Source organism: Salegentibacter sp. (genome assembly GCF_036568425.1).
Lineage (GTDB): Bacteria > Bacteroidota > Bacteroidia > Flavobacteriales > Flavobacteriaceae > Salegentibacter.
In genome coordinates, this window is sequence record NZ_DATCSO010000028.1 from 1 (window position 1) to 57671 (window position 57671).

Here is a 57671-nt window from a genome sequence, read left to right on the forward strand (position 1 = left end):
ACTAAAGCTTTTTGAACGGTTCAAATTCTTGAACCAACTTGAAAAATGGATTATTAAGAACAGAATGAATATTGCTTATGCATTAATTCCTTTATCCCTGATCTTAGGCGTTTATACAGGAATTTTATTATCTGCTTTTAATGCCAGACCACTTTGGAACAATGCAATTCTGGGACCTTTATTCTTAACCTCTGGACTCTCAACAGGTGCTGCCGCAATTATCATTTTGTCTAAAAGTTCTAAAGAAAAACGCCTTTTTGGCAAGATAGATTTGGGATTGATCATTATTGAGTTGGCCCTGATTGCTCACATGATAATGGGATATTATGCAGGCTCTCAAGTGCAGCTCGAAGCTATGGAATTATTAGTAGGAGGTGAATTCACCCTCATGTTTTTTGGTTTTGTGGTACTTCTTGGGTTAATATTGCCGGCGACATTAGAGTTAATAGAAATTATAGGTTATAAAATACCCGTAATAATACCCGCATTACTAGTGATTTTAGGAGGACTTGTTTTTCGATTCGTAATGGTAGAAGCAGGACAATTAACACGATATCTGTATTGATCAGATAATTCTGGATAGTAACAGGCAGATGATAATTCCGAAAGGATAAAGAATAGACTTAAAAAGTATTTTTACTAATAAAATAAAACAGGATGGTTAAGAAAAAACTGGCAAAAACTTCATCTTTTAGATATGTGATTTTCACATTGTTCCTCATTGTGATTGCCGGGGGATTAATTTTTTGGTATAAAGCCCCGGAACCGGAACAAGAAGGAATTAAGGTAGAGCAACTACTCAATGATGCCATTAGTTCTGAAAGATATATTTCTACAGATCAGGTTGCACAAAAAATAATAGGAGAAGATCCGTCTTTTATTTTAATTGATGTTAGAAGTGCAGATAATTACGAGACTTACTCACTTCCTAATGCTATTAATATTCCTATTCAAAATTTATTAGACGAAGAGTATGTAGGTTATTTAAACCAGTCTCAATATGATGTCATATTCTATTCGAATGATAATTTTTATGCTGATCAAGCCTGGTTATTATGTAAACGGCTGGGGTATAAAAACCTGCGGGTATTAGAAGGAGGTATGAATAGGTGGTTTACTACCATAATTAATCCAACTGTTCCTGACGAAAATATGGCAGCCGAAGATTTCGAGTTGTATTCTACAAGAAAAGCTGCAAGTATGTACTTTGGAGTTGTTTATCCTGAGCCAATTACTGTTGAAGAACCCATTGTTAAAAAAACAGTTCCCAAAAAACCCGCGCCAAAAAAGGTAATCCCGGTTAAAAAGAAAAAGAAAAGACCGGTAGAAGGTGGTTGTTGATTTATAAATTGTAAAAATCCTTTTATTATGAAAGAATTTAAAAATGTAAAAAGATTATCTATTGGGCCGGCCATTTTTATTTTGGCACTGATAATAGCATTTCTGTCCTATGAACGTTCGGAAAACCTATACGCCATGGACGCTGCCAGTACTCTTGAAAGTTTAACAACCCGGAATTACGTCATATCCATTGAAGACAGTAAACAATCAGGTGTGGTATTAGTGGATATTAGAAACCCATATGAATTTGAAAACTCACATTTAGAAAATGCTATAAATATCCCGACTCCTGATATTTTAAAGGAAGAAAATCAAACAATTTTCAAGGAATGGAAAGAATCAAATAAAACAGTCACCCTATACGGAAAGGATATAGAGGAGGCAAACATTCCTTTTCTCTTGCTGTATCAGTTAGGTTATGACAATTTAAAATTGCTGAATGCAGAAAACAGGTGTGTACAAAATAAACTGAGAACAGATCCAACCAATCTTGAAAAACCCATTGCAAACATTAGAGCCTTTATAGATGAATCTATCAGGAAATCTAAAATAAAAAAAGTTGTGAAAAAAGAAAGAAAACCCGTTCCAAAGAAAATTGTTCCGGTTAAAAAGAAAAAGAAAAAACCTATAGAAGGTGGCTGTTAAGGCCTGGTTTAAGCCATAGCTCCTGTAATGACGAAGATAACTGTTCAGAAAAGCAGGTACCTATAAAGAAGGACACTGAAAGAAGGTAGGACTGGCAGTCTTTTCCAGCCTCTCCGTAAGTGATGCTTCAATGTGCTTATAAAATACCTTTTCCGAAGTATAGCCATTTTATAGCCATAATATCAATAACAGATATCTCGGCTTTATAAGCATTGATGCAGAAGCTGCGAGACACTGTCTGGTAAAGTGTCACTCAATTCAATCATAAACTACTTTACAAACCGTGGTACCATTGCCTCAACAGAATCTTTTAATGCAAAAATAAAAGCATTCACAAGTCAGTTTGGAGGAGTGAAAAATATAGAAGTCTTTTTGTATCGTTTGGAAAAGCTGTTTTCTTAAAAGCTCCACAACCCAGAAATTGAGCTTAATTCTTCTCAATTACCCTAAAACCAAAAAAACCAGCCTTTTTCAAGACTGGTTTCTTCTATTTTGCTCCTCCTCTTGGGCTCGAACCAATCGTGCCTTTCTTCGGCTAAACAGTCATTTACAAAGGATTGTTAATTATGGGTATCCGAAAAGTATGCCTTTAATTCATAATTTTATTTTTAATTTAGTCTGCATGAGATTTTAAAATCTATCATTGTGAGCCTTATAGCTTGTATTTTGCAACACACTGAATTACAAGAGTCTCTTAATTTTACTTCTCAAAGAGTGTTTCAAACTATATATTTAAGGCTTCTTCAGAGAACAATTCCTTCTGAATAAATTTAAGTGCATATTCTTCATCCTGTTCAATAGCTAATTCAATAGCCTTGCTAGCTGTAAAGAGAAAATTTTCACAGCGATTTTTCTGTGCAAAACTATTCTCAACCATCATGCTTATATTATCCTGAATAGATTGGTCTAGATGAGGAACAAAAAGATTTCTAACAGTTGGTAAATCAGTATTTTGCCTTACACTAGCCTGAGCAATATTCCTATACAAATAGTAAGGTTTTGCAATCTTTTGTATATAAAGACCAATAAATATTGGATTAAATTGGCAAGGTTCACTTAACCTAGCCCTTATTGTAAAGGATGCAAATAACCAATCCTCTTCTTCCCTTACAACCCCTACATCGCCTACAGTTCCCATTTGAGAAATTATAATATCTCCTTTTTTAGTATAAAATTTTTCCTGCAGCTCTTCTGTGTTAATTATTCTATCTAACTTCTCCTTACTTATTTCAGTATTTTTAATGTTTAACCCTTTTATATACGGAACACCACTGCTGTCATTTGTGTAAGGTGAAGTTGGAACAGTACCATAATTGATATCTGAGCATATTTCGCTTAGCAAACTAAATCCATGACTTTTTATGATTTTTTCCACGTCATCATAAAAGGGTTGGTAGAATTCTGAATCTATTCTATTATATAATCCAAAACTTTCTGAAAATTTTTTAATATTTATTGGTTCATCGTTTAATTCAAAGTCTTTTAATCCTATAGCTTCATTTAATAGATTTTCAGCAGTTTTAAAAGAATTTTCAGACCTTTTCTTTTCTGTATGTGCTATCTTTATAAGTTCCGCAATTTTCTCCTGAAAATTAAAATTCAAAATCGGAATCATTAACTTCTTAATCTGAAATATACTTACCCAAGGTTGAACATTACCCGTAGACAATCTTTCTATTTGCTTTAAACCATATTTACTATTGAAGTAAGCGGTGAAATAAAAAGGATTAATTCTATTCTTATCTAAAATTTTAAGCTTAATAACATTTTCACTACAGTTAAAATTAGTTTCCTCTTCAGTAATAATTGAAGCTCCGCCAATTTTCCCTTTTCTTGCCATCATCACTTCATGAAGTTCTGTGGTTGATTTAGGAAGTTGATTATGGGCTTCTTGAGAAATAAATTCCAGCTCTGATTTATTAATAAATGTCTCCCCTACATTTCCTGACCTAATAAATGGAACTACCTTAGGATTATTATCATTTTTGATTTTGGCAACTACTGCGAATGACCCATTCGTTGATAAATCTGACATATAAGTCAATTCGCCAAGTTTTGGGGAATCATCTATAAAAGAATATAATTTTAAAAATTCTTTCTTATAATATTCTGAATCAATCCTAAATTCTACATTGTCTTTTAAGATTTCATTTTTATTAAAAATAGTAATCTCTAGCCCTTTCAATAACTCTTTGTATTTTTTTTCATCGAAAGGGCTTTCTACTTTCCCACTAGGGACAGTTTCTCACTTTTGGCAAATTCTATAAAAGCTTCTGCAATTCCATTTTCTGTCAATCCATCATGATTATAGAGGTCATGCTTTACAATAAGATGACCATGACTATCTAATAAATACTCATCTGAGTCTTTTAAAACCTTATCATAGTGGTCTAATGGTTCAGCTTCCACTTCTTCATTCTTAGTCTTATTTGCAGAAATTGGATAATCCTTCTTTCTCACGAAAATTTTTTCACCACTATTATCTTTTGACGGCTCCTGCATTGTAGCAAAAAATATAGGGTAGTCTTCTTTTTTTGGACATAGCTTTTCATCCCATTTTTGTACAATTAAAACTGACGTCTTAGTGCCTGTATGAGGTTTAAAAACATTTGGATGTAATCCTACTACTGCCAAAATTCTACAATGTTCAGATATATAATCCCGGATATATTTGTCACTGTTATTGTTAAACCTTCCCTGAGGCAATACAACAGCCATTCTTCCTCCAGGTGCTAGGAAATCTAAATTTCTTTCAATAAATAAGATGTCTCTTCCTAACTTCTTATGATATTTCCCACTAGATTTTTTCCCTAATTCATATTTTGACAAAATTCTACTTTCCTTAATATCTCCAGCAAAAGGAGGATTAGCCATTAGCACATCAAATTGGAAATCCCGATTACTGCCTTTTTCTGCTCGTAATTTTTTTAGATTTCTCCAGCCCTGAAAGTATGTATCTTGCCACTGCTCATCTTCTGTCTTTTCATCCCACCTTTCCCAGTCAAGAGTGTTTAAATGTAGTACATTGGTTTGTCCATCACCTGCAATAAGGTTTAATGTTCTTGCTACTCTTACAGCCTTCTCATCAAAATCTATAGCAAATACGTTATTCTGAACATAGTCAATACATTCCACAGGTTTTTCCTCGGTTGTAAAAAGATGACTTTTAGGAATTCCTTTTTCTTTTAAAATCTGTTCCCAAACATGAAAAATACTATGCACGGGAAATCCACAACTTCCAGCAGCAGTATCTATAACTTTTTCATCTACCTTAGGGTTCATCATTTTCACGCACATATCAATTACATATCTTGGTGTGAAGTATTGCCCCTTTTCTCCCTTGCTACTTTTATTAATCAAGTATTCAAATGCTTCATCAACAACATCTAAATTAGAATTGAATAATTTAACATCCTGTAGCGAAGAAACACATACAGATAAATGAGAAGGAGTAAGCATTAATTTTGAGTCATCTGTAAAAACACCCTCCCATTTCTTTTTAGCTTTTTCAAAAAGTGCTTGAATTTTTTCCTTTAGTTCATTTTCAGTATCACCATAATTTCGGAATACTAAATGTCGTGATTTATTCCTACCACTCTCCATCTCATCGTAAAGCTTAGTAAAGATGAGCTTAAATAACTCCTCAAATACATCAACACCAGCATTAGCAAGCACCTCATCTTCCATCTCTAAAATCAAATCCTTTAGAGACTTCTTTTCTGTAACCAATTTATCCTTTTGGACTAAATCATCAATTGTCCACCTTTCTTTTAATATATCTGAAAGCTTCTCAGTAGCTCTGGGAATATTTGGTATATCTTCAAAGTAATTAGGGTCTTTTCTATTGTAGAAGGATATGGAATCACCATTACTCCATACTCCAATAGGAGCGCCTGTTGCATTGCAATAAGACTTCAATTGTTCTTTACCGTCCTTTAACTTAGGCTTCTTTAGCTCTACCATTATATAAACAGCTCTAGTATCAATTTTATCAAATATTACTATATCTGCCCTTTTCTTTTCCCTTCCAAAACTAACCGCATACTCTAATTCCATTCTGTCATAAGGATAACTATATTCATCATGAAGTTTCATTAAGTAAAGTTGCCTAATAATTTCCTCTGGAGTCAATTTTATATCTTTTCTTCTAACCAAACATTTAGAATAAGGCACATTGTTACCTCTTACCTCTTTTACTGTTATAGACCGTTCTAATGCTAATATCTGGTCTTGATTAAATTGCGTTATTTTATAATTTGAATCCTTAAGAATCTCTGTAAGTTTCATTAAAAAGTTGATTTTAGTTAAAAATATTCTCTTACAATTAGAAAAGAGTTGAGTGAAATTCCGATTAGAAGTTTAATAATCAGTAGGGTAAAATTCAATTATTCAATTACCTTCTATAAATTTCATAGTTGGTGAATTTAGGAAATTTTAAGACTTTAGAGCAATTTTAAAATTAACTTCTAAGATGCTCCCCAATAAAGCTAATCAGACTATAGAAATACAAGTTGAAAACTATATTTCCGAAAAAAAAGAATTTATTCTTGAGTTTATTAAACATAATCATCGCATTCTTATTAATTCTAGTCCTGGAAGTGGGAAAACAACCTTTTTTGCAGAGCTATGTAAAGACCATTTACAAAAAGATAAGCCTGGAAGAATTATTTTCTGCAGTCCTTTTTTAATAATCCAGAATCAGTTCGAACAAAGCTTAAATAAAAGGAGTGTAAAGATTGATTTTCATTTAAATCACAGAAGTAAAAGAAAACAGTTAGTAAAAAAGGACAAAATTGTCACTTCTACTTTTCATAGTCTCCATTTAATAGAGAATCAAATAACTGATAGAGATTTGATAGTTATAGATGAAGCTCATGCTTTATTATATAATTACAAAGAAAAACAAGAAAGGAAATTTTTCATCTCTACCATACAGGTCCTATATCATACAAATGCAAAAGTTGTTGCAATGAGCGGCACCCCTTATGAAGGAGTATCTAAAATTCTTAATTTGAAGGAATTAAAGGTTATCAAAGAAACTCAGCCAGCAAGGATTAATATTCAGTACTCAAAAGATAACGAATCTGTTATAGTTAGTCAATTCGCAGAGGAATGTCTAGAGAGATTTGGAAAGGACCATTTAAATATTATATACATAAAAAGCAGAAAAAAATGCGAGAGATTTAAGCTTGTAATAGAGCAACAATTTAACTGTAAAGCTTTCGTATTAACTGCTGCTAGAAAAGATAATTATGTATATGACAACCTTACAATTGACAGCTATATTCCTGATGACATTACTTTTTTAATTACTACTAACGTAATTTCAACTGGCGCAAATATTCTGAATGAGAAAATTGGAAAGGCTTTAATTTTGAATGAATCAAATCCAGTTGAAATCAAGCAATTTTCCAAAAGATTTAGAAAAAAATTCAATATTGAAATTGATTTAGTAAATCGAGAATATTCAAAGTTTGAAGCAAGTCCTTCAATAGAAAGAAATCAATATAAAAATGAAAGAGGTGCTCAACGCTATTTCTTTCAGAACGTGGCTGCTTCAATTACAAATTCTTTTTCACACGTTTCCAACAAGCTTAACTACAATCACAAATTCTACTCTCAAGATAACGATGGTTCTCCATTAGATTTGATAGACAGACTCATTAAAAAAACAGTTATTCAAGAAGCATATTTTGTGGAATCAATAAATGCAACATACAACACACCTAATGAACTCAATGATGCTCTAAAAAAATATGATGATGTAATGCCAATCTTAGTTAACAATTATAGTTTTGAGTATTCTGAAAAATTATATGAGGATGATTTATTTGAACGATTAAGTAAATCTGAATTTGAAGAATTAATAGATAGTTTTATTGCTTCGTATGAGAGTACTCTATATGACCTATATAAATATTTGGCTAATAATGGTTATTCGTATTTATGCTTGAAAATTTCTCAAATGCTTCCTAACTTCAATATTGAAAAGGTTCCTTCTAAACCTCAAGCAGGTAATCTTAAGATATTTAGAGAGACTAATTTTATTGAAGAGATTTTTAAACCCCTGATAGAAATAAACTCCAATTTCCAAGATATACGCAAAAGCCTTTATTTCATCAAAACTAAGAATAAGAATAAGCAACAATCTGTAATAACAGCATTATTCATTAATAAAAAATTTCACGAAGAATTTATTATTAAAAATTCAGCAAATTCTTTTCATCCAATCTTAATAAGGAAGGAAAAAGATTACCAGAATTTAGAAAATGACAAAGAAAGAACTTTACTATTAATATTAATTGAAATTGCATTCAATTACGGATTTAAACACGAATATATCAGCTTAAAAGATTTTGGTTCTCATCTTAAAAATATGTGTGAGAATAAAAAACTGAAATTCTTCAAAACTTCAAAAAACTCATATCTATCCAATCTAAGCACTGATGAGAATGGAATTATTGTAGATTTCGATGACAGCTTTAAAATTGGTTTACTGCACGGAATTTTTCATTTTAAATCTGGAACACAAGAAAGAAAATCTGGAGAAAAGGCTAAAAGTGCCTATATTTTTGAAAAAACCTTACCTAATCTGAAACCTTCTACTTGCGCAGAAGAAAGTTCTGATATTGAGTTAATAAAAAATTCAACACGGATTCTATACTTTAATGGCTCATCATTCACATTTGAGAAAAACAAATGGAAGAACCAAAGACATAGAATTATAACCAGTAGAGAATTAATCACCTATTCTCAAGTAGATAAAGACTATTATAAATTATTGGAATAAAAAAGAGGGTTTATCCATCGTTTTATTATATAGACTATAATTCAATTCTAGATAAAACCTCTTTTTTCTGCAGAACATTTTCAGTGGTTTTTTGATATAGGAGAGACCATCTCAAAAGTTTGATTATCCAAAATACAGCTGAACTCCTTACTATTCTATAGCTTTTTTAGGTTTAAACAATTTCAAAGTGATAATAAAAATAAGCCCGCCCTTTTACAATAAATACAGTCTTGATTTCAGCAGTGACTTTTACAGCCTCTACTAACACTTTTTCTCCCTCATTCAAATCCCCAATCGGGTGTTTAACCACCACTTCAAATGGACAGAAAAGTAGCTTTAATAGATTATTCCAGGTAACTATATACAATGTATTAGGCGAGCTATATTTCAATATTTCTGCTAACTGTTCTTCATTCATTTTACTCAAAACAGCTATATTATTAATTATGTAAGAACCAGTTCTCAGAATTGTTTTGCAGTGAATTAGCAAGGTTATTTGTTAACTCGTATGCATTTACATTTCGCTCAAAATTGTTATCAATGTAAGAGCTCTTATTAGCTTCGGTAAAAAGATTGTATAGCCTCCAGAGGTTGATTGAACCGTCATCACTCCGCTTAAAATTAGGACAGTTATAATAGTTCTTTACTACAGTATTTATCTGCCCATCATTTAAAGCCACCGGAAATAACCTTTTCTGCTCAGATTTATCCATGAACTGGAACATTCTAAGTTTACCAACAAAATGAGCAAACTGTTTCTCAGTAAGATAATGCCTACTCATTCTTTCCATTAACCCTAAATGATGCTCCCTGTCATATTGTTGTAACAAACCTTCTACAGCATAAGAGAGCTGGTCTGTATTGGTAACTTTAATCTGGTCTGCTAATCCATCTGTACTAATACAAAGGTTAGTACACACCATATTTTTAAAACCTATAAAAACCTTAAACTTCTCTGGACTTTTCTTACTAAAAAGATTCTCCTGATTGTAAGCTCTTACACCTCCTATTGTCAAGGCTAGATTATTACCATTTATATTCTCTATTACAGCAGGGATTTCCATTACAAAAGCACATCTCTCATAATAGAGTGTTTTCTCATGCTCTTTCAGCTCCTTTGCAGGTTTACCTATGGCAGAAGGTATTCTACCTTTAATTAAGTGAGACGTTCTAATAGCAGGTTCAGCAATATCAAATTCAGGAAATAAATCCTGAGCTATTTCTCTTGTCTTTTGCACAAACTGATAATGACTAATTGTGCTTTCATTGTCTTTTGCGAATACTGGAATGATGCAATCCTTTCGTAAATGTTCTAGAGTCACATCTTTAGTATTAGCCTCAATAAAGCTTCTATTTGAGCTGGTTACTACCTCATTTTCATCCACTATATTTTTTTGTAGATGGTTATTCGCGATTAATTCCATTTTCTGTAGTTTTTAATTTTTCAATTTTATTTTCTTCAATGACCTGTGCATTTGTGTTTTCAATTACACCTTTACGCTCCATTATTAATGGGTAAATCTCCTTAGATAGAGCAGGATATTTCTCATAGATATGTTTCAATCCATTTAAGTGATGGCACTGAGCAATCTCTTTTTTGACCTTTTCTAAGGACACACCTTCACTGCACCAATTCTTCAGCTTTTTACCTGTAGCTGGATTAATTACAAACTCAGGTTTATCCATAAATAAGCCAGTTCTATCTTTTGAAGCTTTTACTAAGTGATTATCATTGATAAATTCAAAGTTTACCGTCAACTCATATTCCAGCCCTTCCCTCTGAATCTCTTTAGTTCCTAGCTTCATTACCCGTGTCTTACCATTCATATCCTTATCAAGAGAGTAATCAACTTTTCGTCTCGTTGACACAATAATGTGGCTTTTAGATTGCACCAGAGCATCAATGAATTGATTATGTAAGGGAGTTACTTTAGCCCAATCCTGAAATCTTCCTCCCAACTTTTCATGCATTTCAAGGCAGCCACCCTTTCCATTCCATTCGTGACTTATGGAATCTACTATTATAACTTCCATATTAGCATCTTCACAAGTTTGAATGGCTTTGATATATCTTTCAGGTGAATATGGCTCCTCCAGATTGAGAACATTAAAATCTCCTAAATGAGAGTACAGACTTGCAGAATTATTTTCTGTATCTATTACAGCTATCTTATTCCAATTGTTTGTAATTCCGTAGGCTAATAATAAAGCTGACATAGTTTTCCCATATCCGCTAGGACCACTAAGTCCTATTCTTAATTTTACTTGGCTTCTCTGAGCCTGTTGTAGTTTCATAATTATTTCTGATTAGAAGTTGTCATTAATCCATATACAATGAATCAATGCAACGATTAGACATAAAAAAAGAGAGCCCTATTAAGAACTCTCTTTAATAAATTTGGTAATTGTATTCCTTAAATTACTTCTTCCTCTTCTACGATATTATTTTCAATAGTATTTTCCTGCCCTACTTCCTCCTCATTTTCTCCTTCTCCAACGAAAACATTCCTTTTTGAATACATTGTAACTTCTCCAGTTTGGGAATTAATCATTTCAAAAGGTTCCACCTCTACTTTTTTTATTGTACCTGGTATCTCAGTACCTATTAGAGATTTACAGGTGTTTTCATCAAAAGTACAAGAGACACGAGCTGTTTTAGCTGTGAAATAAGTTTGACCTGTCTCCTTACTTTTAACAGCTTCTAAACCACCTTGAACAATTAGTACGTGGAATTTTTCTTCATCCTCATTCTCGAATGTTTTAAAATCAACAATTGTAACCATAGTTTTTTCAATTTATAAGATTATATGAGGAATATTCCCCAAGGTTCTAGAGGAGTTGGGGTTGAGCCCGCAGGGCATTTAGGTTTTAAAGTAAAACAATGGAAACAATTATATAATCACGAGATATTGCCCCAGGGGGTACTCCCCCAACTGATTAAAGTAGGGGGGGTATACCTTAGATTATTTCGCGTTCTTGTAGAGAAATAACCTAAACTTTTTAGAAAAAATTATATTTTTATACCAGACCCTATTAAATTGCAAAATCTTTCTAGGTATGGACAAAGACAAAAAGTCTTTTGGCTGCTTGAATTTTATTTTAATTATTATTTGTTTTGGAGTCTCTGCAGCTATATTTAGCCCAACCGTTCCATATATTGGGTTTTTAGCCTATCCTTTGATAATAATTGGCGGAATTGTTTTAGGAAAACTAATTGAACCAATATTTATTTCGCAGGATAAATGAATCTAAAAAAGTTTATCTCTTTTTTTAAGCCTTGCCGTTAACCATCTAAATAAAAATTTCATCGTGAATTTAATTAAGGAAATCAATATAAAATATTTCAGGTCTATTTACCATTTAAAACTAAAAGACTTAAATGATTGTATAATTTTCTCTGGAAAAAATGATGTAGGGAAATCTAATATATTAAAAGCTCTTAATCTATTCTTTAATAATGAAACTGATTGGCATACAGAATTTAGCTTTTATAATGATTTCAATTTCAAACGGCTTTCAGAAGTAAGGGAAAAAAGCATTAAAGGAAAACAATATATTCAAATAGAAATTACGTTTAGAAGAGGCAGTAATTTTCAAAGAAGTTTGCCTTCAGAATTTACAGTTAGAAGAACCTGGGATAGAAATTCTCGTCTCCCAAAAGAAACAACAAATCTTGATAAGAAATTTAAAGCTGGAAAAATTGAAACTAAAAATCAAAAAATAGTCCATAGAAGTCTAACCCAATTTTTTAACAAAGTAAAATTTGAGTATGTACCTGCGATAAAAGATAGAAGATTATTCAGTCATCTTTTAAATGAGTTACAAACAGAAATTTTTAATCAGTTAAATTCAAAAGGACGAGAAATTAGTAAAGAGATTAAATTAATTTCGGACAAATACTCTGATAGTATTGAAGGGCTGAAAGATGAGTTTAAACATTCTACTGGAATCAACTCGGAACTTGCCTTACCTGTAAAGGCAAATGAATTATTCAAAGTACTAAATGTACTTACTGATTTTGAAACTGACGAAACAACAAAACTTAATTTGGATTACAGAGGTGATGGCATTAGATTAAGATACATCCCGAGTCTATACAATTACTTAGCTAAAAATCACCGTGGAGTTTACATCCTAGGTTTTGAAGAACCTGAAAATTCTATGGAGTATGGCTTAGGTTCGAGAATGGCTGAAAAATTCTTTACAGAATACTCTAAAAACTCTCAAATTCTAATAACTAGTCACTCCCCAGCATTCTTAGACTCCAAGAGTAAAACCGTCAATTTTTTCAGGATTTATCGTAGTAATCAATCCACCTTAGCAGCTAAACTTGAATTTTCAAATAGTTTATTTTCTTTAGATGAAAACAATTTAAACAACAATCTCCTAACCGAAGAATTAGGGCTCACGAAGCTTCAGTTGAAATTTCACAAACTATATGAAGAAAAATTAAAAGAAGCTGAATTAACGAAGAAAAGAGTACAGGAATTAGAAAAGCGCGTATCTACTTTCACAAAACCAATATTATATACAGAGGGAATAACAGATGTTACTATCTTAAAAAGTGCTTGGAAGAAATTATATCCCGACTCTGATATTCCTTATGAAATATTACCTGTTCAAACTACAGATGAAGGTGGTGGAGATGGTGGGTATGCATCTTTAAACAGAAAATTAGAATCTGTAAAAGATAGCGAACCTTTACAAATAGGCTTATATGACTATGATTCTGGTGGGTTTGACAAAGGCTTCAATAAGCTGAACAAAAATTTTTCTAAATTTAATGGTAAAGAATTTGTCCAAATGCACAAAAATCAGAATTCCTTTGCAATGGTAATCCCTGAGCAACCTGGTCTAGAGGATTTTTATAATTTTAAAAACCTACCAATTGAATTTTTATTTTCTGAACAAGATTTAAATAAGGAAGTAGATGGCAGAAAATTAGAATTAAGTCCTTATAGAATGGATGTAAAAATGAATGGTGTAACGATTGACACGGAAGAATATACTGATTTACAATATTGCAGCATTAAAAAAGGTAGTAAAAAACATTTCGCAGAAAAAGTTGTTCCTTCTTTAGAAACTGCGTCATTTGAAAATTTTAAATTATTATTTTCTACAATTGATGAAATATTAAATTACGAAACTACATCATAGTTTATTCATGAGGGGTCACTATTGAATTGTAACCCCCTATGAATTATCTTGAGTATAATTTTTGGGTAAGTTTCCTTACCTCGATTTCAACCTTTTCCTCTAAAATTTGTCCATAATGAGCCTGAGTTATTCCAATTCTGGAATGACCCAAAAGTTTACTCACAACTTCCATTGGGACATCATTCAGAAGCAATACAGTTGTAATAACCTTCCCTTGCTAGCTATTTAAATAACATAAAAAAATTTATAATCAGAGTTAGAATAAGGGGGCTTTCTTACTAAAAACACTTGACAAGTTGACCTCAACTTAAAAAGTCAAAAAAAACCCTCTACAATAAGAAAGAGGGTTTTAAATTTAATGGTTACCTTATTTCAATTCTATCTACCAACTTATTTATTCCAGAACTATTTAAGTCATTGGTAGTCAAATTAACAACATAGCTTTTTTGTTTATAGAGAAGTACAATTGAAAGGTTTTTGAATTTATTTCCAGAATAGGTCAAGTAAGATTCCGTTTTTAAAGCAATACCTTGATTATTCAACGTAATAAATTCAGCACTTTCGCCATTTGCAGTAGCATTATTCTTAGCAGATTTTAAAAACTCATCTTTAAAAATTTGTAGTGAATTACCTGTTAAGCCTTTCATTTTCTCAAATAGATTTTGAACAGTAATTGAATACTGAAAAATCTTATTATCGGCTTTTTGGATAACACAACTGTAATTATTCTGATTTCCTAAATTTCTGGTATACTCCAATTCACAAGGAGTATCTATAACTAGTCCTTCAATTTTATTATTTGTTTGACCAAAACTTAGCAGTGGGAATAACATTCCCAGTAAGAAGATTTTTTTCATATATATTATTATTTATTAGAGATTTAATTCATACTTATCGGTATGAATTCAAATTTCAGATTCTTAATTAATTTTTCTTCTGAATAATTCTTAAGTGAGCTGTTAAAACCCCTGACCTCAAGGTCTAATAAGAGACCATCATTAATGATTTCACCTGACCATTTAGTATAAACATTTGGTTCCTCATAAGGGACTTTTTCAATGGGGTCGATGTTGGAGGATTCTTCAGGATTATAAAACTTCATACTTAAGTCAGCACCCTTTTTATAGAATTTAGAAAGGTTATTAGAAATTTCTATTTCATCAAGAGCTTCTCCTTCTGCAAGAATTTGTTTATAATCTTCAGGAGTCAATTCTGAATCATCAAATTCTTCTAATTCCTGATAGGCAACGAATCCTTTTGAGGTAAAAAATAGAACAAAAAATAACGGTTTATTATCTTCAGTTTTTATTGAAGCGAGATAATAACCATCTCTTCGCAAAGCAGGTTTTTGTGCAGAATTTCTGATGGAGGAATCACTTGTATTACTTTTTGTAGATGGATTCTCATGATTACTCGACGGCTCCCTAATTTTATCGATAATAAGTCCTATGATATAGCCCCAAAAGACACCATTTACGACACCTATTAAAATTAGCGTGCCTGGACTGTCTTGAGCTGGACCACCAGTCAAGCTTAAAGTTAAAACGGTGGAAATAATAGCTCCTATCCACCAGGAGTAATTAACAACTTTCATATAAAATTTAGATTTATAGGTTAAAAAAATAAATATGTACTAATTGGAACTGTGATTCCAAGAATATCAAAAGGTAACTTGCGTTTTTAGAGAGTTTAGGAGAGTGTGACCTATAGTTTGGAAATTCATTTTTTAATTTCATTTTTAATTAGTTAGTTAGATTTAAAATAAAAATAGGCAAATATGCCTATAATATAAATTATTAGCTCCACGAATTTTAACTCGTGGAATATCTAGGTGAAAAAGATTTTTTAATAGCATTTGGTAAAAACCTAAGAAAGGTTAGAAAAGCCCAAGGATTTACTCAAGCACAACTAGCCAATGATATTGGCGTAGAAATTTCTCAAATCAGTAGAATTGAGAGAGGGATAATAAATACATCAGTAGGGAATGCAAATGCTATCGCTAAAGCACTAAAAGTAGATTTACAGGACTTGTTTAACCTAATAAATTAATAAACAACCCTTTAAAGATATTATTTTTTTATTAAAAAACCACCCAGATATTTTTTCCAGGTGGTATTCCTTTTATTTCTTCAACCTCTTTGTTAAATCTGCCATTTCTAGCCCCACTTTTTTTTGTACAATTTTACCGTAGTAATCCTGCGTAATTTGGATACTAGAATGCCCTAAAAGTTCACTCACAACTTCCATTGGTACACCATTAAATAATAAAATAGTAGTAGCAAAGGTTTTCCTAGCGACGTGATGAGTTAGGTTTTTTTCAATTCCTACGATTACAGCAATCTCTTTTAAATATGCATTAATTTTCTGATTACTGTAAGCGGGAAAAATTAACTCGCTATGACCTGAATATTTTGAAATAATATCATTTGCCTTATCTAATATTGGGATAGACAGATTCTTTTCAGTCTTTTCTCTTTTCATTTGAATCCAAAGTTTACCATCAAAATTTCTAATGATATGCTTTTTCTTCAATCCCTTCATTTCTAGATAGGCTAATCCTGTGTAACAGCTAAAAACAAATAGGTCTCTTACTAATTCTAATCTGGGTAATTTGAACTCATAGGTCTCTAGTGCCTCCAATTCTTCAACAGAAAGGTATGTAACTACTTTTCTGACCCTTTTAGGCTTATGGAGAAGGAAAGGGTTATGATTTAACAAACCTTCCGCATATGCCACCTTAACAACTTTTCTAAGTCGTTGTATTGACTTATTTATAGTTACCTGTTTCTGCCCCTTCTTGGTCTTTAAGTAATAATCAAAATCATCTAAAAAGGAAAGTTTTAAATCTTCTAACGGAATATCTCTTTTTTTATATTTTGACCTAACGAAATTTTTAAGGTCATTTCCGACATATTCAAATTTCCTGTAGGTGGATTCCTTTAGCTCCTTACCGATTAAACTTTTAAGTTTCTTCAAATAAGAATTGTAATAAATAATTAAATAAGTCTTATCCTGACCTGGCTTCTTTAAATACTTATTAGCTATGTCCTGCACAGTAAAATTATCCTGCTCTAATTCCAGAGATATATATGCCTTCTGAATTTTACTTCTTATTACTTCTAGATTAGAATTTAATAACGAATCACTTTCAGAAATTTGAAGTTTAGCATTCCATGTATCTGGATTAGTTTTTAATCCTGTGGCAAACTCCTTTCTCTCCTTATTAAATGTGAGTCGACAGTTTAAGGGACAGTCTCCCTTTTTATTCCTTTTGGCTAATTTGATTACAAAAAGAATAGTAAGCTTGGATTGTTTCATACCAATTGATTTTAAGTTAAACAATTGGCATACTTTTCAGATAAAAAAATGGGTCCCTTTTGAAAAAAATGGGTCTCGAATTGTACTCCTAATTTTTCTATTTGGGCTCCTTTTTGGTCCCGAATTTTTCAAATTGAAGTAAAACCCCTTTTTGACTAGATTAGTTACAAACCCTTATTTGTAAAGGAATATAAACGAAAAAAACCAGCCTTTTTCAAGACTGGTTTCTTCTATTTTGCTCCCCCTCTTGGGCTCGAACCAAGGACCCTCTGATTAACAGTCAGATGCTCTAACCAACTGAGCTAAGGAGGAGTGTATTACTCTTTTGCGGTTGCAAATATAAACCAAAATTTAAATCACCACAAAACAAAATATAACTTTTTTCAGGTATTTTTTTCAGACCTGAATTACTATTCAAATAACCAGCGATATACGTCGTTCCCATTGGCATAAAGCACCAGGGCAATCAATATAAAGAAGCCTATCATTTGAGCGATTTCCATGAATTTATCATTGGGCTTTCTACCCGTCACCATCTCGTACAGCAAAAATACCACGTGCCCTCCATCTAAAGCCGGGATGGGAAGGATATTCATAAAGGCCAGTATAATTGAGATCAAGGCGGTGGTGTACCAGAAGCCCTGCCAGTTCCAGGTGTCTGGAAACAAGCCTCCAATGGCTCCAAAGCCACCAAGTTGGCTGGCCCCTTTTGAGGTAAATACATATTTAAATTGATATACGTAATCTCTTAAAGTCCAGTAACCGTAATTAAAGCCTTCTTTTACACTTTCAGCCAAATTATATTTTTGGGTCTTGATGTCAAAATTTGATTGCGGAGTAACCCCGAATTTACCTTCCTCATCGGGAGTGACCATCACACTCTTAATTTCGTTATCACGCTTAAATATAACTTCTATTTCCTTGCCTTTGTTTTCAGAAGCAATAGGAGCCAATTCGTGCCAGTATCCAATTTCCTGTTCATTTATGGAAATAAGACTATCTCCCTTTTTCAATCCGGCTATTCCTGCAGGCTTTTCGGTAAGCACACTATCCAAAATTGGTCTTTGTATCGGGATAAACGGCATCATAATCCCTTCTTCCCACATGCTTTCACCAATATTTTCAGGGATGTTAATAGTCTCCTGCTCCCCGTTTTGATGCAAAACAGTGATAGAGTTCACATCCCGCATAAAAAGATGTTTATTAACATCTATGCTATTCTGGAAATCTTCGCCATTAACCTGTAGAATGCGATCTCCATCCTTAAACCCATATTCTTTAAATTCATCAACAACTGCAAATCCTTCCGGCATTTCTTCGGCTCCAACATAATTCTCCCCCCAAACGAACATTATCATGATAAAGATCAGGAAACCAAGAATCAGGTTCACAGTAACTCCCCCAAGCATAATGATAAGTCGTTGCCAGGCCGGTTTACTTCTAAATTCCCATGGCTCAGGTGGTTTTTCCATCTGTTCTTTGTCCATGCTCTCGTCTATCATTCCTGATATCTTCACATAACCACCCAGTGGTAACCAGCCAATTCCGTAGACGGTACCCCCAATTTTTTTCTTAAAAAGGGCGAATTTCACATCAAAGAACAGGAAGAACTTTTCTACCCTGGTTTTAAATATTTTTGCGGGAATAAAATGCCCCAGTTCGTGCAGCACAATAAGTAAGGACAGGCTCAACAGTAATTGTATTGCCTTAACTAAAAATGGATCCATTCTTTACTCTTCAAATTTTAAATCGCACAAAAGTAACCTTTTAAAAACTCCTAAAAAAGTTAATCTGAAACAGCCATTCATGATTTTCTGAAATTTTAATCAGGACTATGCGACTAATTGACCGCCAGCCATTAATTTTGCATTCAATCCTGTATATATGATCCAGTTTTTTGCCAAATTTAAAACCTTAGCCATTGTCCTGGCTGTACTTTCGGTAATTATCATCTATGCTATTTACACTCTTCTGAAACCGGAGGAGCGCTTGCCTGTCTTTCAACCCGATATGGTAAATGCTGAACTGGTAGACACTACCGTGCAACACATCAGGAAATACCATACTGTTGCAGATTTCAAATTGATAAATCAAAACGGAGATACCATCACCCAGGATTATTATAAAGATAAGATTTATATCGCTGATTTCTTCTTTACTACCTGTCTAACCATATGCCCAATAATGACCGACCATATGGTACAGATTCAGCAGGAGATAAAGGATGACCCGGAAGTTTTATTACTCTCCCACACCGTATTCCCTAAAACCGACTCCGTGCCGGTTTTAAAAAGATACGCCGAAGAAAAAGGGGTGATAGATGAAAAATGGAACCTGGTAACCGGTGATAAAAAACATATCTATGAACTTGCCCGAAAGTCTTATTTGGCGTCAAAAAGCGATGGGGATGGCGGGCCTTATGATATGATACATACCGAAAATTTTGTTTTGGTAGACAAGCAAAAAAGGATTCGCGGATTCTACGATGGCACAGATCCTGAAGCCATTGATGACTTGATGAATGATTTAAAAATCCTAAAAGCCGAATACGCCGACTAAGTTTTTAAGTCTCAAACTTTTCTGCTTATATATTTTGCATTACTTTTGTCTTGTTTAAAATGAATCTAAATAAAGTGAAGCTTACTCTGGCTCAATTAAGATGCGGACAACGCGGGATTATTAAGGACTTTTCCACAGAAGATGTTCCGCTTAAACTTCTGGAAATGGGTTGCCTCCCTGGAAATGAAGTTGAAGTCATCCAAACCGCCCCCTTTATGGACCCCATGTACCTTAATGTAAATGGCAGCCATCTTGCAATTAGAAAAGAGACAGCTTTACATATAGAAATAGAGCTTATCCATTAATATGAGCAAGCAGATCAATGTTGCGTTAATAGGTAATCCCAATACCGGGAAGACTTCAGTCTTTAATCAACTCACTGGCCTAAATCAAAAGGTAGGTAATTATCCGGGGATCACTGTTGAAAAAAAAGAAGGGATTTGCAAATTACCAAGAGGGCTCAAAGCCCATATAATAGATCTTCCAGGCACCTACAGCCTTAATGCTTCATCCCTTGATGAAAATGTAGTTATAGAACTGCTGCTGAATAAGAATGATAAAGATTATCCCGATGTAGCTGTTGTGGTAAGTGATGTGGAAAACCTAAAAAGAAATCTTTTGCTTTTCACGCAGGTGAAAGACCTGGGAATACCTACCATCCTGGTGGTGAATATGGCCGACAGGATGGAGCGAAAAGGAATTTCCCTGGATATTGAACGATTAGAAGAAAAATTACGCACCAAAATAGCTCTTGTAAGCGCAAGAAAAAATACCGGTATTGACGAGCTAAAAGAGTTCATCATAAACTACAAGCATCTTTCTACCGAGCCTTGTGTAAACGCTTCAGTGATTGACCCAGAATATTTTGATGGACTTCGCAGCGCTTATCCCAATCAATCTCTTTACAAGTTGTGGTTGGTGATCACGCAAGATGTTAATTTCGGGAATCTTAATCGCAATGAATTGGCAAAGAGCTCCGGCTTTCAAACCAAACCCGAGAGTGACCTGAAAAGGCTTCAGCAAAAAGAAACCATTTTGCGTTACCAATTTATAAACGGGGTTCTTAAAGAATCGATGAACGTAGATGCAAGGGCAGCCAAAGACTTGCGTTCCAAATTAGATCGCGTGTTAACTCATAAAGTATGGGGTTATGTGATTTTCTTTGCAATCCTGCTTCTCATTTTCCAGGCAATTTATAACTGGTCGAGTTATCCCATGGATATGATAGATGAAGCCTTTGCTCATCTAAGTGAATGGGCCAAAAACACTCTGCCCGACGGGGCTTTCACCAATCTTATCGCCGAAGGAGTAATTCCAGGCCTGGGCGGAATTGTGATCTTTATCCCACAAATTGCCTTTTTATTCCTCTTTATCTCAATTCTGGAAGAAAGCGGATATATGAGTAGGGTGGTATTCCTAATGGACAGGGTAATGAGACGATTTGGCTTAAGTGGAAAAAGCGTTGTTCCCCTGGTATCTGGTACTGCCTGCGCTATTCCTGCAGTAATGGCTACGAGAAACATCGAAAGCTGGAAAGAAAGACTCATCACTATTTTGGTAGTACCTTTTACGACCTGTTCAGCAAGATTGCCGGTTTACCTCATTATTATTGCCCTTGTTATCCCCGATCGTAGTTTCTGGGGTTTTAATCTTCAGGGGTTAACTCTTATGCTGCTTTACCTAATTGGTTTTGGAACAGCAATAGCTTCAGCCTGGATCCTGAACAGAATCCTAAAAATCAAGTCTAAAAGCTATTTCGTAATAGAAATGCCCAACTATAAAATTCCTATGCTAAAGAACGTGGGGATTAATGTTGTGGAAAAAACAAAGTCATTCGTTTTTGGTGCCGGAAAGATCATTTTGGCAATCTCTATTGTACTATGGGTGCTTGCCAGTTATGGCCCCGGCGAAAATTTTGAAAATGCTGAAGAGATTGTAAGTGCTAATTATTCAGAAGGAAACGTAGCGCAGAAAGACCTGGATGAAGAGATCGCTTCTTTTAAACTGCGCAACTCGTATATAGGGATTATGGGAAAAGGCATTGAACCAGTGGTGGCGCCCCTGGGTTACGACTGGAAGATAGGAATTGCTATAATAAGTTCTTTTGCCGCCCGGGAAGTTTTTGTGGGTACTCTTGCGACTATTTATAGTGTTGGCAGTGATGAAGAGGAAACTATTAAAAACCGGATGGCCGCTGAAACCAATCCCATTTTAGGCGGACCGCTGTTTACCTTTGCCAGTGGGATAAGTTTATTACTATTTTATGCCTTTGCAATGCAATGTATGAGTACCCTTGCCATTGTTAAGCGGGAAACCAATACCTGGAAATGGCCCTTATTTCAGCTTGTAGGAATGAGTGCATTTGCCTATATTATTGCATTAGCCGCATTCCAGCTATTAAAATAATTTTATTATGGAACTACTTCAGAATATATTGGTCTTAATAAGCTTCCTTTTTGCTTTGGGATATTTGTTTACCAAACTTATCTGGAAGCCTTCCTTCTTAAGCAAGAAAAAAACCACGAAATCCTGCGGGGTTTCCGGCTGTGGTTGTGATTAATTTATATTTCTTCAGGAACTGAGACTTCAATATAGAGACTGTATTCTGAAGCTGGAATCTTTCCCGAAATATCAGGATAAGGACTTAATCTTAATGCTGAAATATTAAAAATATTTTCACCCAGAATGTCGGAGGGCAGATTTTGATATCCTCCCAGGATAATAATCCGCTCTTCAGGCAATTTTCCGTTTTGAAAAATCTCCACCAAAATTTTAGCCTCCCCTGCCCGGATACAGGTAGCGCCTTTTGGACACCGGGAATCAGAAAGTACTCTTTTAAACCTCAGGCTTTTGTTTTCTAAAGTAAATGTTTGACCAGGAGCCAAAGAGGACGATAAATACTCAGGAATCGGGGTGTCTTGTGAAAACCCAAGGCTGGTCACTAAAAACAGGAAAAGAAAAATTCTCATAAATACAATTTGTATAAAGACGCGAGTCGTTTTTCCTGTTGTTGCAAATATTAACCCAAACCTACATCAAGGGTCATCATCACCATAAACCCAAGGATAAAGCCCATCGTGGCAATATCGGTAAAACGCTCCTGCTGCGACTCGGGAATCACCTCCTCGACCACGACAAAGATCATTGCCCCTGCCGCGAAGGAAAGGGCATAAGGCAGGATAGGTTCAAAAGTCATCACCGCCCAGGCTCCCAGTACTGCCGCAAAAGGTTCTACAATCGCAGATAGCTGCCCATAATTAAAACTTTTCCAACGACTTAATCCCTGTCGCCTTAGAGGCATCGCCACAGCAAATCCTTCAGGGAAGTTCTGGAGCCCAATCCCTATTGCCAGGGCCACCGCCCCTCCAATACTCGCTCCTTCAAAACCCATGGCGGCGGCGCCAAAAAGAACTCCTACAGCCAAACCTTCCGGAATGTTGTGCAGCGTAATCGCCAAAGTAAGCAGGGTAGATTTATGCCAGGGCGTTTTAATTCCTTCCTTTTCACTCATTTGAAAGTTAACGTGTAGGTGAGGAAGGATTTTGTCTAATCCGAAAAGAAAAAGGGCCCCCAAACCAAAACCAACAAGCGGCGGAACGGTTTTTTCAAAACCTTCCCCGGGACTCATTTCTATACCCGGCGCAAGTAAACTCCAGAAACTTGCCGCAACCATTACTCCCCCGGTAAAGCCAAGCATTCCATCAAAAAATTTACGGTTCATTCCTTTGAACAAGAAAACCAGGGAAGCCCCCAAAGCGGTTAAGAGCCACGTGAATAAAGTGGCTAAAAAAGCTGCTAATACCGGATCAATACTTTCAAAATAGTTTACTATATTTTCCATACTCACATTTTAATATACAGGTTCCCGGAGATAACTTGGGAAACCCTAAGTTCTTCTCCTTCAATATCTATCAACATAGAATTATCAAAATCTTCTATATCTTTTACTTTTATCGATTTACCAAGCGCAATTTTATTTTTATCGAGATACCTAAGAAAATTGGCAGAGGTATCTTTTACTCCTATACAAATTCCTGCCTGGCCTTCGTCCAGTTCTGAGAGCAGTAGTTTATTGGAAACCGAAAAATTTCCTTCAGCGTCCGGAATAGGATCCCCATGGGGATCACGTTTTGGAAAACCCAGAAATTTATCCAGTTCACGAGTTAGCTTTTTAGATTTTATATGCTCCAGTTGCTCTGCAACATCATGCACTTCATCCCAGTTAAAATTTAATTTCTCAACCAGGAAAAACTCCCAAAGCCTATGTTTACGAACTACTTCAATGGCAGTAACCCTACCTTTTTCACTAAGTGTCACGCCCTGGTACTTTTTGTAAATCACCAGTTGCTTGTCTGATAGTTTCCTGATCATATCGGTTACGGAAGAAGCTTTGGTCTCCATCTCTTCGGCCAGGGCATTGGTGCTTACCCCGCGCTTGTAAAGCTGTTCCAGATGGAAAATAGCCTTAAGATAATTCTCTTCAGAAAAACTAAACATATATGATTTTTAAATAAACAAAAATACATTTTTTATTTGATCTTATCAATATTTTAGACTAGTCTAAATATTTTAATTAGTTTTGCCTAAAAAACATGAGATCTATAATAATTATTCTACTCATTTTCTGCGGAAATATATCTTCTGCTCAAACTATTAGTGGTAAAGTAGAAAACAAATCTGGGAAAGCGGTTCCCTTTGCCAATATCTATCTCGAGGGTTCAGGAAGCGGTACCACTACCGGAATTGATGGGAAATATATTTTGAAAAAAATCGAGAAGAAGACCTCCCAAATTGTGGTAAGTGCTATGGGTTACAAAACCTATAAAAAGAAAATTTCAATTATAGAAGATCAAATTATCAATGTAATTCTGGAAAAATCGAAAGATCAGCTGGATGAAGTTCTTATTGTTGACACTCAAACCGGTTTAACCCGGAAAACACCTTATAATGTTTCTACTATTAGCATGCAAGGAATAGAAAACAAGGGGAATCCCAACGGAATGATGGGTAGCCTTAGAGAACTCCCAGGCCTTTACGGCGCCGAATTCGGACAGGGAATTATAAAGCCATTCATACGCGGACTCGGTTTTTCCCGCATCGTCACTATTTACCAGGGCAACAAACTGGAAAATCATCAATGGGGTGCCGATCATGGCCTGGGAATTAATGATCTTGGTGTAAAACGCGTGGAAGTTGTTAAAGGTCCGGCTTCGGTATTATATGGATCAGGTGCACTGGGAGGAGTATTGCTGGTAAAGGATGAAGATAATTATCTGGGTTCAGAAAAAATTACGGGAAGCATTGGGAGCACCTATAATAGTGTTTCCCGGGGAATTAGAACTTATGCATCAGCTGGAAGGTCTTTTAAAAATGACCTGTTCTTTGCTGTGGACATGGCAATTGAGAACCATGCAGATTACCAGAATGGGGATCAAAGAATTATTGGCAACAGCAGGTTTAATTCAAAAAGCCTTAGATTGCATTCCGGGGTGAAAAAAGAGAATTTTAAGAATAAAGTGTCTTTCACCTATAATGACCAGAACCTTGGGATCATCCATGACATGGAGATGTTAGCTTCCGAAAGTCTTGCTACAACCCCGAATGATCGCAAAATGCGATTGCCATTTCAGGAAGTTACCGATTACCTTGTATCCTATAATCAGGAAACAAAAAATGACCAGTTTGAGACATCTTTACACCTTTCCCATCACTTTAATGAACGCCGGGAAATTGAAACAGCAAAGGAGCTTACCGACCTCGGATTAAAACAAAACCATACTTTCTTTAATGCCCGGTTGAGTCTGCCTGATGGAAAAATGAAACACAGTTTTGGAGTTCAGGCTAGTTTTGTGAAAACGAGAAATTTTGAGAATTCTGAAGATTTTCTAATCCCGGACGCCCGTGTTTTTGAAAGTGGAATATACTATCTCGCCAGTACTTCTTTAGATTCCTGGTATATCCAGGGTGCTTTGCGATATGATTACCGCCAGGTAACTGCCGATGCCAGTGCAGCATACCTTATAGCCGATGATTTCATCTTACCCGGCAATCCTGAAAACCGCATGCTTAAAAGACAATTTAGCGGACTCACGGGCTCGCTTGGAACAACAAAAACTTTTAACAACCAAGAGCAACTTAAGCTAAACTTTTCAACCGGGTTTCGTGCTCCGGACCTGGCCGAACTTTTTTCGAATGGTCCCCATCCCGGAACTAACAGGTTTGAAAAAGGAAATGATTCTTTTGGGCGAGAGCAGAGCTACCAGGTAGATGCAACTTATTCCTACAGAAAAAATAGGTTCCAGGCTGATGTCTCTGTCTTCGGAAGTCTGGTAGAAAACTACATTTTCTTTACAGCCTCTATAGAGCAGCCCCCAGGAAATAATCAGGAGCTATGGAGTTATCGTCAAACCAACACAGGTTTCTACGGCCTGGAATTCAATGTAAAATATAACTGGTTTAAACAAAACCGTCTCGAGACCTCGATTTCAGGAGCATTTGTAAGAGCCAGAGACCTGGATGCCCATGAGCCTCTTAGTTTTATCCCTCCCGATAATTTCAATCTTAAGCTTACCTATTATGCGCTTCCAAATAAAAGTATGAGCATTTTCTCGAGACTTAGAATTATCAAAGATCAGAATAAGGTGGGTGTAACCGAAGAAAAAACTCCGGGTTATAGCCTTTTGAATTTTGGTGCGAATAAAAAATTCAGTTTCGGAAATAATTCTCTGGATGCAGGTTTTACCATCCATAATGCTTTAGATAAAACCTACGTAGACCATATGTCTTTGCTAAGGGCTTTTAATGTTAGCAGTCCTGGAAGAAATATTATGCTGAATTTAAAATATAACTTTTAAACTTACATTCCGCGTTCCTTCTGGATTTGTTCGTAGGCTTCCTGTACTTTATTAAATTTTTCCTGCGCTCCTTTCCGGTAAGCTTCGTCCATATGCCCCAGCTTATCCGGGTGATATTTTTTAACCATATGACGGTAAGCCTTCTTTACCTCATCATTACTGGCTGACTTTTCAATCTCGAGGATTTTATAGGCATTATCGGCCGATTTGAAGAACATGGCCTTCAGACTTTCAAAATCCATTCTACTTATTCGCAGAAAACCTGCAATATCCTGGATAGCACGGGCTTCGGCTTCACTCACCCGACCATCGGCCTGGGCTATTCCGAAGAGAAAATGAATGATTTGCAAGCGAGCCGGATATTTGGTTCTGGCTGCGAGATATTGCGAAATGCGCGAGGCAGAGATCTCCCTGTCTTTAATAAGATCATTAAAAGTTCTAAAGGTGGCGTTAGCATGCTCCTTTCCATAGGCCTGTACAAAATAAGACCGCACATAGTCGAGTTCCTTCTGGGTTACATTACCGTCGGCTTTTATCACTATGGAACATAGCGAAAGCAGATTGAGTTCAAAATCCCCGGGAGAGACCTTTTTTTCCTGCTGGCTGAACATTCTCCCCATTCCAGGTCCAGAGCGTGTCCAGTTATCTATTACCGATCCAATTATAAATCCCAGGATTGCACCCCCAAAGCGGAAATACATATAACCCAATACAGCAAGTACCCATTTAAACATCAAGCTAATTTTAAGTAAGCGGCAAAGATACTATTTTACCAAAGTTTAACACAACGCCAACCTATCGAATGTAATTGACACAACCTATTCAACCATAATAAATTGAGATAGGTTCAGCTTAAGTTAATTTGGTATATTTGCGATCCTTATAAATTATAAAACAAAAACAAATTATATATGTATCCAGCAGAATTAGTAAAACCAATGCGCGAAGATTTGACCAGCATAGGTTTTGAAGAATTGCACAGCGTAGAAGATGTAGATGCCGCAATGAAAAAAGAAGGAACTACCCTGGTGGTGGTAAATTCCGTTTGTGGCTGTGCCGCTGCAAATGCCCGTCCCGGGGCAAGGCTTTCGCTACAAAACGCGAAAAAACCGGATAACCTTTATACTGTTTTCGCCGGAGTAGATAAAGAAGCTACTACCCAGGCCCGCGATTATATGCTACCTTTTCCTCCTTCTTCGCCATCTATGGCACTTTACAAGGATGGAGAATTGGTTCATATGCTGGAGCGTCACCATATTGAAGGACGCCCTGCAGAAATGATCGCAGAAAATCTTATTGCTGCCTACAACGAATTTTGTTAATAGACAGTAAGCTAAAAAAAGGCCGTTTGCGATGCAGGCGGCCTTTTTTCGTTTTATATTTATGCTGAAATCATTTTAATATGAAAGCGCTAATTGTATTTTTTTTCATCTTTCTTTTTGTCTCGGGCTGTGAAAGCACCGAGAATTCACAGCAGGTTGATCGGGAAGAACTTGATCGTAAACTTGAAGAGATAAAAGATCTTATCGCCGGAGAATCCTGTGATGAAGCAAACACCTGCGATTATATAGCCGTTGGAAGCAAGGCTTGTGGTGGTCCAAAAACTTATTTGGCATTCTCTTCCTCAATAGACAGGCAAAAACTGGAAGAATTAGTTGAAAATTACAATAAAGCTGAAGACGATTATAACCTAAAATACGGGATTGAATCAGATTGCATGGTCCTCACGCCCCCGGAAAAAGTAGAATGCATTAATGAAAAATGTGAAGCCTTTTAGAATTTGCAGCTTTAGTACTGAAATATGTACTTTAGCCCCATAATTTTTGAGATGAAAAAAATACTTTCTTACCCATTATCGGTACTGTTTTATATCTTCTTTTTTTTAACCTTGCTGGTTTTTCATCCTATACAGTATATAAGTCTGAAACTTGGAGGGTATCAGCCGCATAAAAAAAGTGTAGATATTTTTAATCTGTTCCTTATTCGATGCCTTAACATTCTGGGTACACGTTTTACGTTTTCAAATCCATATGATATTCCCACAGATAAGCCCTGCATAATTGTAGCAAATCATCAGGGAATGTATGATATACCTCCTATAATATGGTATATGCGAAAGCATCATGCGAAATTTGTGAGCAAAAAGGAATTGGGCCATGGCATACCGAGTATTTCATTCAATTTAAGACACGGTGGTTCAGTATTGATTGATCGTAAAAACAAACGGGAAGCTATGGTAAAAATGGCAAAATTCGCCGATTATCTAAACCAGACGAAACATTCTGCAGTGATCTTTCCCGAAGGTACCCGAAGCCGCACAGGGGAACCAAAAAAGTTCGCAGTGAGCGGCCTTCAGTTATTGTTTAAAAAAATGCCTGATGCGCTTATCATTCCTATTACCATCAATAATTCATGGAAATTATTTAAACATGGCAATTTCCCTATGGAACCCGGCGTACATATCACTTTAAAGGTCCATGAACCTATTCCTGCAAATTCAGACGAGCCTGAGAGCCTGGTAGCAAAAGTGGAGCGAACCATCATCGCCGATATTAAATAGGAACAGATGATTCCCAGAAACCTCCTTAGATGAACAGATCAGAAGTAATAAAGAACACCCTGGAATTTGTAAAAAAAACACTTGCCAATGCCGAGGGAGGCCACGATTGGTTTCATATACAAAGAGTATACAACAATGCCAAACTAATCGCCAAGGGAGAAAAAGCCGATTTATTTATAGTTGAACTCGGCGCCCTTTTACACGATATCGCCGACTATAAATTTCACAATGGCGATGAAAGTAGAGGTCCACAGCTGGCATCTGAATTTCTGAATACACAAAAAGTTTCCGAAGAGGAGGTAGCCCATGTCATAAAGATCATCGAGAATGTTTCATTTAAAGGCGGGAAAGAAAAGAAAAACTTTTATTCAACGGAATTAAAAATTGTTCAGGATGCCGATAGACTTGACGCTTTAGGAGCAATTGGAATTGCCCGCACTTTCAATTATGGAGGCTTTAAAGGCCGTGCTTTGTATGACCCGGAAATAGAACCAAACCTGAATATGACAAAAGAGGAGTACAAGGCCTCAACTGCCCCAACTATAAATCATTTCTACGAAAAATTACTCCTACTTAAAGATCTGATGAACACCGAAACCGGCCGGAAAATCGCTGAAGAACGCCACAGGTTTATGGAGAGTTATCTCCAACAGTTCTACAGTGAGTGGGATGGTCTCGCTTAAAATAATTTCATTTGACCATCCTTAAAGCTTTCATGTAACTTACAGTTCAGCTTAATTCTTTCTTTATTTGAAAAATACTTCCTTCTTGCCAATTTAAACTGCTGTGCAACCTGGCTGGCAAATTCTCCTTCTCCTTTCATTCGTGTCCCAAAACGGCTATCATTGAGCTTTCCACCATGTATACTCTCGATTTGATTTAGTACCTTATTGGCTCTATCGGGCATGGTTTTTTTAATCCAATCGGTGAAAATCCCGGCTATAGCACCGTTCAAGCGAACTATGGTGTATCCCAGGCTCAAAGCTCCTCTTTCCGAAATCTCCCGGGCCAAAGGCATAATTTCATGGGAATTTATTGCAGGAATTATGGGAGCCATCATCACATTAACCGGAATATTTGCTGCGGAGAGTTTTTCTATAGTTTCCAGTCGTTTTTTGATACTTGCCGTACGAGGCTCCAAAATTCTACGGGTTTCTTCAGAAAGAGAAGTTACCGAAAGAGTAAGGCTTACCAGGTTATCTTCTGCAAGCTCACGAAGGAGATCTATATCCCTTTGTACCAAAGCGTTTTTAGTGATGATTCCTACCGGATGTTTATACTTTAGAAAAGTTTCCAGCAACTGTCGGGTGATTTTAAGTTTCTTTTCAATAGGCTGATAACAATCAGTATTCCCTGAAAGAATAATGGGTTTAGCCTCCCATTTTCTGCTCCTGAGTTTCTTTTCGAGTAATTCTACCGCATTTTTTTTAACCAGGATCTTTCTTTCAAAATCAAGCCCGGCACTGTAACCCCAGTATTCATGTGAATTCCTGGCATAACAGTAAACGCAACCATGCTCACAACCCTGATAAGGATTAAGAGAATATTCCATCCCAACATCGGGACTGGTTACCTTGTTCACAATAGTTTTCGGAAAAGTATCAATTAAAACAGTATGGTTATTCTGTAACTCATCCCCTTCTGTGGCACAGTAATTCCGAAAATCATCCCGAAATTCGTGCTGCTGCGCCTCGAACTTATTGGAAACATTTAGTTGCGCTCCCCTTCCTTTAATAAAACTTTCATTTTTGGACATATTACAAAATTATGGAATATATCCAGTTAAGAAAATCGAAGAAGAAATTTAACAGGAAGCCTTAAAGGAAAATAATTATTCTCCCGGGAAATCAGCCTTACGCTTATTCAAAAAAGCAGAAGTTCCTTCTTTAAAATCTTCGGTACCAAAGGCGTGGCCAAACTCACTTATTTCCACTTCAAACCCATTTACCCCACTTTCATAATTAGCATTAATGGCCCTAATTGCTCCACTAATGGCCACAAGGGAGTTTTTCATGATCTTTCTGGCTAGTTCCATTGCCAACTCAGGTAATTCTTCAGGAGTAGTGACATGATTAACAAGGTTATACTGAAGCGCCTGATTGGCATCTATCATTCCTGCGGTCATGATCATCTCCATAGCACGACCTTTCCCCACTAATTGCGGCAGGCGTTGGGTACCACCATACCCAGGGATTACACCAAGGGATACTTCCGGCAAGCCCATTTTAGCATTATCGCTGGCAATTCTAAAATGTGCTGCCATAGCCAATTCCAAACCACCACCAAGGGCAAACCCATTTACGGCTGCGATCACAGGTTTTGGGAAATTAGCGACATAATCAAATAAAGAAGCCTGTCCCTCGGCAGCAAGTTCGCGGCCTTCTTCCGGAGAAAAATCGGCAAATTCGCTAATATCGGCGCCGGCTACAAAGGCCTTTTCTCCACTTCCTGTTAGAATGATCACTTTAATATCGTGATCTTCTTTAGCTTCAGAAAAAGCTTCATGCAGTTCTTTAATTGTCGCCTTATTAAGCGCGTTGAGTTTTGTAGGGCGGTTTATCGTAATGTGTAGAATTCCGTCCTCTTCTTTGGTTAAAATATTTTTGTAATCCATTATTGAAATTTTTAGCTATTTTGGAAATCGCACCTTAAAGATAGTGCCTTTATTTTGTTTTGAACTAAAACTGATAGTTCCCTGATAGTTTTCTACAATTTTCTTTACCATCGCCAATCCAAGTCCCATTCCGCTGCTTTTGGTCGTAAATTTTGGTTCAAAAACCATTTCTTTATTCTCTTCAGCAATTCCTGAACCGTTATCAGAAACCGAAATACAAACCATTGTGTCTTCATCCTGGACACTCACAAGAATTTGAGGATTCTCTGTTTCCTGTACAGCCTGGATAGCGTTCTTGACAAGATTGGTAATCACCCTGATTAGCTGTGTACGATCAAATTTAGCAAGAATTTCCTCCCTGTCTGTGGTGAAATTTATATAGCTTTCATTAAAAATATCCAGGGCCAGTTTAACAATTTTCGGTACGTTTAGAGTTTCATTTTGCTGTGCCGGCATTTTAGCGAAATTCGAGAAAGCGGCTGCTATAGAACTCATAGTGTCTATCTGATTGATGAGGGTTTTAGAATATTCGTCGACTTTATATTCAATGTCGGGATCATTAGGATCAAAATTCCTCTGAAAACTCTGTACGCTAAGCCGCATAGGAGTAAGCGGGTTTTTAATTTCGTGGGCTACCTGTTTGGCCATTTCCCGCCAGGCTTGTTCCCGCTCACTTGTAGCGAGCTTCACCGCGCTTTCTTCAAGCTCATCGATCATACTATTATATGCCGATACCAAAGCGTAAATCTCTTCAGAAGCATTATTGATCTCGATTTTTTGGTTATACTTGTCTAGACGTGTCTGGTGGATCTTATCTGATATTATTTTCAAGGTTTTGGTGATATATTTTGAGAGAAAATAAGACAAAATTATCGCCAACACCAACATCAATAAGTAAACCTCGCCCATACGCATCAGGAAATTATTGAGATCACGATTCAACAAACTATCATCCTGAAGGTATGGCAGGTATAAAATAGCCAATGGTTTAAATTTATTGTCGGTGATATAGGAATAAGAAGATTGAAATTTATCTCCATTCACTTCAGTATGTTGTAAGACTCTTTTTCTGGAAGAACCATCCAGCCTCTCCAGGAGTTTCTTATCTAACTGCACATCGGTAGTATCTTTAAAAAAAGATTCGTTGGATTTCACTAAAAGACGACCCTCCAGATCGTAGATATTGATCTGCATTTCATGAACCTGTGCCATTTCATAGATCTTACCCCTTTCCTTGAAGATCTCATCGATATTTTCAGTATTCACTAAATAGGTAGTACTTCCCAGAACAAAGCGAATATTTTCCATTATTGCCTGTTCCTTTCTTTCCAGCCGCTCTTTGTGATACTGCTCTGCTTCCTTTTTATACTGAAAAACAGTTACTCCAACAATAAGGATAGAAGTCCCTAGTACCAGTAATAGCATAGAGAAGAAAATACGGGAACGCAAAGAGAGTTTTAACAAGTTCATACAGCTCTGTTTTAGCAAATATCAGGCCTTAGGGTTTTTAGCGCGAATTCTCTTATAAATTTTTACACCCAGCATCAACATGCCTGCAAGCAAAAATATGCCCAGTACACCAAAAATCCAGTTAAGCGAATCCCGAACTATAACCAAAAATACAACTGCAAAAAGAATTAGGGTAGACACTTCATTCCAAAGCCTCATTTGGCCAGAAGACCATTTAATTACATCCTGCTGCATTTCCTTGAAAATCATATGGCTTTTATAGTGATAAGCATACAATAAGACTACGAAAGCCAGTTTTATAAGCATCCAGTCCATTTGCAAAAAGGAAGGAATTAAAAATAACAACCAGAATGCAAATAAACTCGCAAGAATAGCTGACGGCCAGGTGATGATGTACCACAACCTTTTGGTCATCAGTTTAAATTGTTCACTAAGAATATGTTTTTCAGGTTCGGGTTTCAGGCTGGCTTCAATATGGTAAATAAATAACCTGGGGATATAAAAAAGCCCGGCAAACCAGGTTATCACAAAAATTAGATGAAGAGCTTTAATATACTGGTAGTATTCTATCACAAATTATAAGTTTGCTTGTTTTTATTGGTAGCTCGAACAGCTTTCAATCCTAACAAAGATAAGTATTTGTTTTAGGTATTTGAATCTTAAGTCTTAATCGGGTTTCAGATTTAATTTTACTTCCCGGTGTAAAAAATAACCGGTTACGATAGTCGACAAAACATCGGCCAGCGGAAATGAAATCCATACTCCTAATTCTCCCAGATAGTTGGGAAGAATGAGCACCAGAGGAATAAAGAAAAAACCCTGCCGGGAAAGGGTGAGTAAAAGTGCGGGCAATGCCTTACCTACCGCCTGAAAATAGGCCGCTCCTATTAATTGAAGTGCAACAATTGGGGTAGCCGCAAAAACCCAGCGCATTGCCGAGGGTGTTGCAGCGATAATCTCCTCGTTTCCGGTAAAAATCTTTACAATATCTTCAGAGAAAAACATTATCCCGGCAAAAACCAGCAGAGCCAAGCCACCGGCATAGATCACTGCAGTACTAATACTTTTTTTAACCCGGGAAAATTCTCTGGCCCCATAATTATAGCCGGCAATGGGTAAAAATCCCTGGGTCACCCCAAGCACAGGAAACAAAGCAAACATGAGCATCCTGGCGATTATAGCATAAACCGTGACCGCATTTTCCCCACCTAAGTCAAAAAGAATGTTATTCATTAAAAGATAAATCACGCTCACCACGGCCTGCCGGGCCAGGGTTACAAATCCTAATGAGGATATTTCCCTAAGAATAGGGCGTTTAAATCCAAAATGACTAAAACTTACCTTTAATTCTGAATTCTCTGAGATAAAAAACCAAAGTACATAGATAAAACAGAAAATATAGGAAGATGTAGTAGCTATAGCCGCTCCTAACATCCCCATTTCCAGAACGTTTATTAGAAGGTAATCCAGGAAGAGGTTTACAACAGAAGGAATGATCATCGCGACCATTGCAAATTTAGGCTTGCCCTCAGCTCTAATAACGGTATTACCCATCATACATAGGGCGAGAAAAGGTACCCCGCTAACAACTACCTGATAGTAAATTCTTGCGGGCTCGAAGATCTCTCCTTTTCCCCCAAATGCAGGAATAAGAAAGTCTACAAAAATAAGTCCCAGGATTACCAATGCAGAAGATAGAATAAGCGTAAGGCTTATCATATTACCAAAGGTTCTTAATGCCTTTTCAGAACGATTTGAACCCAGAGCCCTTGATACCACCGAAGATCCTCCTACTCCAATGGCCATTCCCAGAGCGGCAATAAAAAAAGAAACCGGTAAAACCACATTAATAGCAGCTATTGCTACAGGGCCTATCCAGTTTCCAACAAAAATAGTATCTACAAGAATATTCAGGGACATCACCAGGATCCCAATTGAAGCCGGAACTGCCTGCTGAATAAGAAGTTTTCCTATGGGTTTATTTCCCAGTTCGGCAGCGGTGATTTTTGACATTATACCTCAACAGCCTTTTGATGTGCCCACTCATCAATCCATCGGGACAGGACCTTCACCCAATCATCGCGGTCGTTCAAACAGGCAACTACATTAAAATCCTCTCCTCCTACCTCATGAAATATTTCTTCTCCTTCCATGGCTATTTCCTCAAGAGTCTCCAGGCAATCTGAAACAAAGGCCGGCGTTACGATAGCAAGTTTTTTCATTCCCTGTTTTCCAAAGCGCTCGATGGTACGATCGGTATAGGGTTGAAGCCACGGGTCAAAACCAAGTCGGGATTGAAAAGAAACGCTGTATGAGTTTTCTTTCAGCTCAAGGTATTCGGCTACTAATCGGGTAGTTTCAAAACATTGATGCCTGTAGCAAAACTGGTGTGCTTCTGAGGGGGTCTGGCAACAGCTACCATCAATTTTACAATGAGACTTGGTGATATCGCTTTTGCGAATATGCCTTTCGGGCACCCCATGATAGGAAAATAACAGATGCTGAAAATCTTTTCCTTTTAAACTATCGGAAATACTTTCGGCAAGTACCCGAATATAATCGGGATGATTATAAAACGGCGGCACGGTAGTAAATTGCATCTTCGGAAAATGCTTTTGCCTGATTTCTTCGGCTAAAACCAGAATAGTTTCAGTGGTAGCCATCGCAAACTGCGGATAAAGTGGAAAAAGCAAAACTTCATTTACTCCTTTATCATGCAATTCCTGAAGGCCTTCCATAATTGAAGGTTTTCCGTAACGCATCGCCAAGGCTATCGGCACGGAAGTGAGATCGTCTATTTTAGACTGCAATCTTTCAGAAAGTACAATCAAGGGGGAACCTTCTTCCCACCAAATCTTTTTATAGGCTTCAGCAGATTTTTTGGGCCTGGTGTTCAGCACAATTCCTCTAACAAGGAGCACCCGTGCCCAGTATGGTACATCTATAACCCGCTCATCCATAAGGAATTCATCGAGGTATTTTTTCACATCTTTTGGGTCGGTACTTTCAGGGGATCCCAGGTTGACCAATAATACGCCTTTGCTCATATGTTCATTAATTTCAGCACAAAAATATAACTATAAAACGGGCGATGAAAACCGTCACTATTCTGAATATTTATTGTTCAATAATCAAATTGGTATCAGTCTCTTCACCAAGGGCAAAAAGTATACATCTTAATAGATGCTCCTGAAACCCAGGTTCCATATAAGACTGTATCCTGTGGCCACCTCCGGTGTATATACTAATACCTCCCCCGGGAAGCTCGCGATACCAGGCAATGGGATGATTTTCACCGTTCTCCCCTCCATGATAAGTGGATTCATCGAGACTCAACAAAACCTTATTTTCGGGGTTAAGGTTTTTATAATTATACCACTCATCTATTCTCGACCAGGGATTGGGAAGGTGAGAAACAGTTGGATGATCGGGCATTTCAACAATTACATTAGCCCGTTGTACCTTAGGATGATTTACAAAATAACCACCCACCAGCTCACCATACCAGGGCCAATCATATTCAGTGTCAGCAGCGGCGTGAATTCCGAAGAAATTCCCATTTTCAGCGATATATTTTTCGAAAGCAGCTTGCTCTTCTTCATTTAATACATCCCCGGTGGTATTTAAGAAAATCACCAGATCATATCTTTTAAGATCTTTTTCATTAAAATCATCGCTATTATTTGTCTCATCAACCTCAAAGCCGTTTTCTTCACCAATATCTTTTATAATCGCGTGACCGGCCGGAGTAGATCTATGCCAGAAACCTTCGGCTTTATGAAAAACCAGGATTTCTTTTTTTTCTTTTTCCTCTTCCTCCTGGGAAAACATATTTGTTGAAATCAGAAGGACAAGAAACAGTATCGATAAATATTTTGAGTTTCTCATTTCTAAAGATTTTAAGATAAAGACATAATATATTTTTTCGGAGTTGTCCCGAATTTCTTTTTAAATGCCGCTATAAAATGGCTGGCAGTGCTATAGCCCAGTTTCAGGCCAACTTCATTTACATTATATTCGCCGGTATCCAATAGTTTACGAGCATATTCCATTTTATAATCAAACAGAAAACTATAGACAGAAGTACCGTAAATTTGTTTAAACCCGTCTTTTAATTTCTTTAAACTCAAACCAATCTCATCAGCAAGATCCTGTAAAGAAGGTGGCTCTGCGAGTTTGGAGATCACGATATCTTTTGCCCGTCGAATTTTAAGAATGTTTTCTTCATCAACCAAAAATGGACATTGTTCTAAATCGGGATCTTCTGTCCTGTTAAAATACAAACTTAGCAACTCGTATGCCTTTCCTTTGAAATAAAGGTTTTTTATACTTGGCGTTAAACTGAAATTTAAAAGTTGATTAAGCACAATTGCCATAGATGGAGTAATTGGTGCATCCTTATAATATTTTTTATCCCGGTTTTCTGAACTTAGAAAAGGAATATAATTGGCTTCCTGCGAAAACAGGGAATGAAATTTTTTAATAGAGATTACCAGGGAGATTACCCAGGAATTGGGTTCAAGATTGAGGTTTAAGGGTAGCGCCTGCTGTGGATTATAAAGAAGTAGCGAATTTTCTTCCGGAAGTGGCAACTCATATCCCCCAGCGTTAAACAAAAACCTACTCTGTCCTTTTACATTAAAATGGAATTGGATAAAACTACTATCTATTTCACGAACAAAATTCTGAGTTTCAGCAGAATCATTCAGGAACTTAAATATGTAAAAACCCTCCTCTATTTGAGTGCTAATTACGGTTCTTCCAGCGATATTTTTCCCGTTTGTTTTCATCATAAAATTTTTAATTCCTTATTCAGCACCTTTATAAAAGCCTTTCCAGCAATTGAATTTACTATTATTTCAGCTATTCTTCAAAGTTAGGCCGATTTTAACTGATATTTATCAGGAAGCGACACATTTAGTACTTTCAGCGTTATATTTTCTTTAAGCTATGTTTTACTTTTGTCCACGCAATCCTAATAATATACATGGAAAATTTTCATTTTTCTGGAGGTAAACATTTTTATACCATCGGATTAAGCTATAAAAAAGCTGACGCCGAGATAAGAGGACACTTTAGCCTTGACGAAGAAGCCAAACAGCGACTGCTGCAACAGGCCAAAGTAGAAGGAATTGAGGCTATTTTAACTACTTCCACCTGTAACCGCACCGAAATTTACGGTTTTGCCCATCACCCTTTTGAGCTTATCAAATTGCTTTGCGAACATACCCATGGAACCGTAGAAGAATTTGAAAAGGTTGCCTATGTGCATAAAAACAAAAAGGCCATCGCTCATATGTTCCAGGTAGGGACCGGACTGGACAGCCAGATCCTGGGCGATTTTGAGATTATAAGTCAGCTTAAGAATTCCTTCATTCAGTCTAAAAAGTCTGGACTCACCAACGTTTTTCTGGAGCGTCTTGTCAACGCGGTCATACAGGCCAGCAAGCGTATAAAAAATGAAACCGAGATCTCCAGTGGAGCTACCTCTGTTGCTTTTGCCTCTGTTCAATATATCCTGAACAATATTAAAAATGTTTCTGAAAAGAATATTCTTCTCTTCGGAACCGGTAAGATTGGGCGTAACACTTGTGAAAATTTGGTTAAACACACCAAGAACCACCATATAACTCTTATAAACCGAACAAAGGATAAAGCCGAACGCGTTGCGGGAAAATTTAACCTTATAGTTAAGGAATATGCCGATTTACAAGCCGAAATACGCAATAGCGATATTTTAATAGTGGCTACCGGCGCGCAGAATCCTACTATTTCTAAAGAGCTTATCTATTCCAAAAAAGAGCTGCTTATTCTTGATCTTTCAATTCCGAAAAACGTGGCCGATGATGTAGCAGAGCTCTCTAACGTAAGTCTCGTCCACCTCGATCAGCTCTCAAAGATGACTGATGCTACTCTTGAACGACGCCAACAGTTTATCCCGAAAGCAAAAGAGATTATTGCTGAGGTGGAGGCCGAATTCAATAAATGGCTGGAAACCCGGAAGTTCGCTCCTACCATCAAGGCCCTGAAAAAGAAATTGAAAACCATGAAAGATGATGAATTGGATTTCCAACGCAGGAAAATAACCGATTTTAATGACGAACAGGCCGAAATTATAAGCAACCGCATTATTCAGAAGATTACCAAACATTTCGCCAATCATCTAAAAAGCGATTCTGAAACCACCGATGAAAGCCTGGAACTAATCCAGAAAGTTTTTCAGTTAGAAGAGCTTCAGAAATGAAAAAAACAATACGAATAGGCACCCGGGACAGCGAACTTGCCCTTTGGCAAGCCAAAACCGTACAAAATGCCCTGGAAAAATTAGGTCACGAAACCAAATTAGTGCCGGTAAAATCTACTGGAGATCTAAACCTGGACCAGCCTCTGTATGAAATGGGTATTACAGGGATTTTCACCAAAACCCTTGATGTGGCGATGATAAAAGGCGAAATAGACATCGCCGTTCATTCCATGAAAGATGTGCCCACTGCGCTTCCTAAAGGAATGGTGGAAGCGGCGGTTTTAAAAAGGGCAAATTCCAAAGATATTTTAATCCATAAAGGCCTGGATTTCCTGAATACTGAAGGGACTATCGCCACCGGAAGCCTTCGCCGTAAAGCACAATGGCTCAACAGGCATCCTGAGCATCAGGTGGTTGACTTACGTGGAAACGTAAACACCCGATTGAAGAAATTAAAGGACAACGACTGGAATGGTGCCATTTTCGCCGCTGCAGGCCTGGAACGCATCGCCCTAAAACCTGAAAACTACGTAGACCTCAACTGGATGATTCCTGCTCCTGCCCAGGGAGCAATGCTTGTAGTAGCTATGGAAGACGATGACTTTTCCAGGAAAGCCCTCGAACCGCTCAATCACCAGGAAAGCAAAATAAGTGTTCATATTGAGCGTCAATTTCTCAAAACCCTGGAAGGTGGTTGTACCGCCCCAATTGGAGCACTTGTAACCATAGAAAAAGATATTGTATATTTTAAAGGTGCGCTTTTCAGTCTTGATGGTAAACAAAAAATTGAGGTTGAAGAAACTACTAGAATTGACGAAATCCAAGGTTTTGGAAACAGCTGTGCCCGTGAAGTGCTGAATAAAGGTGGGAAAGAACTTATGGCTGAGATTAGAAAGGTCTTAAAATAATGACAGTCCTTTCTACTAAAAAACTTAGTTTAAGCCAGAAAAATCTTTTTCTAAATTCAGGGCTGAGCCTGGTAGAATACAATGCCATTAAAATTGAATTCCTGGATTTCGACCTTCCCAAAAAAGAGATTAAAAACGCCATTATAACCAGCAAAAACAGCGCAAAATCTATTATTGAAAGACAATTAAAAATTCACAATTGCTTTGTTGTAGGTAAAAAAACCGCTGATTTCTTAAAAAGCCATAACTTTAATATTTCGGAAGTTTCAGATTATGGAAGGGACCTCGCAAAAATTATATCAGAAAAATACCGGGACGAAAAATTTATCTTTTTCTGCGGAAACCTGCGTAGGGAAGAATTACCTTCATTATTAAAGGGAGAAGGTATAGAATTTCAGGAGGTAGAGGTTTATAAAACAAGTTTAAACAAACAAAGCTTTCTGCAGGAATTTGAGGGGATTATGTTTTATAGCCCCAGCGGAGTAAAAAGTTTCACCTCTAAAAATAAAATAAAGGATAGTACTGCATTTTGTATAGGCAAGACCACTGCAAAAGAAGCTGAACAATACACTGAAAATATTATAATAGCCAACAAACCCAGTATCGAAAATCTCATTGTATCTGTGGTGAAGCATTATAAACAAAAGAACTAAAATGATAAAAAACGATTTATTTTTAAGAGCGCTAAAAGGGGAAAGCGTAGAACGCCCCCCGGTTTGGATGATGAGACAGGCGGGTCGTTACCTACCTGATTTTATGAAACTAAAGGAGAAATACGATTTCTTCACCCGCTGTCGCACTCCCGAATTGGCTACCGAGATAACAGTGATGCCCATTAAACAAGTAGGAACCGATGCCGCTATCCTTTTTAGTGACATTCTGGTTATTCCGCAAGCGATGAATATTGAAGTAGAAATGAAACCGGGGGTTGGTCCCTGGCTGCCTCATCCAATAAGAACCCAGGAAGATGTAGATCGGGTGATCGTACCGGATATTGACGAAACATTAGGATACGTGATGGAAGCCATTAAAATGACCAAAATGGAGCTTAATGATGAAGTTCCACTTATTGGTTTTGCCGGTTCCCCATGGACTATTCTATGCTATGCCGTACAGGGCCAGGGTTCTAAAAATTTTGATATTGCCAAGAAATTCTGCTTTAGCAATCCAGTGGCGGCTCATCAACTACTTCAAAAGATCACCGATACCACCATCGCCTACTTAAAAGCCAAAGTTGCTGCAGGTGTTGATGCGGTTCAGGTTTTCGACTCCTGGGGCGGGATGCTAAGCCCTACAGATTACGATGAGTTTTCCTGGAAATATATTCAACAGATCATCGATGCTTTAAGAGATGAGATTCCAGTAATCGCCTTCGGAAAAGGTTGCTGGTTTGCGCTACATACTATGGCACGATCGGGTGCTGCTGCCATTGGTGTTGACTGGACCTGTAGCCCTAAGAATGCCAGATATTTAACCGGCGGACAGATCACCCTACAAGGTAATTTTGATCCTTCAAGATTATATTCACCTCCGGCTGAGATCAAAAAAATGGTGCACCAGATGATCGATGAATTTGGGAAAGACCGGTATATCGCCAACCTGGGACACGGTATCTTACCCGATATTCCCGTGGAGAATGCCATCGCTTTCGTTGAGGCGGTGAAAGAATACAAATAGCAGGATGGCAATCTGGGGACGCTTAATAAATATGAGTCCGGGGGAAGTTCTCCAGCTTCTTAAGGTCTCTATCAGGCATCCCCGTTTTGTTACTCCAACAATAAAAGCCACCAGGCAAAGCATTAAAATTTGTGATAAACTTTTTGGAGATGACCACCACAGGGATAATCGATCGAACGCCTTCAGGCATGCGCTTTGGAATTATTTGATCTGTGAAAAATGTTATAAAGTTTGTGATTCTGTGGAAAAATCGATGGAATGGAGCAAAAAAATCACCGATCTCCACGAAGAACTGGCTCCAAATGATGAACTCGCCAAAACGATGGATTTACATAATAATCTGGTAGGTCGTAAACTCTTTAAGAAGTATTATTCCGAAGAAAATCTTGATATTATCAGGCTTTTAAAAGAGAAAATGAAAAAGGCTGAAAAAGTGAGCACAGCGGAACAAATAAATGCCCAGCAGCATCAAATGGTTTATATAGAAGATTGAAAATGAGAGAACAATTTTACGCGTATATTGAACAATTACAAGAAGAGATAACTGCGAAACTCGAAGAGATAGACGGAGCGGCAAAATTCCAACAGGATCTCTGGAAACGACCCGAAGGTGGAGGCGGCAGGACCAGAGTAATAGAAAACGGGAATGTATTTGAGAAAGGTGGAGTGAATATCTCGGCAGTGCACGGGCCCTTGCCTCCTGCTATGCAACAATATTTTAAGGTAGGCGATGTTGATTTTTTCGCTTGTGGCCTTAGCCTGGTATTACACCCTAAAAATCCTATGGTTCCTACAGTTCACGCTAACTGGAGGTATTTTGAGATGTATGACAAATCAGGAAATGTGCTTGATCAATGGTTTGGTGGTGGCCAGGATTTAACTCCTTACTATTTGTTCGAGGAAGATGCAGTTCATTTTCACAAAATATCAAAAGCAGCCTGCGATAAGCATAATCCCGAATTCTATCCCGAATACAAGAAAAAGTGCGATGAATATTTCTGGAATGCCCATCGGGACGAAGCCCGTGGCATCGGTGGATTGTTCTTCGACTATTTAAAGGCTTCCGAAGAAATGAGTATTGAGGCCTGGTATGATTTCGTGACCGAAGTGGGCGATAGTTTTCTCGAAGCTTACGTACCAATTGTGGAAAAAAGAAAAAATTTAAGCTATACCGAAGCTCAGAGAAACTGGCAGGAGATAAGGCGTGGGCGGTACGTAGAATTTAACCTGGTGCACGACAAGGGCACTTTATTCGGTTTAAAGACCAACGGCAGGATAGAGAGTATATTGATGAGCCTGCCCCCCCACGTGCAATGGGTTTACGATCATCATCCCGAGTCGGGCAGCAAAGAAGAAAAATTATTGAAGTTGCTGAAGAAACCCATAAATTGGGTATAATTGATGCCTTAATCCGGCTTTTCAAAAACTGAATACAGAATACAAAATTTCAAAATTATGTACCCACTAAACAGAAATAGAAGATTACGAACCAATGAGGCCGTAAGAAGCCTGGTTAGAGAAACCGCAATCACTCCAGATGATTTTATCGTACCGCTTTTCGTGGTAGAAGGAAAAAACCTAAAAGAAGAGATCGCCTCAATGCCGGGTTATTACAGGATGAGTCTTGACCTTTTAAAAATGGAGATAAAAGAACTCTGGAATTTAGGTTTAAAATCGGTTTTACTTTTTGTCAAGGTTCCGGAAAAGCTTAAAGACAATGCGGGCACCGAGGCGCTAAATACCGATGGCTTGATGCAACGCGCCATCAAAACGGTAAAAGAGGCTGTTCCCGAAATGCTGGTAATGACCGATGTTGCCCTGGATCCCTACTCTTCTTATGGTCACGACGGAATAGTTGCAGAAGGAAAGATCATCAATAACGACACCACTGCTGTTTTGGCGGAAATGGGCCTCTCTCATGCCAAAGCCGGTGCCGACATACTGGCCCCCAGCGATATGATGGACGGACGAATTTTTGAGATTAGAAGCCTTCTGGAAGACGAAGGTTTTCATGAAACGGGAATTATGAGTTACAGTGCCAAATATGCTTCTGCTTTTTACGGCCCCTTCCGTGACGCTTTGGACTCGGCGCCTGTTGATGCTGATAATATTCCGAAGAACAAGAAAACATACCAGATGGATCCTGCCAACCGCGATGAAGCCATCCGCGAAACTCTGATGGACATCGAAGAAGGCGCCGATATCGTAATGGTAAAACCGGGATTATGTTATCTTGACATAGTTCGGGATATAAGGAACGCGGTAAATGTACCGGTAGCAGTCTACCAGGTAAGCGGAGAATATGCCATGATAAAAGCCGCCTCACAGAAAGGCTGGCTCGATCACGATGCTGTGGTCCTTGAACAATTAACGGCGATTAAACGAGCAGGGGCAACTATGATTGCCAGTTATTTTGCAAAAGAAGCCGTAAAACTTATCTCTTAGGCTCTTAATTAGATAGATTAAAATATTTAAAAAACACCCTACTTTTTACATACTTTTGAGAGATGAAAAAGTTTCGTAATAAAGGCTTTATAGCATTTACTATTATTGGTTTGCTGGCGATCTATGGCCAGCAGGCTTTTGCTTTTTCATCCGGTCAATTCATTCAGAAAGACTCTGGGAATCGCTTACTTCCTCAAACCTACCAAAATACTGAAGGCTTACTTTATCAGGAAATTTCTTTTGGTAATGCAGGTGAATATTCTGAAACTTCCCCTGAGTATCACTTTAGTGGCGGTGCACAGACCAGCCCCAATAATTTTCATTTCTGGAATTTCCACAATCTAAAAAAACCAACTTCATATCTTCAGGATCATAGAAATGAGCTGAGGCACAAGATCTTTCCGTTCCATTTTTTCTGGTAAACATTTTCAGGTTAATCTGAATAGTAACAAGGCTTTGAAAAAAGCCCGGCTGCAAGTTCGCCTTTATTTGGCCGTGCGGCCAACCATAAATCATATCACCATAAAAAATAAAAAATGGATACAGCTTCAAGCTTAATTGGTTTAGGCCTACTCTTAGTGTTTATAGGCCCAATCTTTATTTTAATTCTTCAACAGAAGAAACAGGAAAAAAACATGCTAAAAAAAATAAAAACCATCAGTAAGGATAATAATCTAAATCTCGAGACCACAGAACTTTTAGAGAACTTATTATTAGGCTTAGATTCTAAGGCTCACAAACTACTTATCGTAAAACCGGGAGAAAGTCCTGATTATAACATCCTCAACCTTAAGGAAATAAAAGAAAGCAGGTTGTCAACCAAAAATCATAAAGCTTCTGAGGGCGGTTTAAATTATATCAGCCTAAATTTATTTGGAACGAAAAACAGAAAAATAAATGAAATTGTCTTCTATGACGATGAAGATAAAAATTCTTCAGATGCTGAAACCAGCTTAGTTCTGGCCAAAAAATGGGAAAAGCTAATCAAAGCCTAACCAGGGATTACAACCATATAAATTTCCGGAAGGCTATCTGAAAAAGCAACATCCAATAGCTTTCCGGAGGTTTATAATTTCTTTTTATTTTTTTCTTTAATTTATCCCTAAATTAGATTATTCAACAACTAACCGTACAATGGGATTACTATTATTTTATGCTTTTATTTCCATTTTCTTTTCATTTCTATGTTCTATTCTGGAAGCCGCTCTGCTCAGTTTTACGCCTTCTTATATAAAAATCAAGAAGCAGGAAGGGAAATCTTATGCTGATACCCTGGCACATTTTAAACAGGATATTGACCGCCCCCTGATTGCAATTCTAACCGTAAATACGGTTGCTCATACTGTGGGGGCAATCCTGGTTGGTGTTCAGGCGGAGAAAACCTTTGGGAGTGGTAACAGTTCTGTGGGTATTGTTTCAGCAATTATGACTCTTGCTATTTTAATTTTATCTGAAATAATCCCGAAAACCATCGGGGCTACCTACTGGCAGAAATTAGGTGGATTTACCGCAACTTCTTTAAAAGCAATGATTTTTCCTCTTAAATATACCGGAATTCTATGGTTAATGATGTTAACCACCAAATTAATAGGGAAATCGGCTCACGTGAGCTCGATGAGCCGTGAAGAATTTGCAGCCATTACCGATGCCGCAAAAGAAGAAGGGGTTTTTGAGGAAAGTGAAACAACCGTTATTAAAAATTTATTGGTCTTTAAATCGGTGGAGGCCAAAGATGTGATGACTCCTTATTCTGTTGCTGTTACTGAAGATGAAGACACTTCCATTGCAGATTTTCATCAAAGTCACCGAAATCTTAAGTTTTCCCGAATCCCTATCTATAAAGGAAAACCGAACAACGTTACAGGATTTATCCTCAAAGATGATGTTCTTGAAGAAATAATAGATGAAAAGGGAGAAGAGCCATTAAGCATTTTAAAAAGAGATGTCTTTATGACTCCCGCTCATACTCCTATCCCGGAATTATTTGAAAAATTTATACAGGAAAGAGGGCATATCACCATGGTTGTTGATGAATATGGAAACACCGTTGGGCTGGTTACTATGGAAGATATCATAGAAACCCTGCTGGGACTTGAAATTATGGACGAGAGTGACAGCATTGAGGATATGCAGATGCTTGCCCGTCAAAACTGGGAACGTCGTGCAAAACGTCTCGGATTGATTAAGCGCGAGGAAGAACAAGCTAAAAATAGCGATGAAGATACACCTGAAGACTCCGCTGGGGATAGCAAAGATTAGCGGAAGTAAGGAAGGAATTTCAGAAATAAAAATTCTGGAGGATACCCAGCAACTTACTTCTGATGTACCGGGTGAACTTTTGCCTGCCGTAGAACAACTTGAGGCATACTTTAGGGGAGAGTTAAAAGATTTTAACTTAAAACTAAATTTAGAAGGCACCGAATTTCAAAAAAAGGTTTGGAACGCCCTTTTGAAAATCCCCTATGGCACAACGGTTTCTTACCTGGAACTGTCGAAACAGTTAGGTGATGTGAAAGCTATTAGGGCCGTGGCTTCAGCAAATGGAAAGAATCCGCTTTGGATCGTGGTTCCCTGTCACAGGGTAATTGGCAGCGATGGTTCTTTAACCGGTTATGCCGGCGGACTTCATCGTAAAAAGTGGCTCCTGGAACACGAAGGCGTCTTAACACAACAAAGTCTTTTTAATTAGCTGTTGATATGAAAAAGTTTATAAGAATTCTTGGTATTGGCGTGGCTACACTGTTAGTTTGCCTTATTCTTCTATATACTTTCAATTATGAATATATACTGAAAGCCGCCGGAATAACCTATCTAAACGGACATACCTCAGCTTATATCGACGACTATCATGAATTTGACAACAGAATAATTGAATCCGGAAGTAATGGTCGGGAATGGCCCAGACACTCTAATTATAATTCAGAAGAAGCTACTGAAGCTTTGGAAAAAATAAACAAAGAATTAAAAACCGTGGCTTTTTTAGTGATAAAGAATGATAGCCTATGGTTTGAAAAATATTACCAGGACTACAGCCCGTCTATGAAGTCTAACTCATTTTCTATGGCGAAGAGTATTGTAGTGGCCATGTTGGGTAAAGCTATTATGCAGGGCCATATTGAAAGCCTGGAGCAGCCGGTAGCCGATTTTTTTCCGCAATTCGATAAAGAGCTTAAAGTGGGCGACCTTGCCTCGATGGCGTCAGGCCTAAACTGGAATGAAAATTACTACAATCCTTTTGGCATGACGGCCAGAGCATATTATGGCGATAACCTGAAAAAACAAATTCTAAAGCTCGAAGTCACCGAAACTCCTGGAGAAAAATTTAAATATTTAAGCGGAAATACCCAATTACTGGGTATGGTTCTGGAAAAGGCTACCGGAAAAACCCTCTCTGATTATCTAAGTGAAAATTTCTGGAAACCTATGGGAATGCAAAACAAGGCTCTCTGGCAATTAGACAGTGAAAAATACGGAATGGAAAAAGCCTTTTGCTGTATTGCCTCTAATGCACGAGATTTTGCACGATTCGGGAAATTGTTTAAAGATCAAGGTTCCTGGAACGGTAAATCTTTGCTGGATTCAGGTTTTATTAAAAAAATGACCAATGCCCGCTTTAAGGAAAGCCCGGAATACGGATATGGAATATGGCTAACCGATTATATGGACAAGGAAATCTTTTATATGCGCGGGGTTCATGGCCAATATGTGATCGTTATTCCAGAAGATGACCTGTTGATCGTAAGATTAGGACAGGAATTCATCAGAAAAGATGACCAAAAGCATTATCCAGATTTTTATAGGTATATTGATGAAACTTATAAAATGTTAGAAAATGCTTCATAAGATAAATCTTGAGAACATTCTATTTCTCGATATCGAAACTGTTCCTGAAACAGCCTCCTTCCAGGAGCTAAGCGAGGATAAAAAAGTTTTATGGGAAGATAAAACGCAATACCAGCGCAAAGAAGAATATACTCCTGAAGAATTTTATGACAGGGCTGGAATTTGGGCAGAATTCGGTAAGATCGTCTGTATTTCGGTTGGGTTTTTCAATTTTAAAAATGAAGAACGAAATTTCAGGATAACCACCTTTAGCGGTGCAGAAAAGCAATTGCTCAGGGATTTCAGCGCATTACTGGAAGGACATTTTTTCCAGCCGTATCATTTGTTATGTGCACATAACGGGAAAGAATTCGATTTCCCTTTTATTGCCCGAAGAATGCTTATTCACGATCTTCCTCTGCCGTCTAAGTTAAATCTCTTCGGAAAGAAACCCTGGGAGGTCCCTCACCTGGATACCCTGGAATTATGGAAATTTGGGGATTATAAACATTTCACTTCTTTAAAGCTACTCACAAATATTCTAGGGATTCCCTCCCCAAAAGACGATATAAGCGGCAGCGACGTATGCAGGGTTTTTTATGAAGAAAAAGATTCGCAACGAATAATTAAGTATTGCGAAAAAGATGTAGTGGCCATCGCCCAGATCATTCTAAAATTCAGACAGGAAAAACTGCTGGAAGAAGCAGAGATAATTTCGGTTTAAAAGACTGCTTATAATCTTATTCCGCTAAACTTCAGTTAAAACACCCCATATTCCTCTTCAAAAATTTGTAACTTTAAGATGGTCGATTGTTTAGAACAAACTTCGGCGATCAAATATTCTAACCAAAAAACCCGAAAATTATGTATTTATACGTAGAAATGTGGAACGTTACCCGAAAATGGCTGGATCTTTCAACCGAAAAGCGGCGCAATGTTTTTAATAAAATGGAAGATAGAATATCAGAAATGAAGTCTCGTGGAGTAAAAAACCTTGGCTGGGCCCGAAACGACGAACATACCCCTTACCGCAGCGATTACCGCTATATGACGGTTTGGGAAATGCCTTCAAAAGAAGAAGTGAAAATCCTGGAAGAGAACCTAAAGGATGCCGGTTGGTACAACTATTTCTCCCAGGCCAACTCAAGAGGTGAGGTGCTATCCCGTGAAGAAGCGATGGAATTCTTAATCAATATCAAGGAAACTTCAACCTCTTTCCTCGACTCCTAGAAATAAATAAATGACTGTCTGAAAAGTTTATGAAGATTTTCTTCATAGTTTTTCAGACAGCCTCAATTGTTATAATTTCATTTCAGGAACATCATTTTCAACAATTAATTTGCCTTCGGTAGCTTGTTCTATTTCGTCTACACTTACCCCGGGGGCTCTTTCCAGAAGTTTAAATCCGTCTTGAGTAACCTCTAAGACTGCAAGATTGGTGACGATTTTTGTAACACAGCCCACTCCGGTGAGCGGTAAACTACATCGTTTCAACAACTTAGATTTTCCTGCTTTATTGGTATGCATCATAGCCACAATAATATTATCGGCACTGGCTACGAGGTCCATGGCACCCCCCATACCTTTTACCATTTTTCCAGGAATCTTCCAATTGGCGATGTCACCATTCTCGGCAACTTCCATAGCACCCAGAATGGTTAGATGCACATGTTTACCTCTTATCATTCCAAAACTCATTGCTGAATCAAAAAAACTTGCACCAGGGAGCGCAGTTATGGTTTGTTTTCCTGCATTAATAAGATCGGGATCTTCTTCGCCTTCAAAAGGAAATGGTCCCATGCCTAAGATTCCATTCTCACTTTGAAATTCTACTTCTATATCGTCACGCACAAAATTGGCTACCAGGGTTGGTATCCCAATCCCCAGGTTTACATAGTAACCGTCTTTAACCTCTTTTGCGATGCGTTGTGCTATTCCTTCTTTTCCTAAAGACATAATTTATTTTTTTGGTCGAACAGTTTTCTGCTCTATACGTTTTTCATAATTTTTCCCCTGAAAGACCCGTTGAACAAAAATTCCAGGAATATGAATTTGATTAGGATCAAGTTCTCCAGGCTCTACGAGCTCTTCTACTTCTGCTACGGTGACTTTCGCAGCACCGCACATATTGGGATTAAAATTTCTGGCTGTTCCTTTAAAGATAAGGTTTCCGGCTTTATCGCCTTTCCAGGCTTTCACGAAAACAAAATCGGCTTTAAAGGCTTTTTCCAGCACGTACATTTTTCCATCAAATTCGCGCGTTTCTTTTCCATTAGCGACCTCAGTACCATAACCTGCGGGGGTATAAATAGCAGGGAAACCCTGTTGTGCTGCCTGGCATCGTGCAGCCAGAGTTCCCTGTGGGATTAACTCCACATCTAACTCCTCACTAAGCATCTGTCGCTCAAATTCTTCGTTTTCTCCCACATAGGAAGAGACCATTTTTTTGATTTGTTTTTTATGAAGCAGTAAGCCCAGACCAAAATCGTCTACCCCGGCATTATTGGAAATACAGGTAAGGTTCTTAATATTTAAGCGAACAAGTTCTGAAATTGCATTTTCAGGAATACCTGAAAGGCCAAAGCCGCCAAGCATAAAAGTCATGCCGTCTTCAACACCCTTTAGGGCCTCCTGAACATTATCTACAGTTTTTCGAATCATCGGTATAATTTTACCGAAAAATACAAAAATAAACCGCTAAGGACAATGCTTTTACTGCCTTAAATTATCTTATTCAGAATTAATTCAGGAAAAATTTAACGAATCTTAAAAATCCAGCTCATCCGGAAGGCTTTCTGAATTAGGCTTATTTTCCTGGTAATAATTATCGCAATTAACTTCTATGGAGAGATTCTCAGGTCTCGGGAAATCTTCTTGTGAAATCTCTAATTCCTCGTCGGCATACAGATCTTTCATATACATTCCCCAAATAGGCAAAGCCATAGTGGCCCCCTGGCCATAAGTTATAGTAGGAAAATGTACTGAACGGTCCTCAGCCCCAACCCACACCCCGGTCACCAGGTTCGGGACCATTCCCATAAACCAACCATCACTCTGGTTTTGGGTGGTTCCTGTTTTTCCCGCAATAGGATTTTTAAAATCATAAGGATAGCCAGTTACCGCGCGTTTGTAATGTTCGAGATCTTTCGCATAAGTGCCTCGTAACCGCACTCCGGATCCATACTGGGTTACCCCTTCTAAAAGGTTTACCGTTACATATGCCGCCTCTTTACTAAGCACGTCACGGGTTTCCGGAACATTCTGGTAGAGCATAGTACCATTTTTGTCTTCAATACGGTTTACGATAACCGGCTTGATATAAACTCCTTCATTGGCGAAAGTACTGTAGGCCGAAACCATCTCAAACAAACTCAAATCCTCAGTCCCCAATGCAATTGCAGGACCCGTAGAAAAATTTTTGGTATCGACACCAAGTTTACTAACCAGATCTACCACCGGACCCGGCCCCGTTTTATCGATAAGCCTCGCCGTAACCGTATTTACCGATTTTGCCAGGGCATTTTTCAGGGAGATCATCCCTTCGTATTCATCACCCACGTTTCTGGGAGCCCAGTCCTTGATATTCCCGTATTTACCAGCTTCAATAGTAAAAGGATTAAGAGGTAATGTATCACAGGGCGAAAGTTTTAACTGGTCTATAGCCGTAGCATAAACAAATGGTTTAAAGGTAGAACCTACCTGCCTTTTTCCCTGTTTAACATGGTCGTACTTAAAGTGCTTGAAATTGGTGCCGCCTACCCAGGCTTTTACCTCTCCAGATTGGGGCGCCATAGACATTAAACCTGCCTGCAAAAAACCTTTATAATAAAAAATGGAATCTTTTGGGGTCATGACGGTGTCTTTAGTACCATTCCAGCTAAACACCCTCATTTTTCTTTTTTTATCAAAGGATGCCAGAATCTCTTCCTCAGATTTTCCCTGTTCTTTCATCTCCTTCCAACGCACTGAACGGCGCATAGCACTTCTCACTATACTATTAACCTCATCCTGGCTGACATCTCTGAAGGGAGCCGTTTTATTTTTTTCATTCTGCCGATCGAATTCTTTCTGAAGATGGGAAATATGTTTCTTCACAGCTTCTTCAGCATACTGCTGCATTTTTGAGTCTATGCTGGTATAGATTTTAAGTCCGTCGCGGTAAATATTGTATTCTGTTCCGTCTGGTTTTGGATTTTTCTTAATCCAGTCTTTCATAAATCCCTGAAGATAAACCCTGAAATAAGTTGCCATACCCTCATCGTGGCCTTCAGGAGAGAAATCCAGATTTAATGGAAGTTTTTGCAGCGAATCCTTTTCTTTTTCTGAAAGATACCCGTTCTTATACATTTGCACAAACACCTGATTGCGGCGTTGTTCAACCAGCTCGGGACGTCTTACAGGGTTATAGAGAGCGGCATTTTTAAGCATTGCTACCAATACGGCAGATTCTTCAATATTCAGGTCCTTTGCCTCTTTCCCAAAGTAAATTTTCGAAGCGGAACGGATTCCCACTGCCTGATACACAAAATCATACTTATTAAAATACATCGTGATGATCTCTTCCTTAGTGTACTGTCGCTCGAGACGCGTAGCAATAATCCACTCTTTTGCCTTTTGAAGCACCCTGGCCATAGGGTTGTTGGATACCTGTTCGGTAAAAAGTAACTTAGAGAGCTGTTGGGTAATAGTACTTGCTCCTCCTCGCGTTCCCAGGAAAAAGGCAGCCCGCAAGGTACCTTTGGGGTCTATCCCAGCGTGTTTATAGAAACGCTCATCTTCAGTAGCAACCAGAGCTTTAACAAGGTGGCCGGGAAGATCATCGTATTTAATTGGAGTACGGTTTTCGCTGTAATATTTTCCCAGGGTTTCCCCGTCAGAAGAAAAAATCTCTGTAGCGAGATTGGTTTCTGGATTTTCAAGTTCATCGAAAGTTGGCATCTTCCCAAAAGCCCCCCAACTGGCTAATAAAAAGATGAAAACAATAACTAATATTCCTAGTCCGAAGAGGGTCCAGAACCCTAAAATATAAGAGGATTTGCTTCGGGTAGTCTTTTGTTGTTTTTTAGGTGACTTGGCCATTTTTTATACTGAAGTTATTCTGAAGTGTTTTCTATTCTGAAGCCAACGTGTGTGATTCCCTTTAGGTTCTCTATACCGTTAACCTCACCGTTTTTGCGCATAGCGTGTCTAATATCTACCTGATAATTGCCCGGTTCATCAAAACGAACATTTTCTTTATACCAGAGTTTGTTTTCTTTAATATCACCAAAACCCTTGCCAAGCCATTCCCCCGATGGTGTTGCCATCTCATATTCGAGAGTATCGGTAATTACTTTTCCCTGCGGAAACCTTATTTCGCTTATCAAAAACAGGTTGCTATAATTAAACTCATTATTATTTCTAATGTTGAAAAATAAATTATATGATTTAAGCGAATCTAACTTACCCAGTTCAAAATTTATAATTGAGTCTTTATGCCATTCCCCGTTCACAGACTTGTAATCATCAAAGACACGTTTTTTATCGCAACCGGCAATCACACTAAAAACAATTAATAATATTAAAAAAACACTTATTTTATGCATTTTTAGACGGTTTACCCTTACGCCTTTTCTTACGGCCTTTACCTCGCGATTTTTTACCTTTAGGTTTATCGAAACGCGTTAAACTATCCTGGCCCACCACATTGTTGAAATCTGGTTTCTTTTCTGTTTCCAATAACTGAACTTCAAATTCCTCCAGGCTGGCGACATCTTCCTTGTTTTTATTAGACTGGATAATTTTATTAGCCTGCTTTGCAGTGATCTTATACCAGTTCATCCACTCCCCTTCATAAGCATACCAAAGGAAGCCCTGGAAAATATCTATTTTCTGGCAAACGGCTGTTCCTTTTTTGGTATAGAGTTTTGTATCTGTTCTCGGGAAAGCTTTTAGAGCTTCCAAATAGGTGTCAAGCTCGTAGTTAAGACAACATTTTAATTTCCCGCATTGCCCGGCAAGCTTTTGTGGATTAAGCGATAGCTGCTGGTATCTTGCCGCCGATGTACTCACCGATCTAAAATCTGTTAACCAGGTGGAACAACATAATTCTCTTCCGCAGGAACCAATACCTCCAAGTCTCGCAGCCTCCTGGCGGAGGCCAATCTGCTTCATTTCTATACGGGTATTAAATTCGCGGGCAAATTCCTTAATTAATTGACGGAAATCTACACGATCATCGGCCGTGTAATAAAAAGTAGCTTTAGAACCGTCTCCCTGAAATTCCACATCGCTTATCTTCATGCTGAGTTTAAGTCTGATTGCGATCTCCCGGGCACGTTTCTTTATGGCTTCTTCCCTTTGGCGATATTCTTCCCAAACATCGATGTCTTTCTGAGTAGCTTTTCGGTATACTTTAAGAATTTCAGCACTATCGGGAGTTACCTTTTTCTTTTTCATCTGTACCCTAACCAGTTCCCCGGCAAGGCTTACCATTCCTACATCATGACCTGGTGAAGCCTCGGTGGCCACAACATCCCCCATGCTCAGGCTAAGGTTTTCAGTATTTCTAAAGAAGTCTTTTCTACCGTTTTTAAATCTCACTTCTACGAAATTAAAAACTTCTACTCCCTGAGGGAGAGACATATTTGAAAGCCAGTCGAAAACGCTGAGTTTATTGCAGGAATCGGTACCACAGGTTCCGTTATTCTTACATCCTTTAGGTTGTCCGTCTTTGGTTGAGCAACTGCTGCAAGCCATAAATTATTCTATATATAGGAAGCCTTGCTAGTTTAGTGCTGCAGGCTTGTAGGTTTATAATTAGTTCTAAAAAGGTAAATATACCAATATTAATTGGCTCTATTTAAAGAACGCAGGCTTAGCTTTTATATTTTAAAACTTCAGAACGACCTTTTTTAAAGATCTTATTACTGTTGCCTTTACCTTTTCGCAATTTCTTTTGTTCCTCGTAGGGCAAAGCATTTATCTCCATACACTCTTCTGAACAGCAATTATTCATTTTCTCTGCACATTCAGGGCATTGAATAAAAAGGAGGTGACAGGCTTCATTAGCGCAGTTCACATGCGTATCGCAAGGTTTACCACATTGGTGGCAGCTGGAGATGACTTCCCCTGATATACATTCAGCCCTGCGGTGATCAAAGACAAAATTCTTCCCTAAGAATTTATTTTCCAGCTGTTGGTTATTTACCTGCCTGGCATATTCTATAATTCCACCTTCAAGTTGATAGACATTTTTAAAGCCTTTGTGTTTATAATAAGCGCTGGCTTTTTCACAACGAATTCCCCCGGTACAATACATCACCAGGTTTTTATCTTCTTTGTGCTCTTTAAGATCCTCCTCTATAATTGGCAGGGAATCCCTGAAAGTATCCACGTCTGGAGTTACTGCGCCATCAAAATGCCCTATCTCACTTTCGTAGTGATTACGCATATCTACCAAAACGGTATTCGGGTCACTAATTAACTCATTAAATTTGGCTGCATCCACGTGCACTCCTTTGTTTCTAACATCAAAGGTATCATCGTTCAAACCATCGGCCACTATTTTTTTACGCACTTTCACCTTCAGCTTAAGAAAAGATTTCAGGTCGTGCTCAATAGCGATATTCAGCCTCACACCTTTCAGGAAATAAATTCGGTCTATAAATTCTTTAAATTCATCAAAGCGTTTAGCAGGTACAGATAACTGTGCATTTATCCCCTCGTGAGCCACGTAAATACGTCCAAGCACTTCCATTTGATCCCAGGCGATAAAAAGGTGATTTCTGAAAAGATGAGGGTTTCCAATTTTTGCATACGCATAGAAAGAGAGTGTTAACCGATCTTCGCCGGCCTCTTCTAACAAAGCTTCTCTTTCTTTAGCGCTTAATTTATTGTACAGTTGCATGCTATACCAATTTATAAGGTTAAAGAAAATTTTTGCAAAGATAAACTTTAATCGCAGCAGAAAAAATGTCATAATCTTAATAAAAACCAAAGGTTTTTATTGCTTTTTTGGGGTTAACTTGAGGTAAAACCTTAACTCTAATCTCATAATAATAAGAGAATCCAAAAAAATTATTACAATTTTAGAAGGACCTAAAAATGCCCCGAATTTAAAATTGTGATGCACCAAAACTTATAGTATTTTAGCAACTTTCATTTAATATTATAAAAATCATGAGCAACGATAAAGAAAGAGAAGCTAAGTTAAAGGCTCTAAAGCTTACCCTGGACAAGATGGACAAAACCTACGGAAAAGGTACCGTGATGAAAATGAGTGACCAGGCCGTTAGCGATGTAGATGCGATTTCTACAGGATCCCTGGGGCTGGATCTGGCACTTGGAGTTGGAGGTTATCCACGCGGAAGGGTGATTGAAATTTACGGACCCGAATCTTCGGGTAAAACCACCCTAACTCTGCACGCAATAGCTGAAGCACAAAAAGCTGGAGGAATTGCTGCTTTTATTGATGCCGAACACGCTTTTGACCGTTTCTATGCTCAAAACCTGAATGTAGATATCGAAAACCTCATCATCTCTCAACCCGATAACGGGGAGCAGGCACTGGAAATCACCGATAACCTTATCCGCTCGGGAGCTATAGATATTATCGTAATAGATTCTGTAGCTGCACTTACCCCAAAAAGTGAAATAGAAGGAGAAATGGGAGACTCGAAGATGGGGCTCCACGCCAGGCTGATGTCTCAGGCACTAAGAAAACTCACCTCATCAATCAGTAAAACTAATTGTACCGTAATATTCATTAACCAATTAAGGGAAAAAATTGGGGTAATGTTTGGAAACCCCGAAACCACTACCGGTGGTAATGCCCTTAAATTTTATGCTTCGGTTAGACTTGATATAAGGCGATCAACCCAAATTAAAGATAGCAACAGCAACGTAATGGGTAATAAAACCAGAGTTAAGGTGGTGAAGAACAAAGTAGCACCTCCGTTTAAAACCGCCGAATTTGATATTATGTATGGCGAAGGAATTTCAAAAATTGGAGAGATCATAGATGTTGGAGTAGATTACGAGATCATCAAGAAAAGCGGATCCTGGTTTAGTTACGAAGATACTAAGTTAGGCCAGGGACGCGATGCTGTTAAAATCCTGCTCAAAGACAATCCCGATCTTATGGAGGAACTCGAAGTCAAAATTAAAGAGGCTATTAAAATTGCCAACGAGTAAAAAAATCAAATCCCTTTTTTAAGGGATTTTTTTTATTTCAATACGCAACCATTTGAAGTTAATTGCATCTAAAAGGTAGACTTATTAGATTAA

59 protein-coding genes and 1 tRNA gene are annotated in these 57671 nt (G+C 37.6%); 31 read left to right on the forward strand and 29 right to left on the reverse strand.

Going from position 1 to position 57671, the window contains the following annotated elements; translation table 11 throughout:
- From nrfD to VIM94_RS03220, 4 genes are all read left to right on the forward strand, one after another.
- Positions 1 to 565: NrfD/PsrC family molybdoenzyme membrane anchor subunit (gene nrfD / locus VIM94_RS03205; protein WP_332037850.1), on the forward strand; the 565-nt coding region annotated here is incomplete at its 5' end.
- A gap of 92 nt (positions 566 to 657) precedes the next feature.
- The gene (locus VIM94_RS03210) at positions 658 to 1341 is read left to right on the forward strand and encodes a rhodanese-like domain-containing protein (RefSeq protein WP_332037851.1); all 684 of its coding nucleotides are present in this window, start codon (positions 658 to 660) and stop codon (positions 1339 to 1341) included.
- Between the two features lie 27 nt (positions 1342 to 1368).
- Complete coding sequence (locus VIM94_RS03215) at positions 1369 to 1986, forward strand: rhodanese-like domain-containing protein (protein ID WP_332037852.1); 618 nt, start codon at positions 1369 to 1371, stop codon at positions 1984 to 1986.
- 246 nt (positions 1987 to 2232) lie between these two features.
- Complete coding sequence (locus VIM94_RS03220) at positions 2233 to 2388, forward strand: transposase (protein ID WP_332037853.1); 156 nt, start codon at positions 2233 to 2235, stop codon at positions 2386 to 2388.
- A 322-nt stretch (positions 2389 to 2710) separates the two neighbouring features.
- Here VIM94_RS03220 and VIM94_RS03225 read toward each other — a convergent pair whose 3' ends face one another.
- Together VIM94_RS03225 and VIM94_RS03230 are read right to left on the reverse strand one after the other, a co-directional pair.
- Positions 2711 to 4171, reverse strand: coding sequence for a restriction endonuclease subunit S (locus tag VIM94_RS03225; protein ID WP_332037854.1), 1461 nt, complete (start codon positions 4169 to 4171; stop codon positions 2711 to 2713).
- A 35-nt stretch (positions 4172 to 4206) separates the two neighbouring features.
- Complete coding sequence (locus tag VIM94_RS03230) at positions 4207 to 6273, reverse strand: N-6 DNA methylase (protein ID WP_332037855.1); 2067 nt, start codon at positions 6271 to 6273, stop codon at positions 4207 to 4209.
- A 184-nt stretch (positions 6274 to 6457) separates the two neighbouring features.
- Between VIM94_RS03230 and VIM94_RS03235 the strand changes: the two genes are divergently transcribed.
- A complete protein-coding gene (locus VIM94_RS03235) occupies positions 6458 to 8776 on the forward strand; it encodes a DEAD/DEAH box helicase family protein (RefSeq protein WP_332037856.1) in 2319 nt (772 codons plus the stop codon).
- 172 nt (positions 8777 to 8948) lie between these two features.
- Here the strand turns inward: VIM94_RS03235 and VIM94_RS03240 are convergent, their stop codons facing one another.
- The 4 genes from VIM94_RS03240 to VIM94_RS03255 all read right to left on the reverse strand — a co-directional run bounded on the left by VIM94_RS03240 (position 8949) and on the right by VIM94_RS03255 (position 11559).
- A complete protein-coding gene (locus tag VIM94_RS03240; protein ID WP_332037857.1) occupies positions 8949 to 9194 on the reverse strand; it encodes a hypothetical protein in 246 nt (81 codons plus the stop codon).
- 22 nt (positions 9195 to 9216) lie between these two features.
- On the reverse strand, positions 9217 to 10200 hold the full coding sequence (locus tag VIM94_RS03245; protein WP_332037858.1) for a DUF3871 family protein: 984 nt from the start codon (positions 10198 to 10200) through the stop codon (positions 9217 to 9219).
- Entirely contained in the window at positions 10181 to 11071 is an 891-nt protein-coding gene (locus VIM94_RS03250; protein WP_332037859.1) for an AAA family ATPase, read from the reverse strand. The genes VIM94_RS03245 and VIM94_RS03250 overlap by 20 nt, the downstream gene beginning before the upstream one ends.
- Positions 11072 to 11190: 119 nt before the next feature.
- Complete coding sequence (locus VIM94_RS03255) at positions 11191 to 11559, reverse strand: hypothetical protein (RefSeq protein WP_332037860.1); 369 nt, start codon at positions 11557 to 11559, stop codon at positions 11191 to 11193.
- Positions 11560 to 11833: 274 nt separating this feature from the next.
- Between VIM94_RS03255 and VIM94_RS03260 the strand changes: the two genes are divergently transcribed.
- On the forward strand, positions 11834 to 12022 hold the full coding sequence (locus tag VIM94_RS03260; RefSeq protein ID WP_332037861.1) for a hypothetical protein: 189 nt from the start codon (positions 11834 to 11836) through the stop codon (positions 12020 to 12022).
- A 63-nt stretch (positions 12023 to 12085) separates the two neighbouring features.
- On the forward strand, positions 12086 to 13933 hold the full coding sequence (locus VIM94_RS03265) for an ATP-dependent nuclease (RefSeq protein WP_332037862.1): 1848 nt from the start codon (positions 12086 to 12088) through the stop codon (positions 13931 to 13933).
- Positions 13934 to 14295: 362 nt separating this feature from the next.
- Here VIM94_RS03265 and VIM94_RS03270 read toward each other — a convergent pair whose 3' ends face one another.
- Positions 14296 to 14790, reverse strand: a complete 495-nt coding sequence (locus VIM94_RS03270; RefSeq protein WP_332037863.1) for a hypothetical protein — start codon at positions 14788 to 14790, stop codon at positions 14296 to 14298.
- Between the two features lie 23 nt (positions 14791 to 14813).
- On the reverse strand, positions 14814 to 15527 hold the full coding sequence (locus tag VIM94_RS03275) for a hypothetical protein (protein ID WP_332037864.1): 714 nt from the start codon (positions 15525 to 15527) through the stop codon (positions 14814 to 14816).
- A gap of 224 nt (positions 15528 to 15751) precedes the next feature.
- Here VIM94_RS03275 and VIM94_RS03280 point away from each other — a divergent pair, with 224 nt between their 5' ends.
- Positions 15752 to 15982: a helix-turn-helix transcriptional regulator gene (locus tag VIM94_RS03280; protein WP_332037865.1), complete on the forward strand. Its 231-nt coding sequence runs from the start codon at positions 15752 to 15754 to the stop codon at positions 15980 to 15982.
- A gap of 72 nt (positions 15983 to 16054) precedes the next feature.
- Here the strand turns inward: VIM94_RS03280 and VIM94_RS03285 are convergent, their stop codons facing one another.
- The 3 genes from VIM94_RS03285 to rseP all read right to left on the reverse strand — a co-directional run bounded on the left by VIM94_RS03285 (position 16055) and on the right by rseP (position 18978).
- Positions 16055 to 17251, reverse strand: coding sequence for a site-specific integrase (locus VIM94_RS03285; RefSeq protein WP_332037866.1), 1197 nt, complete (start codon positions 17249 to 17251; stop codon positions 16055 to 16057).
- A 238-nt stretch (positions 17252 to 17489) separates the two neighbouring features.
- A tRNA-Asn gene (locus VIM94_RS03290) sits at positions 17490 to 17563 on the reverse strand.
- Positions 17564 to 17661: 98 nt separating this feature from the next.
- Positions 17662 to 18978 carry an RIP metalloprotease RseP gene (gene rseP, locus VIM94_RS03295; RefSeq protein ID WP_332037867.1) on the reverse strand — a complete coding sequence of 439 codons (1317 nt, stop codon included), beginning with the start codon at positions 18976 to 18978 and terminating at the stop codon, positions 17662 to 17664.
- A gap of 157 nt (positions 18979 to 19135) precedes the next feature.
- Between rseP and VIM94_RS03300 the strand changes: the two genes are divergently transcribed.
- The 3 genes from VIM94_RS03300 (at position 19136) to feoB (ending at position 22216) form a co-directional block, all read left to right on the forward strand.
- Positions 19136 to 19810: an SCO family protein gene (locus tag VIM94_RS03300; protein ID WP_332037868.1), complete on the forward strand. Its 675-nt coding sequence runs from the start codon at positions 19136 to 19138 to the stop codon at positions 19808 to 19810.
- A 74-nt stretch (positions 19811 to 19884) separates the two neighbouring features.
- The gene (locus tag VIM94_RS03305; protein ID WP_332037921.1) at positions 19885 to 20115 is read left to right on the forward strand and encodes a FeoA family protein; all 231 of its coding nucleotides are present in this window, start codon (positions 19885 to 19887) and stop codon (positions 20113 to 20115) included.
- Position 20116: 1 nt separating this feature from the next.
- Positions 20117 to 22216 (forward strand): ferrous iron transport protein B, encoded by a 2100-nt coding sequence (feoB, locus tag VIM94_RS03310; RefSeq protein ID WP_332037869.1) that lies wholly within the window; start codon positions 20117 to 20119, stop codon positions 22214 to 22216.
- A gap of 155 nt (positions 22217 to 22371) precedes the next feature.
- Here the strand turns inward: feoB and VIM94_RS03315 are convergent, their stop codons facing one another.
- From VIM94_RS03315 to VIM94_RS03325, 3 genes are read right to left on the reverse strand one after another with little or no spacing between them, the layout of a single operon-like run.
- A complete protein-coding gene (locus tag VIM94_RS03315; protein ID WP_332037870.1) occupies positions 22372 to 22779 on the reverse strand; it encodes a hypothetical protein in 408 nt (135 codons plus the stop codon).
- 50 nt (positions 22780 to 22829) lie between these two features.
- Positions 22830 to 23651: a ZIP family metal transporter gene (locus VIM94_RS03320; protein ID WP_332037871.1), complete on the reverse strand. Its 822-nt coding sequence runs from the start codon at positions 23649 to 23651 to the stop codon at positions 22830 to 22832.
- Between the two features lie 2 nt (positions 23652 to 23653).
- Positions 23654 to 24307: a metal-dependent transcriptional regulator gene (locus tag VIM94_RS03325; protein ID WP_332037872.1), complete on the reverse strand. Its 654-nt coding sequence runs from the start codon at positions 24305 to 24307 to the stop codon at positions 23654 to 23656.
- Positions 24308 to 24402: 95 nt separating this feature from the next.
- On the opposite strand from VIM94_RS03325, the gene VIM94_RS03330 reads away from it, so the two are divergent.
- Entirely contained in the window at positions 24403 to 26664 is a 2262-nt protein-coding gene (locus tag VIM94_RS03330) for a TonB-dependent receptor (protein ID WP_332037873.1), read from the forward strand.
- 2 nt (positions 26665 to 26666) lie between these two features.
- On the opposite strand, the gene VIM94_RS03335 is transcribed toward VIM94_RS03330, so the two are convergent.
- The gene (locus VIM94_RS03335) at positions 26667 to 27398 is read right to left on the reverse strand and encodes a TerB family tellurite resistance protein (protein WP_332037874.1); all 732 of its coding nucleotides are present in this window, start codon (positions 27396 to 27398) and stop codon (positions 26667 to 26669) included.
- Between the two features lie 177 nt (positions 27399 to 27575).
- Between VIM94_RS03335 and VIM94_RS03340 the strand changes: the two genes are divergently transcribed.
- The 4 genes from VIM94_RS03340 (at position 27576) to VIM94_RS03355 (ending at position 29907) form a co-directional block, all read left to right on the forward strand.
- Entirely contained in the window at positions 27576 to 27986 is a 411-nt protein-coding gene (locus tag VIM94_RS03340; protein ID WP_081207996.1) for a BrxA/BrxB family bacilliredoxin, read from the forward strand.
- Between the two features lie 80 nt (positions 27987 to 28066).
- Positions 28067 to 28441: a hypothetical protein gene (locus VIM94_RS03345; RefSeq protein WP_332037875.1), complete on the forward strand. Its 375-nt coding sequence runs from the start codon at positions 28067 to 28069 to the stop codon at positions 28439 to 28441.
- 51 nt (positions 28442 to 28492) lie between these two features.
- Positions 28493 to 29224, forward strand: a complete 732-nt coding sequence (locus VIM94_RS03350; protein ID WP_332037876.1) for a lysophospholipid acyltransferase family protein — start codon at positions 28493 to 28495, stop codon at positions 29222 to 29224.
- Between the two features lie 29 nt (positions 29225 to 29253).
- Entirely contained in the window at positions 29254 to 29907 is a 654-nt protein-coding gene (locus tag VIM94_RS03355) for an HD domain-containing protein (protein ID WP_332037877.1), read from the forward strand.
- Here the strand turns inward: VIM94_RS03355 and VIM94_RS03360 are convergent.
- The 8 genes from VIM94_RS03360 to VIM94_RS03395 form a co-directional block, all read right to left on the reverse strand.
- On the reverse strand, positions 29904 to 30980 hold the full coding sequence (locus tag VIM94_RS03360; protein ID WP_332037878.1) for a PA0069 family radical SAM protein: 1077 nt from the start codon (positions 30978 to 30980) through the stop codon (positions 29904 to 29906). The two genes, VIM94_RS03355 and VIM94_RS03360, sit on opposite strands and share 4 nt — an antisense overlap.
- Positions 30981 to 31055: 75 nt before the next feature.
- The gene (locus VIM94_RS03365) at positions 31056 to 31838 is read right to left on the reverse strand and encodes an enoyl-CoA hydratase/isomerase family protein (RefSeq protein WP_332037879.1); all 783 of its coding nucleotides are present in this window, start codon (positions 31836 to 31838) and stop codon (positions 31056 to 31058) included.
- Between the two features lie 15 nt (positions 31839 to 31853).
- A complete protein-coding gene (locus VIM94_RS03370) occupies positions 31854 to 33308 on the reverse strand; it encodes a sensor histidine kinase (protein ID WP_332037880.1) in 1455 nt (484 codons plus the stop codon).
- A gap of 21 nt (positions 33309 to 33329) precedes the next feature.
- On the reverse strand, positions 33330 to 33878 hold the full coding sequence (locus VIM94_RS03375) for a CopD family protein (RefSeq protein ID WP_332037922.1): 549 nt from the start codon (positions 33876 to 33878) through the stop codon (positions 33330 to 33332).
- A 96-nt stretch (positions 33879 to 33974) separates the two neighbouring features.
- Positions 33975 to 35321: an MATE family efflux transporter gene (locus tag VIM94_RS03380; protein WP_332037881.1), complete on the reverse strand. Its 1347-nt coding sequence runs from the start codon at positions 35319 to 35321 to the stop codon at positions 33975 to 33977.
- Complete coding sequence (hemH, locus tag VIM94_RS03385; RefSeq protein WP_332037882.1) at positions 35321 to 36355, reverse strand: ferrochelatase; 1035 nt, start codon at positions 36353 to 36355, stop codon at positions 35321 to 35323. Before hemH ends, VIM94_RS03380 begins: the two co-directional genes overlap by 1 nt.
- 70 nt (positions 36356 to 36425) lie before the next feature.
- On the reverse strand, positions 36426 to 37196 hold the full coding sequence (locus VIM94_RS03390) for a ThuA domain-containing protein (RefSeq protein ID WP_332037883.1): 771 nt from the start codon (positions 37194 to 37196) through the stop codon (positions 36426 to 36428).
- 11 nt (positions 37197 to 37207) lie between these two features.
- Positions 37208 to 38098, reverse strand: coding sequence for an AraC family transcriptional regulator (locus VIM94_RS03395; RefSeq protein ID WP_332037923.1), 891 nt, complete (start codon positions 38096 to 38098; stop codon positions 37208 to 37210).
- A gap of 197 nt (positions 38099 to 38295) precedes the next feature.
- Between VIM94_RS03395 and hemA the strand changes: the two genes are divergently transcribed.
- The 14 genes from hemA to VIM94_RS03465 all read left to right on the forward strand — a co-directional run bounded on the left by hemA (position 38296) and on the right by VIM94_RS03465 (position 49634).
- Positions 38296 to 39552 (forward strand): glutamyl-tRNA reductase, encoded by a 1257-nt coding sequence (hemA, locus tag VIM94_RS03400; protein ID WP_332037884.1) that lies wholly within the window; start codon positions 38296 to 38298, stop codon positions 39550 to 39552.
- Positions 39549 to 40460, forward strand: coding sequence for a hydroxymethylbilane synthase (gene hemC / locus VIM94_RS03405; protein ID WP_332037885.1), 912 nt, complete (start codon positions 39549 to 39551; stop codon positions 40458 to 40460). The genes hemA and hemC overlap by 4 nt, the downstream gene beginning before the upstream one ends.
- Entirely contained in the window at positions 40460 to 41113 is a 654-nt protein-coding gene (locus VIM94_RS03410) for a uroporphyrinogen-III synthase (protein ID WP_332037886.1), read from the forward strand. Before hemC ends, VIM94_RS03410 begins: the two co-directional genes overlap by 1 nt.
- Before the next feature lies 1 nt (position 41114).
- Positions 41115 to 42137: a uroporphyrinogen decarboxylase gene (gene hemE / locus VIM94_RS03415; protein ID WP_332037887.1), complete on the forward strand. Its 1023-nt coding sequence runs from the start codon at positions 41115 to 41117 to the stop codon at positions 42135 to 42137.
- 4 nt (positions 42138 to 42141) lie between these two features.
- Positions 42142 to 42630, forward strand: coding sequence for a DUF6973 domain-containing protein (locus VIM94_RS03420; RefSeq protein ID WP_332037888.1), 489 nt, complete (start codon positions 42142 to 42144; stop codon positions 42628 to 42630).
- 2 nt (positions 42631 to 42632) lie between these two features.
- Positions 42633 to 43535, forward strand: coding sequence for an oxygen-dependent coproporphyrinogen oxidase (hemF, locus tag VIM94_RS03425; protein WP_332037889.1), 903 nt, complete (start codon positions 42633 to 42635; stop codon positions 43533 to 43535).
- A gap of 57 nt (positions 43536 to 43592) precedes the next feature.
- Positions 43593 to 44582: a porphobilinogen synthase gene (gene hemB, locus VIM94_RS03430; RefSeq protein ID WP_332037890.1), complete on the forward strand. Its 990-nt coding sequence runs from the start codon at positions 43593 to 43595 to the stop codon at positions 44580 to 44582.
- A 62-nt stretch (positions 44583 to 44644) separates the two neighbouring features.
- The gene (locus VIM94_RS03435; protein ID WP_332037891.1) at positions 44645 to 45004 is read left to right on the forward strand and encodes a hypothetical protein; all 360 of its coding nucleotides are present in this window, start codon (positions 44645 to 44647) and stop codon (positions 45002 to 45004) included.
- A gap of 114 nt (positions 45005 to 45118) precedes the next feature.
- Positions 45119 to 45577, forward strand: coding sequence for a hypothetical protein (locus tag VIM94_RS03440; protein WP_332037892.1), 459 nt, complete (start codon positions 45119 to 45121; stop codon positions 45575 to 45577).
- Between the two features lie 139 nt (positions 45578 to 45716).
- Positions 45717 to 46841, forward strand: a complete 1125-nt coding sequence (locus tag VIM94_RS03445; RefSeq protein ID WP_332037893.1) for a hemolysin family protein — start codon at positions 45717 to 45719, stop codon at positions 46839 to 46841.
- Positions 46798 to 47271: a methylated-DNA--[protein]-cysteine S-methyltransferase gene (locus tag VIM94_RS03450; RefSeq protein WP_332037894.1), complete on the forward strand. Its 474-nt coding sequence runs from the start codon at positions 46798 to 46800 to the stop codon at positions 47269 to 47271. The genes VIM94_RS03445 and VIM94_RS03450 overlap by 44 nt, the downstream gene beginning before the upstream one ends.
- A gap of 8 nt (positions 47272 to 47279) precedes the next feature.
- Positions 47280 to 48425: a serine hydrolase gene (locus VIM94_RS03455; protein ID WP_332037895.1), complete on the forward strand. Its 1146-nt coding sequence runs from the start codon at positions 47280 to 47282 to the stop codon at positions 48423 to 48425.
- On the forward strand, positions 48415 to 49128 hold the full coding sequence (locus VIM94_RS03460; protein ID WP_332037896.1) for a 3'-5' exonuclease: 714 nt from the start codon (positions 48415 to 48417) through the stop codon (positions 49126 to 49128). The genes VIM94_RS03455 and VIM94_RS03460 overlap by 11 nt, the downstream gene beginning before the upstream one ends.
- A gap of 140 nt (positions 49129 to 49268) precedes the next feature.
- Positions 49269 to 49634, forward strand: a complete 366-nt coding sequence (locus VIM94_RS03465) for a DUF6616 family protein (RefSeq protein ID WP_332037897.1) — start codon at positions 49269 to 49271, stop codon at positions 49632 to 49634.
- A 69-nt stretch (positions 49635 to 49703) separates the two neighbouring features.
- On the opposite strand, the gene VIM94_RS03470 is transcribed toward VIM94_RS03465, so the two are convergent.
- The 6 genes from VIM94_RS03470 to VIM94_RS03495 all read right to left on the reverse strand — a co-directional run bounded on the left by VIM94_RS03470 (position 49704) and on the right by VIM94_RS03495 (position 56292).
- Positions 49704 to 50360 carry a CoA transferase subunit B gene (locus VIM94_RS03470; RefSeq protein ID WP_332037898.1) on the reverse strand — a complete coding sequence of 219 codons (657 nt, stop codon included), beginning with the start codon at positions 50358 to 50360 and terminating at the stop codon, positions 49704 to 49706.
- 3 nt (positions 50361 to 50363) lie between these two features.
- Positions 50364 to 51065, reverse strand: coding sequence for a CoA transferase subunit A (locus VIM94_RS03475; RefSeq protein WP_332037899.1), 702 nt, complete (start codon positions 51063 to 51065; stop codon positions 50364 to 50366).
- Between the two features lie 105 nt (positions 51066 to 51170).
- Positions 51171 to 53483, reverse strand: coding sequence for a penicillin-binding protein 1A (locus VIM94_RS03480; RefSeq protein ID WP_332037900.1), 2313 nt, complete (start codon positions 53481 to 53483; stop codon positions 51171 to 51173).
- 14 nt (positions 53484 to 53497) lie between these two features.
- Positions 53498 to 53989 carry a gliding motility lipoprotein GldH gene (locus VIM94_RS03485; protein ID WP_332037901.1) on the reverse strand — a complete coding sequence of 164 codons (492 nt, stop codon included), beginning with the start codon at positions 53987 to 53989 and terminating at the stop codon, positions 53498 to 53500.
- Positions 53982 to 55142, reverse strand: coding sequence for a regulatory iron-sulfur-containing complex subunit RicT (locus tag VIM94_RS03490; protein ID WP_332037902.1), 1161 nt, complete (start codon positions 55140 to 55142; stop codon positions 53982 to 53984). Before VIM94_RS03490 ends, VIM94_RS03485 begins: the two co-directional genes overlap by 8 nt.
- A gap of 118 nt (positions 55143 to 55260) precedes the next feature.
- Positions 55261 to 56292, reverse strand: coding sequence for a rhodanese-related sulfurtransferase (locus tag VIM94_RS03495; RefSeq protein WP_332037903.1), 1032 nt, complete (start codon positions 56290 to 56292; stop codon positions 55261 to 55263).
- A gap of 272 nt (positions 56293 to 56564) precedes the next feature.
- Here VIM94_RS03495 and recA point away from each other — a divergent pair, with 272 nt between their 5' ends.
- Positions 56565 to 57578: a recombinase RecA gene (recA, locus tag VIM94_RS03500; RefSeq protein WP_332037904.1), complete on the forward strand. Its 1014-nt coding sequence runs from the start codon at positions 56565 to 56567 to the stop codon at positions 57576 to 57578.
- Positions 57579 to 57671 lie beyond the last annotated feature (93 nt).

Coding starts and splice junctions, on each gene's coding strand:
- VIM94_RS03210 (WP_332037851.1), top strand. CDS start 658: ATGGTTAAGAAAAAACTGGCAAAAACTTCATCTTTTAGATATGTGATT.
- VIM94_RS03215 (WP_332037852.1), top strand. CDS start 1,369: ATGAAAGAATTTAAAAATGTAAAAAGATTATCTATTGGGCCGGCCATT.
- VIM94_RS03230 (WP_332037855.1), bottom strand. CDS start 6,273: ATGAAACTTACAGAGATTCTTAAGGATTCAAATTATAAAATAACGCAA.
- VIM94_RS03235 (WP_332037856.1), top strand. CDS start 6,458: ATGCTCCCCAATAAAGCTAATCAGACTATAGAAATACAAGTTGAAAAC.
- VIM94_RS03240 (WP_332037857.1), bottom strand. CDS start 9,194: ATGAATGAAGAACAGTTAGCAGAAATATTGAAATATAGCTCGCCTAAT.
- VIM94_RS03245 (WP_332037858.1), bottom strand. CDS start 10,200: ATGGAATTAATCGCGAATAACCATCTACAAAAAAATATAGTGGATGAA.
- VIM94_RS03250 (WP_332037859.1), bottom strand. CDS start 11,071: ATGAAACTACAACAGGCTCAGAGAAGCCAAGTAAAATTAAGAATAGGA.
- VIM94_RS03255 (WP_332037860.1), bottom strand. CDS start 11,559: ATGGTTACAATTGTTGATTTTAAAACATTCGAGAATGAGGATGAAGAA.
- VIM94_RS03260 (WP_332037861.1), top strand. CDS start 11,834: ATGGACAAAGACAAAAAGTCTTTTGGCTGCTTGAATTTTATTTTAATT.
- VIM94_RS03270 (WP_332037863.1), bottom strand. CDS start 14,790: ATGAAAAAAATCTTCTTACTGGGAATGTTATTCCCACTGCTAAGTTTT.
- VIM94_RS03275 (WP_332037864.1), bottom strand. CDS start 15,527: ATGAAAGTTGTTAATTACTCCTGGTGGATAGGAGCTATTATTTCCACC.
- VIM94_RS03285 (WP_332037866.1), bottom strand. CDS start 17,251: ATGAAACAATCCAAGCTTACTATTCTTTTTGTAATCAAATTAGCCAAA.
- rseP (WP_332037867.1), bottom strand. CDS start 18,978: ATGGATCCATTTTTAGTTAAGGCAATACAATTACTGTTGAGCCTGTCC.
- VIM94_RS03300 (WP_332037868.1), top strand. CDS start 19,136: ATGATCCAGTTTTTTGCCAAATTTAAAACCTTAGCCATTGTCCTGGCT.
- feoB (WP_332037869.1), top strand. CDS start 20,117: ATGAGCAAGCAGATCAATGTTGCGTTAATAGGTAATCCCAATACCGGG.
- VIM94_RS03315 (WP_332037870.1), bottom strand. CDS start 22,779: ATGAGAATTTTTCTTTTCCTGTTTTTAGTGACCAGCCTTGGGTTTTCA.
- VIM94_RS03320 (WP_332037871.1), bottom strand. CDS start 23,651: ATGGAAAATATAGTAAACTATTTTGAAAGTATTGATCCGGTATTAGCA.
- VIM94_RS03325 (WP_332037872.1), bottom strand. CDS start 24,307: ATGTTTAGTTTTTCTGAAGAGAATTATCTTAAGGCTATTTTCCATCTG.
- VIM94_RS03330 (WP_332037873.1), top strand. CDS start 24,403: ATGAGATCTATAATAATTATTCTACTCATTTTCTGCGGAAATATATCT.
- VIM94_RS03335 (WP_332037874.1), bottom strand. CDS start 27,398: ATGTTTAAATGGGTACTTGCTGTATTGGGTTATATGTATTTCCGCTTT.
- VIM94_RS03340 (WP_081207996.1), top strand. CDS start 27,576: ATGTATCCAGCAGAATTAGTAAAACCAATGCGCGAAGATTTGACCAGC.
- VIM94_RS03345 (WP_332037875.1), top strand. CDS start 28,067: ATGAAAGCGCTAATTGTATTTTTTTTCATCTTTCTTTTTGTCTCGGGC.
- VIM94_RS03350 (WP_332037876.1), top strand. CDS start 28,493: ATGAAAAAAATACTTTCTTACCCATTATCGGTACTGTTTTATATCTTC.
- VIM94_RS03355 (WP_332037877.1), top strand. CDS start 29,254: ATGAACAGATCAGAAGTAATAAAGAACACCCTGGAATTTGTAAAAAAA.
- VIM94_RS03360 (WP_332037878.1), bottom strand. CDS start 30,980: ATGTCCAAAAATGAAAGTTTTATTAAAGGAAGGGGAGCGCAACTAAAT.
- VIM94_RS03365 (WP_332037879.1), bottom strand. CDS start 31,838: ATGGATTACAAAAATATTTTAACCAAAGAAGAGGACGGAATTCTACAC.
- VIM94_RS03370 (WP_332037880.1), bottom strand. CDS start 33,308: ATGAACTTGTTAAAACTCTCTTTGCGTTCCCGTATTTTCTTCTCTATG.
- VIM94_RS03380 (WP_332037881.1), bottom strand. CDS start 35,321: ATGTCAAAAATCACCGCTGCCGAACTGGGAAATAAACCCATAGGAAAA.
- hemH (WP_332037882.1), bottom strand. CDS start 36,355: ATGAGCAAAGGCGTATTATTGGTCAACCTGGGATCCCCTGAAAGTACC.
- VIM94_RS03390 (WP_332037883.1), bottom strand. CDS start 37,196: ATGAGAAACTCAAAATATTTATCGATACTGTTTCTTGTCCTTCTGATT.
- VIM94_RS03395 (WP_332037923.1), bottom strand. CDS start 38,098: ATGAAAACAAACGGGAAAAATATCGCTGGAAGAACCGTAATTAGCACT.
- hemA (WP_332037884.1), top strand. CDS start 38,296: ATGGAAAATTTTCATTTTTCTGGAGGTAAACATTTTTATACCATCGGA.
- hemC (WP_332037885.1), top strand. CDS start 39,549: ATGAAAAAAACAATACGAATAGGCACCCGGGACAGCGAACTTGCCCTT.
- VIM94_RS03410 (WP_332037886.1), top strand. CDS start 40,460: ATGACAGTCCTTTCTACTAAAAAACTTAGTTTAAGCCAGAAAAATCTT.
- hemE (WP_332037887.1), top strand. CDS start 41,115: ATGATAAAAAACGATTTATTTTTAAGAGCGCTAAAAGGGGAAAGCGTA.
- VIM94_RS03420 (WP_332037888.1), top strand. CDS start 42,142: ATGGCAATCTGGGGACGCTTAATAAATATGAGTCCGGGGGAAGTTCTC.
- hemF (WP_332037889.1), top strand. CDS start 42,633: ATGAGAGAACAATTTTACGCGTATATTGAACAATTACAAGAAGAGATA.
- hemB (WP_332037890.1), top strand. CDS start 43,593: ATGTACCCACTAAACAGAAATAGAAGATTACGAACCAATGAGGCCGTA.
- VIM94_RS03435 (WP_332037891.1), top strand. CDS start 44,645: ATGAAAAAGTTTCGTAATAAAGGCTTTATAGCATTTACTATTATTGGT.
- VIM94_RS03440 (WP_332037892.1), top strand. CDS start 45,119: ATGGATACAGCTTCAAGCTTAATTGGTTTAGGCCTACTCTTAGTGTTT.
- VIM94_RS03445 (WP_332037893.1), top strand. CDS start 45,717: ATGGGATTACTATTATTTTATGCTTTTATTTCCATTTTCTTTTCATTT.
- VIM94_RS03450 (WP_332037894.1), top strand. CDS start 46,798: ATGAAGATACACCTGAAGACTCCGCTGGGGATAGCAAAGATTAGCGGA.
- VIM94_RS03455 (WP_332037895.1), top strand. CDS start 47,280: ATGAAAAAGTTTATAAGAATTCTTGGTATTGGCGTGGCTACACTGTTA.
- VIM94_RS03460 (WP_332037896.1), top strand. CDS start 48,415: ATGCTTCATAAGATAAATCTTGAGAACATTCTATTTCTCGATATCGAA.
- VIM94_RS03465 (WP_332037897.1), top strand. CDS start 49,269: ATGTATTTATACGTAGAAATGTGGAACGTTACCCGAAAATGGCTGGAT.
- VIM94_RS03470 (WP_332037898.1), bottom strand. CDS start 50,360: ATGTCTTTAGGAAAAGAAGGAATAGCACAACGCATCGCAAAAGAGGTT.
- VIM94_RS03475 (WP_332037899.1), bottom strand. CDS start 51,065: ATGATTCGAAAAACTGTAGATAATGTTCAGGAGGCCCTAAAGGGTGTT.
- VIM94_RS03480 (WP_332037900.1), bottom strand. CDS start 53,483: ATGGCCAAGTCACCTAAAAAACAACAAAAGACTACCCGAAGCAAATCC.
- VIM94_RS03485 (WP_332037901.1), bottom strand. CDS start 53,989: ATGCATAAAATAAGTGTTTTTTTAATATTATTAATTGTTTTTAGTGTG.
- VIM94_RS03490 (WP_332037902.1), bottom strand. CDS start 55,142: ATGGCTTGCAGCAGTTGCTCAACCAAAGACGGACAACCTAAAGGATGT.
- VIM94_RS03495 (WP_332037903.1), bottom strand. CDS start 56,292: ATGCAACTGTACAATAAATTAAGCGCTAAAGAAAGAGAAGCTTTGTTA.
- recA (WP_332037904.1), top strand. CDS start 56,565: ATGAGCAACGATAAAGAAAGAGAAGCTAAGTTAAAGGCTCTAAAGCTT.